Source organism: Glaciimonas sp. GNP009 (genome assembly GCF_054343755.1).
The window spans coordinates 2,364,058-2,421,728 of sequence record NZ_JBTGUV010000004.1 but is presented as its reverse complement, the minus strand read 5'-3'; the positions used below and the strand labels follow the sequence as shown (position 1 = coordinate 2,421,728).

The 57,671-nt window shown below is 50.4% G+C and carries 43 protein-coding genes (1 of these 43 running past the window's edge); 14 read left to right on the top strand and 29 right to left on the bottom strand.

From position 1 onward, the window contains the following. Window positions 1-25: 25 nt before the first annotated feature. The 6 genes from ACXX82_RS11545 to ACXX82_RS11520 all read right to left on the bottom strand — a co-directional run bounded on the left by ACXX82_RS11545 (window position 26) and on the right by ACXX82_RS11520 (window position 5,262). Window positions 26-394 (bottom strand): (2Fe-2S) ferredoxin domain-containing protein, encoded by a 369-nt coding sequence (locus ACXX82_RS11545; RefSeq protein WP_322234799.1) that lies wholly within the window; start codon window positions 392-394, stop codon window positions 26-28. A 45-nt stretch (window positions 395-439) separates the two neighbouring features. Continuing rightward, window positions 440-1,591: a VanZ family protein gene (locus ACXX82_RS11540; protein WP_458562951.1), complete on the bottom strand. Its 1,152-nt coding sequence runs from the start codon at window positions 1,589-1,591 to the stop codon at window positions 440-442. A gap of 189 nt (window positions 1,592-1,780) precedes the next feature. Then, complete coding sequence (locus ACXX82_RS11535; RefSeq protein ID WP_458562950.1) at window positions 1,781-2,401, bottom strand: ABC-type transport auxiliary lipoprotein family protein; 621 nt, start codon at window positions 2,399-2,401, stop codon at window positions 1,781-1,783. 19 nt (window positions 2,402-2,420) lie between these two features. Beyond that, on the bottom strand, window positions 2,421-3,368 hold the full coding sequence (locus ACXX82_RS11530; protein ID WP_322234794.1) for an MlaD family protein: 948 nt from the start codon (window positions 3,366-3,368) through the stop codon (window positions 2,421-2,423). An 8-nt stretch (window positions 3,369-3,376) separates the two neighbouring features. Beyond that, on the bottom strand, window positions 3,377-4,189 hold the full coding sequence (locus ACXX82_RS11525; RefSeq protein WP_323506254.1) for an ABC transporter ATP-binding protein: 813 nt from the start codon (window positions 4,187-4,189) through the stop codon (window positions 3,377-3,379). Next, window positions 4,189-5,262, bottom strand: a complete 1,074-nt coding sequence (locus ACXX82_RS11520) for an MlaE family ABC transporter permease (protein WP_416348531.1) — start codon at window positions 5,260-5,262, stop codon at window positions 4,189-4,191. Before ACXX82_RS11520 ends, ACXX82_RS11525 begins: the two co-directional genes overlap by 1 nt. Window positions 5,263-5,521: 259 nt before the next feature. On the opposite strand from ACXX82_RS11520, the gene ACXX82_RS11515 reads away from it, so the two are divergent. Genes ACXX82_RS11515 through ACXX82_RS11505 form a run of 3 tightly spaced genes read left to right on the top strand, consistent with a single transcriptional unit; the run spans window position 5,522 to window position 8,072 of the window. After that, window positions 5,522-6,472 (top strand): biotin--[acetyl-CoA-carboxylase] ligase, encoded by a 951-nt coding sequence (locus tag ACXX82_RS11515; RefSeq protein ID WP_458562949.1) that lies wholly within the window; start codon window positions 5,522-5,524, stop codon window positions 6,470-6,472. Between the two features lie 2 nt (window positions 6,473-6,474). After that, a complete protein-coding gene (locus ACXX82_RS11510) occupies window positions 6,475-7,260 on the top strand; it encodes a type III pantothenate kinase (RefSeq protein ID WP_322234787.1) in 786 nt (261 codons plus the stop codon). Window positions 7,261-7,274: 14 nt separating this feature from the next. Beyond that, entirely contained in the window at window positions 7,275-8,072 is a 798-nt protein-coding gene (locus ACXX82_RS11505; protein WP_458562948.1) for an SPOR domain-containing protein, read from the top strand. Between the two features lie 52 nt (window positions 8,073-8,124). Here ACXX82_RS11505 and ACXX82_RS11500 read toward each other — a convergent pair whose 3' ends face one another. Both ACXX82_RS11500 and ACXX82_RS11495 read right to left on the bottom strand, forming a co-directional pair. Then, window positions 8,125-8,322, bottom strand: a complete 198-nt coding sequence (locus tag ACXX82_RS11500; RefSeq protein WP_416186795.1) for a cysteine-rich CWC family protein — start codon at window positions 8,320-8,322, stop codon at window positions 8,125-8,127. Between the two features lie 580 nt (window positions 8,323-8,902). Beyond that, on the bottom strand, window positions 8,903-9,559 hold the full coding sequence (locus ACXX82_RS11495; protein ID WP_322234781.1) for a glutathione S-transferase family protein: 657 nt from the start codon (window positions 9,557-9,559) through the stop codon (window positions 8,903-8,905). Between the two features lie 154 nt (window positions 9,560-9,713). Between ACXX82_RS11495 and ACXX82_RS11490 the strand changes: the two genes are divergently transcribed. After that, a complete protein-coding gene (locus tag ACXX82_RS11490; RefSeq protein ID WP_322234779.1) occupies window positions 9,714-10,937 on the top strand; it encodes a polyhydroxyalkanoate depolymerase in 1,224 nt (407 codons plus the stop codon). A 521-nt stretch (window positions 10,938-11,458) separates the two neighbouring features. Further along, the gene (gene argB, locus ACXX82_RS11485) at window positions 11,459-12,361 is read left to right on the top strand and encodes an acetylglutamate kinase (protein ID WP_322234777.1); all 903 of its coding nucleotides are present in this window, start codon (window positions 11,459-11,461) and stop codon (window positions 12,359-12,361) included. A 128-nt stretch (window positions 12,362-12,489) separates the two neighbouring features. On the opposite strand, the gene ACXX82_RS11480 is transcribed toward argB, so the two are convergent. Then, window positions 12,490-13,206 carry a pseudouridine synthase gene (locus ACXX82_RS11480; protein ID WP_458562947.1) on the bottom strand — a complete coding sequence of 239 codons (717 nt, stop codon included), beginning with the start codon at window positions 13,204-13,206 and terminating at the stop codon, window positions 12,490-12,492. A gap of 179 nt (window positions 13,207-13,385) precedes the next feature. Then, on the bottom strand, window positions 13,386-15,107 hold the full coding sequence (gene ycaO, locus ACXX82_RS11475) for a 30S ribosomal protein S12 methylthiotransferase accessory factor YcaO (protein ID WP_322234773.1): 1,722 nt from the start codon (window positions 15,105-15,107) through the stop codon (window positions 13,386-13,388). A 489-nt stretch (window positions 15,108-15,596) separates the two neighbouring features. Between ycaO and ACXX82_RS11470 the strand changes: the two genes are divergently transcribed. Then, the gene (locus tag ACXX82_RS11470) at window positions 15,597-16,784 is read left to right on the top strand and encodes an acyl-CoA dehydrogenase (protein WP_322234771.1); all 1,188 of its coding nucleotides are present in this window, start codon (window positions 15,597-15,599) and stop codon (window positions 16,782-16,784) included. Between the two features lie 302 nt (window positions 16,785-17,086). Here the strand turns inward: ACXX82_RS11470 and ACXX82_RS11465 are convergent, their stop codons facing one another. Further along, window positions 17,087-17,707: a DNA-3-methyladenine glycosylase I gene (locus ACXX82_RS11465; protein ID WP_323506259.1), complete on the bottom strand. Its 621-nt coding sequence runs from the start codon at window positions 17,705-17,707 to the stop codon at window positions 17,087-17,089. Between the two features lie 448 nt (window positions 17,708-18,155). On the opposite strand from ACXX82_RS11465, the gene ACXX82_RS11460 reads away from it, so the two are divergent. From ACXX82_RS11460 to ACXX82_RS11430, 7 genes are all read left to right on the top strand, one after another. Continuing rightward, window positions 18,156-20,861 (top strand): PepSY domain-containing protein, encoded by a 2,706-nt coding sequence (locus tag ACXX82_RS11460; RefSeq protein ID WP_458562946.1) that lies wholly within the window; start codon window positions 18,156-18,158, stop codon window positions 20,859-20,861. 390 nt (window positions 20,862-21,251) lie between these two features. Further along, complete coding sequence (locus tag ACXX82_RS11455; RefSeq protein WP_322234766.1) at window positions 21,252-21,809, top strand: GspH/FimT family pseudopilin; 558 nt, start codon at window positions 21,252-21,254, stop codon at window positions 21,807-21,809. 82 nt (window positions 21,810-21,891) lie between these two features. After that, window positions 21,892-22,434 carry a type IV pilus modification protein PilV gene (pilV, locus tag ACXX82_RS11450; RefSeq protein ID WP_322234764.1) on the top strand — a complete coding sequence of 181 codons (543 nt, stop codon included), beginning with the start codon at window positions 21,892-21,894 and terminating at the stop codon, window positions 22,432-22,434. 8 nt (window positions 22,435-22,442) lie between these two features. Further along, window positions 22,443-23,516, top strand: coding sequence for a PilW family protein (locus tag ACXX82_RS11445; protein ID WP_323506261.1), 1,074 nt, complete (start codon window positions 22,443-22,445; stop codon window positions 23,514-23,516). Further along, window positions 23,513-24,061, top strand: coding sequence for a pilus assembly PilX family protein (locus ACXX82_RS11440; protein WP_322234760.1), 549 nt, complete (start codon window positions 23,513-23,515; stop codon window positions 24,059-24,061). The genes ACXX82_RS11445 and ACXX82_RS11440 overlap by 4 nt, the downstream gene beginning before the upstream one ends. A gap of 90 nt (window positions 24,062-24,151) precedes the next feature. Next, window positions 24,152-27,655 carry a pilus assembly protein gene (locus ACXX82_RS11435; protein WP_458562945.1) on the top strand — a complete coding sequence of 1,168 codons (3,504 nt, stop codon included), beginning with the start codon at window positions 24,152-24,154 and terminating at the stop codon, window positions 27,653-27,655. 12 nt (window positions 27,656-27,667) lie between these two features. Beyond that, window positions 27,668-28,114: a type IV pilin protein gene (locus ACXX82_RS11430; protein ID WP_322234757.1), complete on the top strand. Its 447-nt coding sequence runs from the start codon at window positions 27,668-27,670 to the stop codon at window positions 28,112-28,114. A 197-nt stretch (window positions 28,115-28,311) separates the two neighbouring features. Here the strand turns inward: ACXX82_RS11430 and ACXX82_RS11425 are convergent, their stop codons facing one another. From ACXX82_RS11425 to ACXX82_RS11415, 3 genes are all read right to left on the bottom strand, one after another. Next, on the bottom strand, window positions 28,312-28,599 hold the full coding sequence (locus ACXX82_RS11425; RefSeq protein WP_322234755.1) for a TFIIB-type zinc ribbon-containing protein: 288 nt from the start codon (window positions 28,597-28,599) through the stop codon (window positions 28,312-28,314). A 174-nt stretch (window positions 28,600-28,773) separates the two neighbouring features. Then, window positions 28,774-29,460 carry a Bax inhibitor-1/YccA family protein gene (locus ACXX82_RS11420; RefSeq protein ID WP_323506263.1) on the bottom strand — a complete coding sequence of 229 codons (687 nt, stop codon included), beginning with the start codon at window positions 29,458-29,460 and terminating at the stop codon, window positions 28,774-28,776. 34 nt (window positions 29,461-29,494) lie between these two features. Beyond that, window positions 29,495-29,893 carry an HPF/RaiA family ribosome-associated protein gene (locus ACXX82_RS11415; RefSeq protein WP_322234751.1) on the bottom strand — a complete coding sequence of 133 codons (399 nt, stop codon included), beginning with the start codon at window positions 29,891-29,893 and terminating at the stop codon, window positions 29,495-29,497. Between the two features lie 97 nt (window positions 29,894-29,990). On the opposite strand from ACXX82_RS11415, the gene nhaR reads away from it, so the two are divergent. Continuing rightward, complete coding sequence (nhaR, locus tag ACXX82_RS11410; protein ID WP_322234750.1) at window positions 29,991-30,911, top strand: transcriptional activator NhaR; 921 nt, start codon at window positions 29,991-29,993, stop codon at window positions 30,909-30,911. Between the two features lie 48 nt (window positions 30,912-30,959). On the opposite strand, the gene ACXX82_RS11405 is transcribed toward nhaR, so the two are convergent. The 15 genes from ACXX82_RS11405 to bluB all read right to left on the bottom strand — a co-directional run. Then, window positions 30,960-31,772 (bottom strand): quaternary amine ABC transporter ATP-binding protein, encoded by an 813-nt coding sequence (locus tag ACXX82_RS11405; protein WP_458562944.1) that lies wholly within the window; start codon window positions 31,770-31,772, stop codon window positions 30,960-30,962. Further along, window positions 31,769-32,650 (bottom strand): ABC transporter permease, encoded by an 882-nt coding sequence (locus tag ACXX82_RS11400; RefSeq protein WP_458562943.1) that lies wholly within the window; start codon window positions 32,648-32,650, stop codon window positions 31,769-31,771. Before ACXX82_RS11400 ends, ACXX82_RS11405 begins: the two co-directional genes overlap by 4 nt. A 1-nt stretch (window position 32,651) precedes the next feature. Further along, the gene (locus ACXX82_RS11395; protein ID WP_322234746.1) at window positions 32,652-33,743 is read right to left on the bottom strand and encodes an ABC transporter substrate-binding protein; all 1,092 of its coding nucleotides are present in this window, start codon (window positions 33,741-33,743) and stop codon (window positions 32,652-32,654) included. Window positions 33,744-33,767: 24 nt separating this feature from the next. Next, a complete protein-coding gene (locus tag ACXX82_RS11390) occupies window positions 33,768-34,595 on the bottom strand; it encodes a phosphate/phosphite/phosphonate ABC transporter substrate-binding protein (RefSeq protein ID WP_458562942.1) in 828 nt (275 codons plus the stop codon). A gap of 378 nt (window positions 34,596-34,973) precedes the next feature. Beyond that, the gene (locus tag ACXX82_RS11385) at window positions 34,974-35,933 is read right to left on the bottom strand and encodes a fatty acid desaturase (RefSeq protein WP_322234743.1); all 960 of its coding nucleotides are present in this window, start codon (window positions 35,931-35,933) and stop codon (window positions 34,974-34,976) included. A gap of 410 nt (window positions 35,934-36,343) precedes the next feature. Next, window positions 36,344-40,273: a hypothetical protein gene (locus tag ACXX82_RS11380; protein ID WP_458562941.1), complete on the bottom strand. Its 3,930-nt coding sequence runs from the start codon at window positions 40,271-40,273 to the stop codon at window positions 36,344-36,346. A gap of 1 nt (window position 40,274) precedes the next feature. Further along, window positions 40,275-47,000 (bottom strand): carboxypeptidase regulatory-like domain-containing protein, encoded by a 6,726-nt coding sequence (locus ACXX82_RS11375; protein ID WP_458562940.1) that lies wholly within the window; start codon window positions 46,998-47,000, stop codon window positions 40,275-40,277. 242 nt (window positions 47,001-47,242) lie between these two features. Further along, window positions 47,243-49,879 (bottom strand): COG1470 family protein, encoded by a 2,637-nt coding sequence (locus tag ACXX82_RS11370; RefSeq protein WP_323506269.1) that lies wholly within the window; start codon window positions 49,877-49,879, stop codon window positions 47,243-47,245. Window positions 49,880-50,473: 594 nt separating this feature from the next. Next, the gene (locus tag ACXX82_RS11365; protein WP_322234735.1) at window positions 50,474-51,049 is read right to left on the bottom strand and encodes a hypothetical protein; all 576 of its coding nucleotides are present in this window, start codon (window positions 51,047-51,049) and stop codon (window positions 50,474-50,476) included. A 742-nt stretch (window positions 51,050-51,791) separates the two neighbouring features. Next, on the bottom strand, window positions 51,792-52,856 hold the full coding sequence (locus ACXX82_RS11360) for a HoxN/HupN/NixA family nickel/cobalt transporter (protein ID WP_322234733.1): 1,065 nt from the start codon (window positions 52,854-52,856) through the stop codon (window positions 51,792-51,794). Window positions 52,857-52,975: 119 nt separating this feature from the next. Beyond that, complete coding sequence (locus tag ACXX82_RS11355; RefSeq protein WP_458562939.1) at window positions 52,976-54,442, bottom strand: cobyric acid synthase; 1,467 nt, start codon at window positions 54,440-54,442, stop codon at window positions 52,976-52,978. 20 nt (window positions 54,443-54,462) lie between these two features. Continuing rightward, a complete protein-coding gene (gene cobD, locus ACXX82_RS11350) occupies window positions 54,463-55,467 on the bottom strand; it encodes a threonine-phosphate decarboxylase CobD (protein ID WP_322234729.1) in 1,005 nt (334 codons plus the stop codon). A 2-nt stretch (window positions 55,468-55,469) separates the two neighbouring features. Then, window positions 55,470-56,456: an adenosylcobinamide-phosphate synthase CbiB gene (gene cbiB, locus ACXX82_RS11345; RefSeq protein WP_458562938.1), complete on the bottom strand. Its 987-nt coding sequence runs from the start codon at window positions 56,454-56,456 to the stop codon at window positions 55,470-55,472. Next, complete coding sequence (gene cobU / locus ACXX82_RS11340; protein WP_322234725.1) at window positions 56,450-57,046, bottom strand: bifunctional adenosylcobinamide kinase/adenosylcobinamide-phosphate guanylyltransferase; 597 nt, start codon at window positions 57,044-57,046, stop codon at window positions 56,450-56,452. Before cobU ends, cbiB begins: the two co-directional genes overlap by 7 nt. Further along, a protein-coding gene (gene bluB / locus ACXX82_RS11335) for a 5,6-dimethylbenzimidazole synthase (RefSeq protein ID WP_323506275.1) crosses the window boundary here: on the bottom strand, window positions 57,039-57,671 show its 3' portion. The gene runs 54 nt beyond the window's last position; only the last 633 of its 687 coding nucleotides appear in the window; its start codon lies off the right edge, out of view; the stop codon is at window positions 57,039-57,041. The genes cobU and bluB overlap by 8 nt, the downstream gene beginning before the upstream one ends.

The window sequence follows — 57,671 nt, the reverse complement described above, 5'->3', positions numbered from 1 at the left end:
AATAATGACGTATAAACTCTCGGAATTAAATTTTCAAACGCTCAACGATTTTTCCACCGACGATATGCACGTCGATAATTTCGTCGATGTCCTCCGTATCGACGTAGGTATACCAGACGCCTTCTGGATAAATAACTAACGCAGGGCCTTCTTCACAACGTTCAAGACAACCGGCTTTATTGATTCTGACCTTGCCGTCGCCAGCCAGACCGAGTGCTTTGATACGGCGCTTGGCATGCTCTTGGGCGGCTTGCGCGCCGTTATTGGCACAACATACTCGATCACCCGGTGCGCGCTGGTTTAGGCAAAAAAACACATGATGGGCATAAAAAGGCGGTACGGAGCCAATTTCTGTTGGTTCGGTGGAGGGAATTTCGCTCAGGTTATCGCTCATAGCTGGACAGCTCTAAAAAGAAAGTAGTTAGGATAGTTAATATAATCATACACCGGAGTCATTTCGTTTCGCTCGGTGCATAGGGTGGAATAAAAACCAAAGCGTAAAAAATGGCCACAAAAGTGCTAAAAACTGCGCCGCACCATTGAAATTTAGAAATTTACCTAATGACCATGTTTGTAACGTTTCGACGTAGTAAGGATTGTCCGGGATAACATTAACAAAGACCAAACTGACGAACACCGCCAATGCCGCAACCCAGCGTTGCACGCGCTGCGGTGTAAATCCAAATGTAACCAACACCACGGCACCGACCAGCAATCCGGTCAACGCTCCCGGGGTTAACCAGACCAGCACATTCTCCGGGGTAAATAATAACGCGGACGCAAATGCTTTTACCGAAAGCGTTACCCATATCAATAGGAACGTCAGTGCGACTTTCGGCGCGTCTTTGCGTAACACGATCAACAGCATTAAGCCCGCACTGACCAGACCACAAGCGGTAATAATCGATTCCGTCATCCAGTATTGTTCGGCCGATAGCTGTACGTCGTTGGTCATCCATGCGGCCAGATCAATCGGCTGCTCAAACCAGTCCGACAACCAGGTCGACAGCATGGATGTGACTTGCCCAAACCCGAACAGATGATTCAATGGCGCCAGTTGCGCCAGCGGCCACAATGCAATCATGACCATGCCATGGCTGGCTTCACGATTGAACCACCGTTCCCGCAGCAACAGCAATTTGTTCTCCGGACTAAACCGATAGCGGAAAATAGCGCCAATAATGCTGCCTGACAGCGCACCGATACTGTTGGTTAACAGATCAAGATTGGATGACACGCGCGTGGGCAGATACGTCTGCACCGCTTCCATCACTCCCGAAAACAAGATGCCGGCCAAGGTGACCAGGATGACTGTCAATGTCAGTGGAATTCTGCGCGGCAGCACCAATACGGTCAACAGCCCGAGCGGCATATAGCCGACAATATTGGTCCAGACGTCAAATAAGGTCCAGTAATGCGGCAGCGGTGCCGATAAGAAAGCCCACGGCGTCAATCCAACGTCGCGCCACCCGCTGAACGGATACCAACTGGCGTAAATAATCAGCAGCAGGTATATCAATAAACTGACACGTGCAAACGATGACGACGGGGATGACGAGCTACGCTCAATAATTAATGACGAACCAGTCATTGCAATCTGTCCTTATTGCTTAAAAGTAAATTTTACCGGCATAAGTTTAACCATCCGGTGATGATTTTATGAGGGTGGGATTAGACAGCGCGTACTGCTAGTCTGAATCAAGATTGTTTCTGCCATATTTCGGCGGCTATTTTTGCAGGTGCTTCTGTTGGTACTGCTGTCATAGTCCTGGTTTTTCAGCTACTTCTTCAACGGCAACGCCGCTAACCATTCCATCAGATCATCAATTAATGCATCATTGGCAACTGAAAAAGCGCGTGCACCGCCAGCGGCGTCTGGAGTGGGCGTAGCAACTGAATGGCTGAACATCTTCTGGCCTAGCAAAAGTCGGCCATTAAAGATGGACGCCCGAATGGTGACCTTTACGACGCTATGCGAAGCGCTGTCGAAGGTCTGGCTGAAATCATCCATGTCGATCCGCAATACTGGAACATTAAGTGCTCCGTCCGAAACAGAAACCACCGCACCGCCAACCTGACCGAAACGCGCCTTCAGACGCTGGCTGAATAACTGCGCCGGTGACATGGTCCAGCGTGAAGTCGCATACGGGCGCAATTGCAGATCATTCGCATAAGCTAACCTGTACATCATCATCGTATTATCCAATCCTGCTGGCGCAGTAACGTCTGCCAGACTGATAGCTGGCAAGGTCATCATCGCCGCAGTCGGCGAACTTACAAGCGCTGGTAAAGGGCCAAAATCATACCGGGCATAGACACCCGCTGGCGCAGCGCAACCGCCGACCAAAACCACAATGGACAACACCAGTACAGCTTTAAAGAGCGCATTCAATTTGTTCATCGATTTCCTTATGCCTATTTTATTTGACAGGGGCAATAAAACCCGCTTCGCCCGGCCCCGGCGGCACGCCTTTGCTGCCAAACAAAATACTTTGCGGTTGCTGATTAAAGTGTTCTAGCGTCTCGTTCAATGCACGTACCGACGAACGCGCCTCTGACGCCAGCACATTAAACCGTGGCAGCGCGTCGTATTGCACACTATCGGCGACTGATCCCACGTTCGCCATTGTTGCCGACAATCTGGACACCGCGCCATTCGGACCCTGTAAACTGGTGCTCAAGGTATTCAAAGTATGACTCAGTACAGTCATATTTTGGGATAGGGTCGTAATCGACATCAATGCCTGATTCAGTTGCTCGGTCATCGCCGGTAGCTTGGCGAGAGTCGGCTCTAACTGTCGCGGTATCGATTCAAACGCATTCGCCGTTTTACTGACATCACTAAACGCCGCCACCATCACTTGTTGATTCGCAGGGGCGAGCAAACCATTTAATTTGGCAACGGTTTCTTCTGCCTGCAACAAAATTGCCGCGCCTTTGGTTTGAATGTTATCGAACAAACTCGGCCGCAGCGTAATGCGCGCCGGTTTACTGGCGCTGCTGGCCAGTTTGGCAGGATTGCTACCATCATCATCCAACTGTATATAGGCAATCCCTGTCACGCCTTGATAACCCAGCGTACCATACGTGGCCGGCGTCATCGGGGTATCAAGATTAATTTTCAGGCGAATTAGAATCTGCCCCGGACTTTGCGGATCGAAAACAATCGTATCGACTCTGCCAACGTTGAGACCGCGATACCGGACGTCCGCCTGCGGATTAAGGCCCGGAACCGACAGCTTGGTGGCGATTTCATACGGTACCCGCTGCACGCGGTCACCGTTGAACCACATGACGCCAAAGATCGCCGCCAACAATAAGACGACGGTAAATAGTCCGGCAATTAACGCATGTGCTTTATTTTCCATAATGCTGCCTATCCTACTGTGTCCTGCTCACAATGCGCCGAGAGGAAGAAATTTTCTATAAAGGGATGTTTGATCTTCATCACCTGCTCGGGCGTGTCGTAGGCAAGAACGTGTTTATCGGCCAGCACAGCGATTTTGGTCGACATCGCCAATAACGATTCCAGATCATGGGTAATCATGACAACCGTCAAGCGCATATCCTTATGCAGCGACAGAATTAGTTTAACGAACGCTGCGGACGACGCAGGATCCAGGCCAGCGGTGGGTTCATCCAAAAACAATAATTCTGGCTCTAGCGCCAACGCCCGCGCCAGGGCAACGCGTTTAATCATGCCACCCGATAAATCAGAGGGCATTTTAAGCGCGTGCTCGGGACCAATGCCGGCTAATTGCAACTTCAGCAACGCGGCATCCAGAATCAGACTTTCCGGTAATGCACGCAGCTCACGCAGCGGCATCGCCACATTATCCAGCACCGTCAGCGCAGAAAATAACGCGCCCATCTGAAACAACATTCCCCAACGGTTTTGTAACGCAGCCATTTGATCAACGCTAGCTTTACTGATATCCAACCCTAAGACCGATACGGTGCCGCGCGTAGGTCGATTCAGGCCCAAAATTTGGCGTAAGAGCGTAGTTTTTCCAGAACCGGAACCACCGATCACGCCAACAATCTCACCCTGTTCAATCGTCAGATCAAGGTCTTGCAGAACAACTGTCTTGCCGAACTGGGTCCAGAGTTTGTCGACCTGAATGACCGGCTGCGGGGCTGGCGTTAATGGTCGAGTCGATAAAAGTGGATTGCTCAGCAAATTAGTCATCAAAATCCAACCCCGCTAAACAGAATTGCAAACACCGCATCAGCAAGTATCACAATAGTAATCGCGCTGACCACGGAGGTTGTTGTACCTTGACCAAGGCTTTCAGTGTTAGGTTCAATGCGCAAACCGAAATGACAAGCGACCAGGGCGATCAGTCCACCAAATACGGCACCTTTGCCAAGCCCAATCAGATAGTTGGGCAAAGGGACTGCGCCCGGCAATTGCTGTAGAAAATACGTCGGTGACAATCCGAGTTGTAACTGCGCCGCGGTCATCCCACCGAGTAATGCAATCGCATCCGTCCAGATCACCAACAACGGCATCGCGATCAATAAAGCGATCACACGCGGCAAGATTAAACGGAAGCCATGCGGCAAACCCATTACCTCCATCGCGTCGAGTTCCTGCGTCACCCGCATCACACCCAGTTGCGCGGTGATGGCAGAACCGGAGCGCCCCGCCACTAAAATGGCTGCCAGCAATGGTCCCAGTTCGCGGATGATACTCATCCCGAGAATATTGACGAGATAAATGTCGCCGCCAAAAGTGTGCAATTGCTGCGCGGAGAGAAACGATAACACTACGCCAATCAGAAACCCGACAATCGCAGTAATTCCCAACGCCTGAAAACCGATGTGGTAAATGTTTGCGGATATCTCTTTCCACGGTGCCCGACGCGGCGTGCGCACCATGCGGTTGAAGTCCAGGATAAATTGTCCGAGTAATGCGACGAAGCCGCTCAAATGATCCAATCCGACGCGCGCCCAATCATAAATGACAATCAACAATCGCCGTCGCGGTGGTGGCGGTGGCAAAGATAATGGCCCAGCATCTTCGAGGCGCTTGAAGAAATCCTTTTGCTGACGCGTAAGCACCAGCGAATCCGGGCGTTTTTTTCCCCATGCGTTCCACAATAATTGCGCGCCGATATGATCGAGCGCTGTAACCTGCGACAAATCCCATTGGAGAGATTGCCGTGCAGCGCGCCTTGCCAGCATTTTCAATCTTGACTGCAACGCTCGCATGACACCCGGTTGCGCCATCGCATTGACTTGCCAGTTTCCGCGGACCATTGCCACGCGTGTATCGACATTGACATCGCCACTACCACCGTCCTCGGTCTTGTTATCACCTCCATCATGAAGATGAGCGAGAGCGATCGCGGGGAGTTGGACATCGGATTTTGGCATGCATCAAGTTTAAGTGAGAATGGATACAAAATCTCGCCGCACCAAGACTTTTATACGCAAAATACTTATCCTCGTCTCCATCAATGGCAAATACACACCAAGAAATAATTGACGACAGCGCGCATCCGCTACAATGCGCGGCATGACATCTACTCTTTCTGCAGAGCGCATCTTTGCACTTTCGGCATCACTTCCCGATCACATCACAATTGAGGTCGTGGCTGAGACCGGCTCCACCAACGCCGACCTTCTGACGCTAATACAAAACCCGCAAGGGTCACAAAATGGGTCATCCAGTCTAAACGCGCACCACAACGGCGACGCGATTATTGGACCGATGCTGCGCATTGCCGAACAGCAAACCGCTGGTCGAGGACGCGCTGGACGCACTTGGCTTTCGGCGCCATCCGCTGCGTTGATGTTTTCGCTGGCATGGCGTTTTGATCGCCCCCTACAAAAATTGATTGGCTTGCCGCTAGCCGTCGGCGTGGCGATTGCTGACGGCTTAAACCAGTATTTGCACCAGACTTTTGGCGCCGCTCAGGAGCAGGAAAATGCAGAGACCGATTTCGGCATTCGATTAAAATGGCCTAACGATCTGCTGTTAGTGGACGGCGAGAGCGACGGCAAACTGGGCGGCATTCTGATTGAAACCGCGAGTGGCAGCGCTCAGCCCAACGGGTACGCCGAGCGTTCCACTTGGGCGGTGATTGGTGTCGGTATCAATCTTGCCATCCCGGTTGATATACAACAGCAACTTGAGCGCAAGATAGCCAATTTGCCAAGATCAGGACCCGATAGTTGCCCTGTCGAGGCTGATCGCAACGCGCTAATGGCGACGTTACTATCCAACCTGACCCACGCATTACAACAATTTCAAAACGATGGCCTCAACCCATTTGTGTCACGATGGAATCAACTCCACGCGCATGCAGGACAACAAGTGGTTATTCTGGATCAGGGTAAGGTTTTATATGAGGGCACAGCGCTGGGGATTGATAAGATCGGTCGATTTTTGTTACAAACCGCGCAAGATGCGTTACCTGTCGCTATCATGGCGGGCGACATTTCGCTGCGGGTAAAGGAAACGTAAGAATGGGATTACTGTTAATTGATGCTGGCAATACGCGCATAAAGTGGGCCTTGGCAACTATTCCGACCCTCGGCCATGCCACCGCTCCTCCTATATGGCGAGACATTGGCTCTGTGGCGCATAACGAAATTGCGGAGTTGCTCGGCCTTTGGCGCGGCCTTCAGATAACGCGCGTGTTGATTTCAAATGTCGCGGGCAGTAAGGTTGGTGCACGTCTGCATGAAATATTGCAACTGGCCTTCGATAGCAGTATTTTGCCGGAATGGTTTGCCTCCGTGCCGCAGCTGGCGGGCGTTCGCAACGCCTATCGCAATCCCATGCAACTCGGTTGTGATCGCTTTGCTTCGGCAATCGGCGCACATCGGCTATATCCACAACAAGCCCTGTTATTGGCAACCTGCGGCACCGCCACGACGATTGACGTCATCAATGCCGACGGCACGTTTATAGGCGGTATGATCTTGCCTGGATTGGGCTTGATGGCGAACGCATTGGCGCACGGCACGGCACAGTTGCCACGCATCCTTGACCATGTCGTGATCACGACACCATTTGCGGACAACACCGAGGATGCCATCATGAGCGGTTGTATCGCCGCGCAGGTTGGCGCAATTTCGACCGCATTGACGCTGCAAACCCAACATCATCCGGGAATGGAAATAAAATGTATTCTTACGGGTGGAAGTGCTGGCGTTATTGCACCCTATCTGACATCGCCCCATGAAAGAGTTGACCATTTGGTCCTGACTGGCCTGTGGACCAGCATTGCCGCAGAAACCGAACGTTGAGCGAATAACACTTTATGTTGAAAATATTTTTCTGGTTGCTGCTATTAATCAACGCAGGTTTGTTTGCGTTACAGCACGGCTATCTGGAGGGCATCGGCCTCATCTCGAACGGAAGAGAGCCCGCCCGTTTAACTAACCAATTGCAAGCGGACAAAATTAAATTGGTTCCAGTAACCGAGGCTGAGGGTGAAAAAGGCAATAGCGCAAGGACCAACCAGAACGGTGTGACTAATTCAAATAGTGCAAATAATGCAAATAATGCCGCGATTACCTCAACCGCTAATCTAGGTGGTGGCGAGAAAGATGGCACAGACAGTGGTGCCAACAGCGCCTTTGCCTGCACTGAAGTAGGCAATTTCAGCGCTGCTGAAGCAAGGCGATTTGCCAGTCAGTTAGCTGAAGTCGCGCCAACCGTGCAGCCAATCCGCCGCCCAGTGCAAGAAATTGCCAGTTATCGCGTGTACTTGCCTTCGTTTGGGAGCCAAGACGCGGCGAATAAAAAAGGGGAGGAATTGCTCGGCCTTGGCATCACCGATTTCTTTGTCATCCAAGATGCGCCACCGCTCCTTTATGGCATCTCTCTCGGCACATTCAAATCTGAAGAGGCCTCGCAAATTCAGGTTGCCCGCCTGGAAGAAAAGGGTCTGATCGGCATACGAGTAGAAGCGCGTAAGGCAACAGCTGGCAAGGTGGCCTTCCAATTACGGCTGTTAAACGCTCAGACCTCGGCACAGTTAACCAAGGTCGTCGCCACCTTTACCCACAAGGAAGTGCGTAGCTGCGATGAAGCGACACTTCCCGAACGAAGTTAAGCGAAATCGGCACTTTTCGAAGGCTAAAGACTATTTGTCGGATTTAAACTTGCTACAAAAGCAATAAAATTTGTAAACATTCCGGACAGCAGCAACCTGGTTGCGCTACATTTGACGATATTGTGGGCGTTGTTGCCAACATTAATGGCACAGGCATTAGCGCCGGTAGCGCCTGACACCAACAAGTCGACGCGCTGCGCGAAAGGACGCCGCAGATAAATTGCCTCTTGCAAACGAAACATTCCGCCATGTTGATTCCCCACTTCATTGCGCCCCGTTATTCTTACCCTCAATGGGTCCCTTAACGCTGCTCTGCACGATAAAGTATCCCACAGGAATCAGCGAATACCCAACACACTAGCGGCGATTACCTCTTGTTTTGCCGCAAATTAGCAAATTCATTGGCGCTTGTCCGCAGCAAAATCTCATAAGAACTACGAAAAAAGAAATTCACGTTGCCGACCTGGACCGTGTGTAAGCGGATGTCATTTTCACGCACCATATTGGCACCCATCATGCATCCAAAAGGAGCGTCTGATTGCACCATGATAAGGCAACTCTACTCTTCAGTATCAAAGAGGCGTAGCGCTTTTTTACCTATGAAGGGAAATAATGAAACCAAGGAAACGCAAAGGAAATTCGACAGAATCAATGCAGTCAAAAAAATCCCACCTTGACTAAAGAATGAGATTTTTTAGCGTCATTTTTACGCTGGCAATGGACTATTCAGAGACATTAAAGCGCGATGTCAGGTATCGGCCCTAAAGAATAAAAGAACAATCACAAAAGAAAATACAGAACTAGATGCCTATACGGCAATTAATCAATGATTAAAACTCAGCATCAAGTTCCTCAATCTCGACCGGTTCCAACTTCGCCGCTTCCACCCATTCTTGCACTTGCGGCAAAGCCATAATACATTCGCAATAGGCTGCACAAACGGCGTCCAACTTGACGTTGTATGTCAAAAAGCGCGTTACCACTGGCGCATACATAGCGTCTGCTATACACGGTGTCGCGCCAAACAGATATGGTCCGCCATACGTATTAAAGCATTCGTGCCAGATGGTGACAATGCGATCAATATCGGCTTGCGCTCTCGCCCAAACCTTGAATTCCTTAAATTGGCCCCGCAAATTCATTGGCAACGCGGAACGCAGAGCAGAAAATCCTGAATGCATTTCACCGCAAACGGCGCGACAATGGGCACGCGCACCGCGGTCAGCTGGCAGTAAACCCGCCTTAGGCTTGATTTCATGTAAATATTCGCCTATCGCGAGGGTATCCCACACTTTAACCCCGTCATGCAACAAACAAGGTACCAACATCGACGGTGCCAGTAATAGGATTTCGGCACGCATAGCCGGATCGTCAAGCGATATGATCTGCTCATCAAATGGCAGTTTGGAGAATTTAACCAGTAGCCAGCCGCGCATCGACCACGACGAATAATTCTTGCTGCTGATGGAGAGAGTAGCTTGTGCCATGATGCAGATTCCCTAGTCATTAACGCATGTGGGCGGAGTCGCTCGATAATCGACAATTTCAGAAACAGCTCAGCAAACTTCATGCCAGAAATTCGATGGCCTGCAACTTGCTAATGCCTTTCAGCATCGCCCACTCTCGGGCAAGGGAGCACTCATGAAGTATCAAGTCTATCAAGCGCATTCCGACATGATGGCGGGGATGCGTTTATTTACACAGGCCGCCGTCACGGCCATGTCCCACCCTTTTTTAAGTGCGGCTCCAGGCGTTCGTAAACTTTCTGCAGCTTATGAGATGTTTGCAAGCACTGAAGTTACCCACACCCGACCCGACTTTCGCCTCAACACCATACACGTAGGCGAAGGAGATAGCACACACGACGTACTGGTGCATGAAGAAGTCGCGCACGTCATGCCGTTCTGCACCTTGCTGCATTTTAAGAAAGAGGGGGTGACCGATCAGCCGCGCGTACTCATCGTCGCACCCATGTCCGGCCATTTCGCGACGTTGCTGCGTGAAACTGCGCGCACTATGCTGGCGGATCACGACGTCTACATCACCGACTGGCACAATGCCCGGGACGTACCGTTAGATGCTGGCCCTTTTGGCATGAGCGAATACGCACTTTATCTCATCGCATTTCTAGAGGTGATGGGCCCGGGATCGCATATGGTGGCAATCTGCCAGCCTTGTGTATCCGCTCTGGTTGCCACTGCCATCATGGCCGAAGATGGTAATCCCGCCCAACCGCGTAGCCTGACACTCATGGCCGGGCCAATTGACACCCGGGTCAATCCGACCGGAGTGAACGAACTGGCCACCAGCAAGCCATTTGAATGGTTTGAAAAGAACCTGATTAGTACCGTCCCGCAGCGCCATCCCGGCGGCGGGCGCCGTGTGTATCCCGGATTCCTGCAGCTTTCCGCGTTCATGAGCATGAACCTTAAACGCCACGTGAATGCATTTAAAGGGCTGTACTCCGATTTGGTGGAAGGCGCGCTGGAAAAAGCCAACACCACTCGCACCTTTTACCAAGAGTATTTCGCGGTGCTAGATATGACAGAAGAGTTTTATCTGGACACAATACGCGATGTGTTTCAGGAGTACGCGTTGCCGTTGGGCAAGCTGGAATGTGCTGGACGCCTGATCAAACCCGCGGCGATCAAACGCACCGCTCTGTTGACCGTAGAAGGAGAACATGACGACATCTGCGCAATCGGGCAAACGATGGCTGCGCACGACCTTTGCAGCGGCATTCCGGGCTACATGAAGTCACACCACATGCAAACCGGTGTCGGACATTACGGCGTGTTTAGCGGACGACGCTGGAACAAAGAAGTCTATCCGATCGTCCGTGAAATGATCCACGTCAGCCAATGACGGATGTAAATCTGCAATGCTGATTGCACCGGGTGTGCTGCGATCCCTCACACCCGGAGTTAATACAATACCAAGAAAGTACACATCGTTGCCATAACCAGTACATTTTAGGCAAGGCATGAAATGTGTAAATGCTGGCGCGCCACCGCATTTTTTACTTCAACCCGCCCCGACCCGCACCACATTATCCTCTACGATGAATGCGCTCAGCTTTGGTCGTGACGCCTTGCATCAAACTTTGACATCAATTCGGTTAATAATTATTTAGCAATAAAATTGATCGATGTAATCCTCCTTTGCGCCGTCATTTATCAGCGATTATCCCGATCAAAAAGGGTGATTGTGTGTTTTATCCGAACATCCCTGCTTTGCACCCAACAAGCTCCGACTTTTCCATGTAAAATCGCGCCCATTGCCGCACACCTAATTGCGGATTGCTGTTGGCCAATTTTGACCTCGCAGACATCCACGCTTATCCACGGCTCTTTGCTCACCTTTTTCAGACTATCGCAGGATATCCCATGCTCGACTTGACCGATGAACTTGCCAACATTCCTCCAAAAGTAAAAGCCGGAATTCTGGCAGAGGCATTACCGTATATCCGAAAATTTCACGGCAAAACCATTGTCGTCAAATACGGCGGCAATGCGATGACAGACGAACGCCTTAAACATGGCTTCGCCCGCGACGTGATTTTGTTAAAACTGGTCGGCATGAATCCGGTAGTCGTGCACGGCGGCGGTCCGCAAATCGAAAACGCACTCAAAAAAATCGGCAAGCAAGGTATCTTTGTTCAGGGCCATCGGGTCACCGACGAAGAAACCATGGAAGTCGTCGAGTGGGTATTAGGTGGCGAAGTGCAGCAAGATATCGTGATGTTAATTAATCACTACGGCGGTCAGGCAGTTGGCTTAACCGGCAAAGACGGCGGTCTGATTAGGGCACGCAGGATGAAAATGCCGGACAAGCAAAATCCAGGACAGTTTCTGGATATTGGCTTCGTCGGTGAAATCGAGGCAATCAATCCTGCCGTGGTAAAAGCGTTGCAGGACGATGCCTTCATTCCTATTATTTCGCCAATCGGTTTCGGCGCAGACGGTCAGGCTTACAATATTAATGCCGATGTCGTAGCGGGCAAAATAGCGGAAATCCTGCACGCAGAAAAATTGATCATGATGACCAATATCGCTGGTGTTCAGGATAAAGAAGGCAATCTGGTAACGGATTTGTCAGCACGCGAAATTGACGAAATGTTTGAAGACGGCACCATCTCTGGCGGTATGCTTCCAAAAATTTCGTCGGCGCTGGATGCCGCCAAAGCTGGCGTCAACGCAGTCCATATTATCGACGGTCGCATTGAACACTCATTGCTGCTAGAAGTCTTGAGTGAGCAGGCTTTCGGCACCATGATCCGTTCGCATTGATCTAAATATGCATTCCGTTGGCGAATCTCTTCCAAGATTGCTAATGACAGAATGAGCAAAACAAAATAGGGAGAAAAAGCCAAACGCTTTTCTCCCTATTTTTTTTAGCCGCGGTTTTAGGATCAATCTCAGGCCGGTATCAGCAATGCCCGTTGTTCCGGCGTCAAATAACACCAATCCCCTTCTTCCAACGCCAGAGAGGCCAGCGTCATTGCACCAATTGCCGTGCGTTCCAGCGCGACGCAATGATTTCCGGCTGCGGCCAACATGCGCTTAACCTGATGATATTTACCTTGCTCAAGCACGATCTCAATATGTTTATCGTCAATCATGGCGCAACTGACCGCCTTCAACGGAGCCGGCTCATCGTTTAATTGCACGCCATCTAACAATTGCGCGACCAGTTCTGGTGTCACCGGATCGTGCGTGGTCGCGACATACACTTTAGGAACATGGCGCTTCGGCGAAGATTGCGCATGAATAAAAGTGCCGTCGTCCGACATCAACAGCAAACCCGTCGTGTCATGATCCAGGCGACCAACCGGTTGCAGTTCGCGCCAGGTAAATTCCTCCGGCAAGATCGACAAAACGCCCGGATGATGACTCGGCTTACGGGAGCACTCAATATTCGGCGGTTTATGTAAAGCAATATAGACGCGCTCGCGATATACCCATTCCTCATCAAACAACACAAAGACCAAACCATCGGTTGCGATCTTGGCCCGGTAGTCGTTCACTACTTGACCATTGATGCTGATTTCGCCATCATCAATCAACGTGCGGCAATATTTGCGCGTACCGACACCCTGTGATTGCAGGATGCGGTCTAAGGTTAATTTGCTCATAGATTTAATTATTAAAACAGTCAATTTCAACCGCAAAAAGCGTGCGAATTACGTCGACAGAAAGCGCGGGTCAAGACGTTAGGTAGTCATTCGAGTCGATGGTAGCCTAAAAAAATCGCCTGTAGTCAAGGCTACAGACGATCTTGAGTTACTCCGAGCTTCCTATCATGCTTATTGCCTCACTTAGCCACTTGTACCTTGGCATAAGCCGCCAACCAGCGCTGATGCATATCGCAACCTTCGAGATTCAGGCCCGGCGATTTGATACCAAAGAACCGTTGTTCACGATTCAGCAATGCATGCGCTTGCAGCACTGTTTCAGCGCCGTATAGGTGTTGCAAGGCGGCGGCGTAAGGTTTGGCATCATCTAAACCGATCAGGCTTTCGATGCAACGATAAACCAATTGACGGTCTGCGCTAATTTGATTGAAGTGACGTATCCAGTCACAGCCTTCACGAATCGCTTCACGGTCGCCGATGGCCAATGCCAGGAGCGTTTTCAATTCACCGACACGTAGTTCTTTCCACAACGTACCAACGTCGGCAACCAAACCGATTAATGCAGCAACTGGTCGCTGATCTGCTAATCCCAATTCATTCAATTCACCCAGCAAATCGGTGCATTCTTCATCGTCCAGATCTGCCAGGAACAGAATCGGTTCGCGGATTTCATTGCCAACGCTGACGTTATCCCACTCCAAATCTTCGACAGGGTAAATGTCTGACATGCCGGGTACCAGAATCCGGCACGCATAGACGCCCAAATGGGTGAAGTCGGCGATATAAATATCGTGACCCTTGGCATGAATGGCGGCGATCGACCATGCATAATCTTCGGCAGTGGTGTTGCTGAAGTTCCAGTCGCTGAACGCGAAATCCGGTGTATCACGCAAGAAGTTCCAGCTGATGATACCGCTGGAATCGACGAAGTGAATTTCCAGATTCTGTGAATGTGCAATTTCTTCCAGATCAAACCCCGGCTCCGGAAAGCCGCCTAATGCATCCAGCGCGCGGCCTTGCAGCAATTCAGTCAATGCCCGTTCCAAGGCGATTTCAAAGCGCGGATGAGCGCCAAAGCTGGAGAAACAGCCTTGGTCCGTTGGATTTAATAAGGTGACATTCATCACCGGATATTGCCCGCCGAGCGACGCGTCTTTGACCAGAATACCAAAGCCTGCGGCACGCAAAGCGCGAATCCCGGAGGCGATACGAGGATAACGTGCGATGACTTCTTCCGGCACATCCGGCAAGCACAGACCATCTTTGATGATGCGGAACTTGACGTCGCGCTCAAAGATTTCCGACAGTGCCTGGGTGCGTGCTTCGGCTTCCGTGTTACCGGCTGACATACCGTTACTGGCGTACAAATTGCCGATAATGTTAACCGGGAACCAGACGGTCTCGCCATCACGTTCGCGTACGTAAGGAATCGCGCAAATGCCGCGATCTTCGTTGCCAGAGTTGTAATCGACCAGCATCGTGGCATCGACTGTGCCTTCCGGATTATAGAATTTTTGCAATTCCGGGGTCAGCAAACCCGCTGGCCATGTTTCGCTTTCGTCATTCAGTTCAAACCATTTTTCACGTGGATAATGCACAAATGGGCCATTCGCCACTTTTTCACCTAGGTAAAAATGGGTCCAGAAATAATTACACGAAAGCCGCTCAAAAAATTCGCCCAACGCACTTGCACGTGATGCTTGTTCAGTCGCGCCTTTGCCATTGGTAAACAGCAACGGGCAATCACGATCACGAATATGCACCGACCAGCAACCATCGACTGGATTAAGCCATGATCGTTCTTCGATATGAAAACCAAGCGCCTCCAGCTTGCCTTGCATAGAGCTGATCGACGATTCTAGCGAGGCGTCTTTGCCGGGGATAAAGTGTTCTGTTGACATGTGAAATCCTGAAAAGGTAAAAATAGGGAGTGACGCGGTCGAGTAGCATTGCAAGGTGTCTCATGGCGCTATGACGGTGCGATGACGATGCGACGATATTGCGATGCAGTCGACGAAATACTGAACCGAACAGAAAAGTAGCAAAAATACAACTAATTTCCCTTATTTTTTGCGAATGACGTGATGATACTCGCGTCTATCCCGCTACGGAAACCGATCATCAAGATGCGCACAAACAAAATCACATACAAAATGATAATGGCCACGTGAGAGCCCAAGTCAAATCGGTAGATAAACAGATACAAAATACGTACAAATCGATTACCATAAAATGATCAAAGCGCCATCACGGCGAAGCTGCAATCAGCAATCTAACGAAATCTATCTATTCCAATTAGCCCGAAGTGAACCTGAAAATGCGGTCTCAAAACAACGACCAACAGCAGCGGTCAATATAGCAATCACGCAGAACATCAACCGGAAAATTACATGGCACAACCTAAAGCAGCTTTCAATTGGTCTGACCCGTTATTGCTAGATCAGCAACTAAGTGACGACGAACGCATGGTACGGGACGCGGTCCGTGCTTATGCGCAAGACAAGCTTGCGCCGCGCGTTCTGCTTTCGTTTCGCAATGGCGAAACCGATCCGAGTATCTTTCGCGAGATGGGCGAGCTAGGATTGCTAGGCGCGACGATCCCGACGGAATACGGTGGCGGTGGCTTAGGTTATGTTGCTTATGGGTTGATAGCACGCGAAGTCGAACGCGTTGATTCTGGTTATCGTTCGATGATGAGTGTGCAATCGTCGCTTGTAATGGTGCCGATCAATGCTTTTGGCTCCGAAGCACAAAAGCAACAATACTTACCCTCGCTGGCAAGTGGAAAAACAATTGGCTGCTTCGGTTTAACTGAACCAAATCATGGCTCTGACCCGGGCAGTATGGTCACACGTGCCAAAAAAGTTGACGGCGGCTATCAGTTATCAGGCGCAAAAATGTGGATCACTAACTCGCCGATTGCCGATGTTTTTGTGGTGTGGGCCAAAACTGAGGATGACGTGATTCGCGGCTTCATACTGGAAAAAGGCTGGAAGGGATTATCAACGCCAGTGATTCACGGCAAAGTCGGCCTACGCACATCAATCACTGGCGAAATCGTGATGGATCAGGTGTTTGTACCCGAAGAAAATTTGCTCCCGGGCGTGAGGGGCCTAAAGGGGCCTTTCACATGTTTGGATTCTGCACGGTTCGGCATCGCCTGGGGCGCACTCGGGGCCGCCGAAGACTGTTGGCATCGGGCGCGACAATACGTGCTAGATCGTCAACAGTTTGGACGACCTTTGGCGGCAAATCAGTTGGTGCAACTCAAACTAGCAAATATGCAAACCGACATCACACTGGGATTACAAGGCTGCTTGCGACTCGGCCGAATGAAGGATGAAGGAACCGCTGCGGTTGAAATTACGTCCATGATGAAACGCAATTCGTGCGGCAAGGCGCTGGACGTGGCACGGCTTGCACGCGACATGTTAGGTGGCAACGGTATATCCGATGAGTATGGCGTGATTCGTCATATGGTGAATCTGGAAGTGGTCAATACCTACGAGGGAACACATGACGTGCACGCATTGATTCTTGGTCGGGCGCAAACAGGGATTCAGGCGTTTTCCGGTTAAGGATCGATAGCGTGCACTAACTAACTTGCGTAATTTTTAAGAATGCGGACTTCAACTGATATTGACCCGAGGTGACGTTGGTGATTTTCAGGTGAAGTCTGCACTGTTACACACCATTCCCGATTTTACTTTTCGGCGAAACTTAACTGCTCTGTTCCAGCCACTCCTTTACCTTTTAGGACTGCCGTAAAACCATCTCAGCAACGGGCTTACCAACCCTGCCAACGAAGACAGTACGCTAATACGGGGCCGCCGAGGTGGCTAGGAAAGCACAACGCAGTTGGGGCGATTGACGTAAGCCCTCACTTCTTCTTGGACTTCTTCCCACTATGATGGCGGAAGCATTCACCTGTGTGATCGTCAACCAGACCAACGCCTTGCAGGTAAGCGTAAATGATGGTCGAACCAATAAATTTAAATCCGCGTTTGAGCATGTCTTTTGAAATGCGATCGGAAAGTGGTGTTTTCGCAGGGCTGGGATTCCCACTAAACCAGTTACCCCGCACTGGCTTGCCATCGACGTAAGCCCATAAAAAGGCATCCAATCCACCTAACTCATCGCGCAAACGCAAATAGGCTTGTGCGTTATTAATTGTCGCAGCGATTTTCAGACGATTGCGGATAATGCCAGCATTCGCCATCAATTCCGCCACCTTATCGGCATCATAGCGCGCGATTTTTTCGGCATCCCAATGTTCGAACGCAATCCGATAATTTTCACGTTTATTGAGAACAGTTTCCCAACTGAGACCCGCTTGCGCGCCTTCCAGATTGAGCATTTCGAATAACCGCGTTTCGTCGTGACAAGGCACACCCCACTCTTCATCGTGATACTGCAGGTAAAGAGGATTCTTGAGATTAGCCCATCCGCAACGTGTGAGATTGTCGATAATGTCCGCCGCTATTACGGGTTTGATCGTCATGGTGGTGTGAATCACTAAAATATAAACAAATGAGAACTGACGCTTAATCAATCCTACCGCCAACCAACTAGAAGATACGCTGCCTGATTATACTGAGAAACATAGAATAACTGTGTTTTTGTACAGTTACTTTAAAATCTGCTTTTACTCTTTCTTTATCTTTTTAAACGAAACGACCGTAACAACTGCCTTAAAACTTGGGGAGCTTACATAATGGTCGAACAGGTCTCGCGCTAAATATTCATTTAATGCGAATGATAATGATTACTATCCCAAGCTATAATGCCGCATAATAATCCCGAATAAATAACAAGGTGAGCATAGACCTTCCGATATGAAACACGTAGCGTTGCAAAATTGTCTGCATAAAAAACGCAATCTGCAATGCAACGACAACGGTCGAAAAATCTGCCAGCCACTCACCACTCTTCCCTTTTGATTCCCCGATATGGTTAAGAAAATCTTATTTCAAGTGCATTGGTTCATCGGCATTACTGCCGGAACTTTGCTCATGCTGGTTGGCCTTTCGGGTGCGATATTATCGTTCAGGGAAGAGTTGCTGGATCTTCTGAACCCCGGAGTGATGACGTTATCCTCTAACAAGATCACACCACTGACGCCGGATCAGTTGATCTTGCGGATACAGAGCGCACAACCATCCCATCCTGTCGCACAGGTGACGGTCTTCGCCGACCCACATATGGCGGCGCGGGTCAATTTTGCGCCAGAGCCGGGCGCAAAACGTGGCGAACTACGGTATGTCAATCCGGTCACTGGCGCGTTGCTTCCAGCATTGCAAGGTGATGAATTTTTTTCCTTTGTGGAACGGTTGCATCGCTGGTTCCTTCTTCCTAGAGACATCGGTAAAGTAGTCGCAGGAAGTGTCGCGCTGTGCCTGCTATTTCTGGCGCTGTCCGGACTATATCTCCGCTGGCCGCGGCGTCCGCTGGCGTGGCGCAACTGGACCAATATCAATTTTTCAATGACAGGACGTGCGTTTTTGTGGAACTTGCACTCGGTGGTCGGCACCTGGGCGCTAGTGATGTATCTAGTCTTTAGCCTGACCGGTTTGTATTGGGCCTTCGACTGGTTTAAAGATGGGGCAAATTGGCTGGCCAATGACACGCCAAGTGCCAAACAAATGCCATCTAAACAAGCCGATGGGATGCAAAAAACAGGTGCCGGACGCGGTGATAAATCTTCTGGACGACGCCAAAAACCGGACGATGCAACGGCTTCATCGAATGATTCCGCGAGTCATCTGGATTTGACACTGACATGGCAGGCGTTTTTGGAAGAGACGGCAAAAACCGGCGGCTACAGTAACGCCCGTTTGCGCTTGCCAGAACAACCCGGTAAGCCAATCCAAATTTTCTACCTCGACGCAAACCCGCCGCATGAAAGGGCCCGCAATCAAATGCTGATTCAGCCACAGACGGGTAAAGTTTCTAAAATTGAGCGCTATGTCGACAAATCTGCTGGCGGGCGCTTGATTGGCAGCGTGTACCCGCTTCATATGGGCAGTTATTTCGGACTAACCGGCCGCATCATCATGACGCTCGCAGGGCTCGGACTGCCGCTCTTCGGCATCACAGGCTGGATGTTATATCTGGATCGTCGGCGTAAAAAGCGCATGGTGCGCACCGAACGTGCCGCACTTGAAAACGTCACTGGCCCCAAGATCGATCCTGCTGGTTCCACGCGCGATAACGTAGTATCAACACCGCCACTGCCACCACTCCTGATCGCCTTCGCAAGCCAGTCCGGATTTGCCGAGAGTATCGCCTTACGCAGTGCAGCCGCGTTGCAGGCGGCTGGCGTATCGGTGTCTATACAGTCTTTTGCGACGTTGGACCCCGAGCGTTTACGCCATTTCCATCGCGTGCTATTGGTTGCCAGTAGTTTTGGCGAGGGCGATCCACCGGATAGCGCACGACGCTTTGCCCGACAATTATCCCCATTATCGCCATCCTCACGGCATTCTTTACCAGATCTGCGCTACGGCATTTTGGCATTGGGCGACAGCGCTTATCCACAGTTTTGTGGTTTCGGCCATACTTTGGATCACTGGCTACAAAATCAGGGCGCGCAAGCATTTTTTCCGATGATAGAAGTCGATAACGGCGATAGCGCTGCATTATCCCGTTGGCAGCATTCTTTAAGCGAAGTTGCAGGCACGACAATAGCCATTTCGGTAACTACGGAATCTGACGACCAACGTTCACCAGGTGCTTACCAATCATGGCGACTGAATGCGCGCCAACAATCCAATCCAGGCAGTCAGGGCGACCCTATTTTCCATCTGGAATTTTCCCTGCCGAACGCAATCCAAACGCATTGGATTTCTGGCGCATTGGTTGAAGTCAGACCACGCCATTCGATTGCGCGCGTCGATTTTTTTCTCCAACAACTGGCGCTGAAAGCGGCGACAATCATCACCCATAACGGCGAAGAAATCACACTCGGTGAAATATTGTCTCGGAGTATATTGCCGCATCACAACAACGAAATGCTGGCGGTCACCGCGCAACAATTAGCCGATCAATTACAACCGCTCGGCACGCGTCGCTATTCCATCGCCTCAATTCCAAACGATGGCAGCGTCCACTTATTAGTGCGTCAGGTTATGCATGAAGATGGTGTTGGTCTGGCATCCGGTTGGCTTACCGCACACCTTCCGCTGGGTTCTGAAGTAGAGATGCGTTTGTTGCCGAATCCTGCCTTCGAGTTGATTGCTGCTGACGCACCGTCCATATTCATCGGTAACGGTTCCGGTATCGCTGGTTTGCGCGGTCATTTGCGTGCGCGGGCGCACGCCGGCCAGCACACAAATTGGTTGTTATTCGGTGAACGCAATCTGGCGCACGATTTCTTGTATCGCGATGAAATTCAGCAATGGTTGACTGACGGCGTCCTCTCTGGCGCAGATTTCGCCTTTTCGAGAGATCAACCAGAAAAAATTTATGTTCAGGATCGTTTGCGTATGGCGGCGGATAAATTGCGCAAATGGCTCCAGGACGGAGCGGTTATTTACGTTTGCGGAAGTCTGGATGGAATGGCCGCAGGGATTGACAGCGTACTCACCGACATTCTCGGCGAAGCGGCGCTGGATGACTTGATCGCCAAAGGGCGCTATCGGCGCGATGTGTATTAAATAAAAGCCTTAGTGCCGCTCGAACTAACGTCGATGTTTGTTCAAAAAACAGCGCTGAAAACAGCGCTGATTGAGCACAGAAAAATAGTTGAAACAGCGCAACATCCCATTTTATTTGCCTTATTTTATATTCCGTTGCAGAGACCAATACCGCTGATCCGGAAAAAATTGCCGTCCGTCTAAAAAGTTTTGTTTAAACAAGGTTTGCACGTATTCTTTTCCTGAAGTTGCGACATCAGACTTGCATCAAGATAACTTATTCACGCTTCCCTCTATATTGTGCGTTTGCCTGTTTAGCGACGATGCACGTTTTATCTGCATCTTTTTTATATCGTCCGTAATGTCCTATCAACATGGCGGCTATTTAACGTCTCAGTTAAACGACCTTTGATGAAAAATTCAGTGATCAAGCGTTCAAGCTTTGCTGCGTTCACGTTGATTGAACTATTGATCACGATTGCCATTGCCGCAATTTTAGTTTCGCTTGCTCTGCCATCATTCAATACGTTGCTACTCAATAATCGCCAGACTGGGCAAGCAAATGCATTTATGAGCGCGCTGAATTACGCCCGCGCTAGCGCGCTGACGCAAAATGGCACTACGCAGGTTTGCCCCGTCGGCGCAACCGGTTCTGTCACTTGCGGCGCTAACTGGAATACCGGTTGGATTGTTAAAACAGTTCCCACTGCGGGCATCGGTACGCTTTTGCAAAGCTATCGTGCAGGACCAAATGATCCGTTGCTATCGGCGGTGGCTTTTGGTGGCGTAACGGCCACTGCGATCACCTTCGACCCTCGCGGCCTTGCTACCACGCAATCCAATTTCAAAATTTGCGATACCCGCGGTGCGGCCTATGCACGATCGCTTCAGGTTATTGTCACGGGGTCAATTCAGCAAGGGCCTACGCCGGGTACCGCTGTATGGGGTGGCGCGTTGGTTTGTCCTTAGCGAATGATTGTATTCAAAAAAAATGATCGTAAAAAATGAGCACAAACGGTGAGCATAAAGTAAGCGCAAAAGGTGGAATGCCATGAGTCAAAAAAGAACCATCGACCGCCGCACCGGATTTGCCTTGCTGGAAGTCCTGATTGCACTTGTTGTACTTGCTTTTGGCATGATCGGTATTGCCGGAATGTTGTTGGTAGCGCACAAAGCGAATAGCGCGAGTTATCTCAAACAACAGGCCGTCCAATCAGCCTATGACATCATCGACCGCGTCCGCGCTAACAGTCCTGCTGCCGTTAGCGGTAGTTATAACGTCAATAATTTACTGACCGGCGCAGTCCTTCCCGCCGCTCCGGCGACGATCCCTCCCGATTGCAGCGTTGTGGCCTGTAGCGTGGCTCAGTTAGCCGCCTACGACGTATGGTACTGGCTTGCTAAGGATATCGCGCAATTACCAAACGGACGTGGCTCTGTCGTTACCGCTGCCGTAGCAACCAGTAACAACACGCTGGTTACCGTGACGGTGCAATGGGATGACTCCCCAGCGCAAAGCAAACTAGGGGCGTCCACGCAGACTCAAGGGACCAGCGCCAATCTGGCGCAATTTACCGTGCAGACACTCTTATGAGGCCCTCTTTGAAGCCGATAAATAAAAACGTCCGCGGGTTTTCATTAATTGAGCTCATGATCGCCATCACGCTTGGGCTATTTTTAGTAGGCGCGATCATCAGCGTTTATCTCGCGGAAACGCAGATTTACAAATCCACGAATTCGCAAGCGAGCATCCAAAATGCAGAGAATGCTATTGCGGGACTAGTCACGCCGGTCATACGCGCTGCAGGCTTTAATGGTTGTTCATCATTGACGCAATCTTTGTCCAACCTTAACGCCGGTGGCCCGCCGCCTTTGGGTACGCTGGGAACATCGATCAATGCGCTGTTTGGCTATGCTGGCAGCGGCGCTACCTTGACTATCGTGCAAGATAATAGTGCGAATGATGTGATCGCCACCGATTGGAGTCCGACGCTAGACGCGACGCTGACGGGCAAAGTCCAGGCGGGCAGTGACGTGCTGATTTTGCTGGGTGCAATGCCGAATACCCCGCCGGTAGGGGTGACCGTTATTCCGTTAGGTGCGGCAACGATGACCTTGCAGAATACAACAGGTCTGGCAGTTGGTCAGCTCGGAATCGTCTCTGATTGCCTGAAATCAAGTATTTTTCAAATCACCGCTATTGCCGGAAATACCATTACCCATGCGGCTACTGGAGGTGCGATTGGTACAAATAGTACTAGCGTATTCGCGGTCAACTATCAAACCGGTGCGCTATTTGTGCCCCTGCAACAAACTGCCTTTTATGTAGCGCAAGGTGTCGGCGGCGATCAAAGTGCGCTAATGCGATCGACTTATAACAATGGCGTCTGGACCGATCTGCCATTGGTGCCGGGGGTTGAAGCGATGCAGGTTTTATATGGGATCGGCACAAATAACATCCTGACCCAGTATGTTTCTGCCAATGCAGTAACAGACTGGACACAAGTCTATTCGGTGCGCCTGGGGTTTCTGATACAGGGCCAAGTTGGTTCGGGGACCACATCAAATGCGAGCTCCCGCCAATTTACCGTCTTGAATACCACTGTTACGGTGCCCGCCGATGGCCGTTTACGGCACGTCTATGAAATGACGATCAACCTGAGGAATGCGGCATGAAAACTCCCTCACGCTCTTTTAGTGTTCCACCTTTTAGCGCACGTGCTTTTCGCGGACAAAAAGCACGCGCGCAACGCGGGGCAGTATTGCTGATCACGGTTATGCTAGTGTTAATGTTGACCATTCTCGCCCTCGGATTGGTGGCGTTAAATAGTACCCAAACCCGCATCGCCACCAACAGTGCCGATGTGCAAATCGCCTTTCAAACCGCTGAAGCGGCACTGAATCAAGCCCAAAGTAATCTCCTCGCGGGTGCTTATCCGGTAGGAAATTTTCAATCTAATGGCAACGGCTTGTATTTGTTTAACCCAGCCAATCCGCCATTGTGGACCACCATTCTTTGGAGTGGTGCGGCGGTGATTTCAAGCTTTCAGGGAAACTCCAACACCGCCGCTGCCTACTTTATTGAGCTTCTGCCCTCAGTCGTATTGCCGGGTCAAAACATGAAAAAAGTCACGCGCGTCTTTCGCGTCACGGCGCGGGCAGTTGGGGCCAGTGGCGGCGCACCGGTATTGCTGCAGGCAACGGTACAAATTCAACAGTAGCGCTATATGCGCGCAAGATTAATTAAGTAACAAGTCAGCCGCCACTTCGCATCACTTACAGTAGCGCGGAAGAAATGAGAGGATCGACGTATGCAGCAACAACAAAAATCGAGGATGCGCTTGAAATACCTGCCTGCCATTGCTGCCGTAATGGCGGCGGCAGTCTTGCTAGCTTCGTCAACAACGATTCCTCCTGCAAACGCCCAGCCTAGCGTGACGCTCGCGATTTCTCAGGTACCGTTGACCGTATCCACACCAGCGCATCCGCAGGTCTTAATTGCGCTGGGTAACTCAGAATCGATGGATGGGACGCTAAGCGGCGCGATCATGATCGGGTCTGGTAGTGTGCCGAGCGGATTAGCCAGCCTAAAAAATTCCAGCTCCCCGGTAACCTATTTTGTACCTGCCGGTTTCACGCCACCAATACAGGCAGCCGACCTGGCAGGCAATGCGCCTTACACGGTCAGTCAGAACGGCAATCTGGCCGATAACGGGGCCAGTCGGCTGAACGTAGCCAAAGGCGGCATCCAGGCGATTATCCAGGCCTACATGCAAAATACCGACTTTGCGCTCCTTAACTACAGTACAAACAACACAAGGATTTATACAACGTGGGTGTATTACATGTCTCCCGCAACGAGCGGTTTCACCTTTACCAATACTCAGGTAAGCGGCAACCGTTATGTTACCAATCCATGTTTTGGTTACCCATCCGCAAGCGCGACGGTACAAAATAATTGCGCTTCGATTATAGGTTCCAGTTTGTACTCTGCCTCGGCGGTAGCAAACTCGCAGTATATGCAAATTGGCGCATCCAGCGACGACGCAACCATCAATGATGTTCTCTATGCCGGATCGCAGGCCAGCGTCTACATTAACTATGGAAATATTAGCCCCAGCACGCCATTTCCGCCAAATTACTCATTAGGTAATTACAACAGCGGGTCGATTAATGTTTCCTACCAATTTAGCGCCCCTTCTGCCAATCAGTCAACCGGCCCCACTAACGCCGGATACGTACCGTTTTCACGACAGGTCATGTATGTGCAGCGTGGATTTGGCTACGGTGGAGGCCAATCCGCCACCTCGGGAAATGTTGTTGTTCCAATGACTTCCGCGGGAGCAGCCCCGACCACCACCACAGTGACCGCTGCGGTAAGTGCTTTTTTACCTTATTTAGCGCCCGAAACCAACAACACTAACACCGCTGAGATCAAGGCAGTGGCTGGTCAGGCACCAACCGCCGGATTATTGGCAAAGGCGCAAAGTTATCTGGCGAGCGTAGCAGGATCAACCATTGCTTGTATCCCCAAACAATATGTCGTGCTCATTTCTGACGGGTTACCAACTCAGGATCTGGCTGGCAGATATTGGCCTCCATTAGGTAGTGCAGCAGCCGTCGGTTATGGCGTGACCGCCAATTTCAATTCGGATGGCTCCCTCAATACCGCCAATCCGGGCAATGACCAGGCGCTGATTGATACGATTACCAATCTTACCAACATGAATGCGGCTGGTATCAGCACTTACGTCATTGGTTTAGGGGCCGGAGTAGATCCCGCGGTAAATCCGCAAGCCGCGGCCACATTGCAAGCAATGGCAATCGCTGGTGGAACGGCTAACTATTATCCCGCCAGCAGCCCAGGTGATCTTGTCAACGATCTCAATACTATTTTAGTTTCGGTTCAAAAAGGAACCCAGTCAACGACCGCCGCCGCCGTCAATTCACCGTCTCTCCAGAATGGGACCGTGGTCGAGTATCAAGCCAGTTTTAATCCAAACGACACGCCCTATCAGGATTGGACCGGCAGTATCATCCCAACGGCGCTCGACAAAAATGGCATCCCAACCACCATTTCGCCATGGGGCGGGGCGACTACACAATCTTTATTGGATACGCAAGTTATTGGAACTGGATGGTCGACCGGGCGCGTCGTCGCCACCACCAACCCAGCTCTTAACTCAGGCGGCAATGGCGTGCCCTATCAATGGGTAAACCTAAGTCCGGCCCAACAGCTTTTGATGCAACCTAACGATAATCTTGGACAGAGTCGTCTCCAGTACATCCGCGGCAATACGGCTCTGGAAAAGCGCAACGGCGGCACTTTCCGCAATCGGTCACATATTCTTGGAGATATCGTCGATAGTCAGCCACTATATGTCGGCACACCCAACGCCGCGTATTTGACGGCTAGTTATCTCGCGTTTCAGAAGGCTCAGGCCGCACGGCAACCTATGCTTTACGCCGGCGCAAATGACGGTATGCTGCACGCCTTCGATGCAACCACTGGTGCGGAAAAATTTGCTTTTATACCGAACGCTGTCCTTCCCAATCTGCAAGCATTAACGATCCCTATTTACAATCAAAACCATCTCTTCTTTGTAGACGGATCGCCACAATCTGGCGATGTCCAATTTCCCGATACAACCTGGCATACCATTTTGGTCGGTGGCGAAGGCGGCGGTGGAAAAAGCATCTATGCTCTCGATATAACCAATCCGCAAAGTTTGACGACCGAAGCAGCACTAGCAGCCAAGGTATTGTGGGAATTTACCGATGCCGACATGGGCCTCAGCTACAGTGAGCCTCAAATTGCGCCGATTACGGCTACACCGAATTTTGCGGTTTTCTTCGGTAACGGCTATAACAGCCCCAACAACAAGGCCGTTCTCTACGCGATCAACCCAAGTACCGGACAGACTATTGCCAAAATAGATTTATGCGCTGCCGTGTCGGGGGCGTGCAATAGCATGCTTGCGCAAGGCTTGTCGACTGTCTCGGTAGGAAATGCAGATGGTCTGCAATCTCAGCCTGTCACGCAAGTCTATGCCGGCGATTTACAAGGCAATCTTTGGGCAATTGATGTATCCAATGCTACCCCATCGAAATGGCAAGTACGGTTGTTGTTTCAGGCACGCGATGCGAGCGGCAATATTCAACCGATCACTGTCGCACCCGTCGTCACACTCCATCCGAATTATCCGCGCCTGCAAGGTCAATTCATCTTGTTTGGCACTGGCCAATTGCTGACCGTCGCAGATTTGAGCGATCAGTTAAAACAGACCATTTATGCCATTTGGGACAAACCGGGAAATACCACCGTCCCCCCCCGCAGTAATCTGCAAGTGCAAACACTGACAGTGGGCGCGGGAGGTTTGTTGTTTGATACCAGCACGCCGGTTGACTGGACTAAAAAGTTAGGCTGGTATGACGACTTGCTGGTGGCCGGGCAACGCGTGGTCACGGCTCCGGGGTTGCTTGATGGGGCATTTATAACGACCTTGAATACGCCACCGGCGGCGAATACCTGCAATGCGGGGTTTACCGCCACGTTCCTGGAATTAAATTTTAAGACCGGCGGTGCCTTTTCACAACCACAACTAGATACAAACGGCGATGGCGTTATTAATGCGCTTGATTCAAATGCCGTCGGTCTTCCGCTTGGTACGGGCTATTCCAGCACCCCAATCCCAATCGGTCCGAATTCAAAAAATCAAATCATCAAATTGATTACCCAATCCGGAGGACAGCAGAAGTCTATTCGTGATCCGAACAACACACCACGACGCTTGACGTGGTGGCAACTTCAATAAAAGGCGCGCACTATGCGTATGCACACAACTCCATTTCATTTGTCGAGGCAACTGCAACGGGCTTTTACCCTTGTCGAACTCATGGTCGTGGTCGCGATTATCGGGATTCTTGCCGCTTTTGCGTACCCAAGTTATACGTCTTACGTGCTGAAATCACATCGCGCCGATGCGTTAAACGCGCTATCCCAGAATCAGGTCATACTGGAACGGTGTTACGCCCAGAATTTTACATACAATCAGGCGTGCGCTTCGCTCCCGGCCTTTCCTCTGGCGTCGCCACAGGCCTACTACACGATTACGCTTCCGATCCAGACCGCAACGGCCTTTACGCTCACGGCCACCGCGATTGGGACTCAGGTTCAAGATACCAGCTGTGCAACATTATCCGTTGACCAGGCAAATCAGCAAACCGCCTTCGACAATGGTGGGACCGCACAAACTGTGTGCTGGCATCCTTAACGCAACGTTCAACGCCTGTTCAATACCAATTGGATAGAAAAATTTTGAGGACAAAATAGACTCAAAGAAAAACGATCCTGACTTGCATCTAAACACCTGTAACATTAATTTAGGCAAGAAAAAGGCGCAAAACCAGGATGTTTTTATCCTCTGTTTTGCGCCCTCTTAAACCCTTTTCTGCCGAAAACAACGGCATCTCAATCGAACAATTCTTGCCAGAAGCTCTCTTTCTTTTTGGGGCGATGGCGATTATCGTACGATGAAGAATCTTTCTCATGATGTTCCGAGCGATAGTTCGGTTGCTGCCGCGTAGATCTGATCGGCGGCTCGATAACCGGTGTTATTTCAAGCATCGATTGCTCAATGATTTTATCGAGCTCACCACGATCAAGCCAGACACCGCGGCAACTTGGGCAATAATCGATCTCGATATTTTGACGCTCACTCATAACGAGCTCTTTCTCTTTACATACAGGGCAATACATGGAAACCTCCAATGGTTGACTATAAAAACCCTCACTGAAATAACCTCAGCGAGGATTGTGAAGTGATGATGTTTAACAAAAATATGCGAAGTAGAAATCAAATACACAAGTCACATACAAAGGTGCGATGCGTCGTCATTTTGCGTAGGTAGCGCACCTGGGCAGCGTACTTATTTATTCCTTGTTAGCGAATCCCAATAGCTGCAACAAACTGGTGAAAAGATTAAAAATTGACACGAACAGACTGACCGTCGCCATCACGTAATTGGTTTCTCCACCTCTTACAATATTATTAGTTTCATAAAGAATCATTCCTGACATCAGCAACACGAAGACCGCGGATACCGTCAGCGATAACGCCGGTATCTGGAGAAAAATTCCTGCCAGTGCGGCAACAAAAGCCACCAGAATACCCACCGTCAACATCCCGCGCATAAACGACAGATCACGCTTGGTGAACAACGCGTAAGCCGACATACCCAGAAAAATCGCCGCAGTACCACCCAGCGCCATCATCACCGTCATAGTGCCGTTTGGCATCTTTAAGTAATGACTAATAATCGGACCGAGCGTATAGCCCATAAAGCCGGTCAGAGCGAACACCATCGCCACACCCAAACCACGGTCCCGATTTTTGGTCACCAAATACAGCAGACCAAAGTATCCCGCGATCGTGATCAGAATGCCCGGCCCCGGCAAACGCAGTGCAGCTGTGACGCCAGCCGTGATTGCGCTAAAGCCAAGACAAAGCGATAGTAGTAGATAGGTGTTGCGCAAAACCTGCCGCGCCGCGCCATCCATGACCGTGGTCGTCGAATACCTGGAGGCGCTATTTCTGAGTGTGTTGTAACGGTTATTCATGCATGATCCTTTCGTGAAAATAAAATAAAATAAATTAAATGAGCGTCGGCTCTGTTACTGGCAAAGCAATGTCGGCGGTCACCATGGCCGCAACAGTCGCGACGGTTGCAGCAAATTTCTTGTGATGGATCGATTTTGCCCGGGACAACAAACGGTCAATTGCCTGTGCGGCGCGCTGCGCAGCCTGATCCACCATAGCGGCAATATCGTTACCTTTTTCGATCACCACAATCGTAGGCAACCCTGGCATGGTTAAATGAATCTGGCAGTGCTTGTCCATTCCGCCCTTCGGACCGTTTTGATCCGTAATACGGACTTTCAAAGTCTGAATACTGTAGTGCGCGCGGTCGAGCGTCATGCGAAGACGATGAATGACATACTCGCGTAATCTGGCGCTGAGTTTTACCCCTTTTGCAACGATCGTCGGTTTCATAATGACTCCAATTCGTTTTAGGAAAAATCATCATAACGTTGCCCTAATCATTTAAAAAGCGAAGATAATTGAAGTATTACTTCGGAAAAACAGAACAATGAAATCAACAGGATTAAACTTTCGACATCTCCACTATTTCTGGGTCGTTGCCAAGGAAGGCAGCGTCACCGGTGCAGCCGATCGGCTCGGCGTAGCAGTGCAGACAATCAGCATGCAACTCTCTCTGCTCGAGCAATCAATCGGTAAGGCGTTACTGGCCCCACAGGGACGCCGACTGGTGCTGACCGAGGCCGGACGGATGGCATTGGGTTATGCCGATCAGATTTTTCTCTTGGGCGAACAAATGCAAGAGGCACTTGCCGCCACGAGCGAGGACCGCATGTTGCGGCTATCCGTTGGCATCTCTGACTCATTACCGAAGCTGATCGCATCGCGCTTGCTGGAAGCCGCATTGAGACTACCAGAGCGGGTCAAACTAATCTGTTACGAAGATAAATTCGAGTCACTTCTAGGCGACTTAACGGTACATAAACTCGACGTTGTACTGACCGACCGTCCTGTACCATCCGGCACCACGTTGCGTGTATTTAGCCATTTGCTGGGTGAAAGCGACATTGCGTTATTTGGCACGCCGGAACTGGCAAAGCGCTATCGCGACCAATTTCCGACCAGCCTCAACGGCGCACCGCTTCTGCTACCTACGCGCAACAATCTGATTCGCGGCCGCATCGACCACTGGTTTGAAACCCGCAATCTGCGCCCGGACGTGGTCGGAGAATTCGATGATAATGCGTTGTTGAATACGTTTGGACGGAGCGGATTGGGATTATTTCCTGCACCATCCGCGCTTGCAGCAGACGTTCAGGAACAATTTGGCGCAGAACAAATTGGTAAACTGGATCAGGTCCATGAGCAGTTTTACGCCGTATCGAATGAACGTAAAATCAAGCATCCGGCCATCGAAGCCATTCTTTCAGCGATCCATGGCAGAGTGTTTACGCCGACCAAACGAAAATAAGGCAATTGTTGAGCAATATTGTGCATGACATCGCACAATACTTCTCATCTACACCACCTCCCGCTTTTCCACAAAGCGTCGTACATAATCGTCTACCGGATTTTGCAAAATATCGGTTGGCGTACCTTCTTGCACCAATTTTCCATCACGTAAAATGGCGATGCGGGTTCCAATCCGCAACGCTTCGTCAAGATCATGCGTGATGAACACAATTGTCTTTTGCAACGTCGCCTGCAAGTCCAGCAATTGCGTTTGCATTTCGCTACGAATCAGCGGATCGAGTGCACTAAAAGCTTCGTCCATCAACACAATATCGGTATCCATTGCCAAGGCACGCGCTAAACCGACGCGCTGGCGCATGCCGCCGGAAAGGGCATCGGAGTAATTGCCCTCATACCCAGTCAGCCCAACCCGCTCAATCCAGTCACGTGCGATAACCAGACTTTCAGCACGGTTGTCGCCGCGTACCAGCAATCCATATGCCGTATTCTCCAACACGGTTTGATGTGGCAACAAACCAAAATTCTGGAACACCATACTAATTCGGCGGCGGCGCAAGTCACGCAGCCCTGCGGCATCCAGCGTCAAGATATTTTGACCATCGATGAAGATTTCACCAGCCGTCGGATCGATAAGGCGATTGAAGTGGCGCACCAGCGTCGATTTTCCTGAACCTGACAATCCCATGATGACAAAAATTTGTCCTGCTGCGATTTGTAAGCTGACGTGATCAAGACCGACATTACAATTGTGCTGCTGCAAAATGTCGGCTTTGGTTTTGCCATTGCGCAATTGCTTCAGCGCTTCTTGTTCGTGAGGACCGAAGATTTTAACGATTTGGCGTGCTTCGATTTTGATCATTTCAGCGTTTGCTCTCTGGTCTGCGGTTGTTTAAGCGCAATACGCTGGCGGCGCGTCAAGCCATAACCTTGGCTGATGCGATCAATCACAATAGCCAGAATCACAATTGCTATACCCGCTTGCAAACCGGTGCCGGTATCGAGCGTCTGAATGCCCTGTAAAACGTCTTCGCCAAGCCCGCGCGCGCCGATCATGGACGCAATCACCACCATACCAAGCGCCATCATGGTGGACTGATTAATTCCGGCCATGATGCTGGGTCGGGCCAACGGCAATTGCACACCGATCAGCAATTGCCATTTGCTGGTCCCGAAAGACCAGGCCGCTTCAGTCAGATCGGTGTCGACCTGACGGATACCAAGATCGGTCAATCGAATCAAGGGCGGCAACGCATACACCACCGTTGCAAAAATCGCAGGGACTTTGCCCAAGCCGAAAAGCATCAATACCGGAATCAGATAAACAAAGGTCGGCAAAGTTTGCATCACATCCAGCGCTGGCAATAATACCTTACGCAACCACGTGCTGCGCGACATCAATATCCCAAGCGGAATGCCCATCAATAACGTTATCAACGTTGATACCAACATCAGCGCCAGTGTCTGCATCAATTTATCCCACAAACCAAACGCGCCAATCAGGTACAACAAAGCCACCAGCAACAGACTGATCACAATACGTTGGGTTGCGTGCCACGCCATCAATCCAATTGCCAGAAGGATCAACCACGGCGGCGCTGCGCGTAAGGCGGTTTCCAGCGGAACCAGCACCCACGTCAATACCGCATCGCTGATTGCATGAAAATGATCGCCGTAATGGGTGACCAACCAATCAACGCCGCTATTAATGGCTGACTTTAAGGAGAGCGAAAAAAACATATTACTTCACACTCGCACTGATCTTGGCACCGACATCCACGGGTACCCATTTTTTCCATATTTCAGGATGCTGCTGTAGAAAAATCTGAGCGACTTGTGGCGGTGCCAGTTTCTTTTCAGCCATGTCGGCAAGCGACTTATTCAGCAAGTCGAGTGGGATATTGAACTTCGATAAAAACGCACTCAATACTGGGTCCTGCTTATTAAAAACAGTAGAAACGCCGGCCTGAATCACTGCCTCGGGCGCGGCTGAACCGCAAGGATTTGGCGTATCTTTGTTCGCAAGAGTCTTGAAGCATGCCTCATTAAATGCAGGCTCTTGTAATTTTACAAATTTAAATTTCCCCATCAGCGCAGTAGGAGCCCAATAATAAAACAGCAATGGTTTGCCGCGTTGATAATCCGACGTAATCGCCGCATCCAATGCGGGTCCGGTGCCGGGACGAAAATTTACGTAGCTGTCGGTCAGTTTATAAGCCTTGAGCTTTTGTGTGTTGACACCTTCGCACGTCCAACCGGTTGGACAATTCAGAAAACGTCCTTTTGATGGCTCTTCCATATCCTTGAATAACGTTTTGTAGGTCGGCAGATCAGCGACTGATTTCAGCGTCGGTGCCATCGGTTTAATACCGCGACTTGCGTCGCCCTTTATCACGTACTCGGGCACGTACCAACCTTCACTGGCGCCCACGATGACTTTGCCGAGTGGCATCACGCTGCCAGCTTTCGCCGCCGTATTCCACGCATCGCTGCGTCCTACCCACTCTTCGGCCAGCACCTGAATGTCATTCTTCGACAGCGCTACTTCCATCGCTACCGTATTGCCGGGAACGCTTTCAGTCTTGCAGCCATATCCTTTTTCCATGACGGAGCGCATCACCTCGGTCAAAACGGAGCCGCTCTCCCAATTGAGTCCGGCAAATTTGACGATCTTGCCACTCGCACACCAAGGTGAAACGGTGGCGCCTGAAGCCGTAGAAGCCAGTGCGATGGGCGATGCTGCGGTCGCTCCATGAGCGGCTATTACGCATCCGCCGATCAATGTCAACCGCGCTAAAAAGCCGCGCATTCGCCGCATAGAGTGAATAGTCATTTTTGTCATTATCCTTATCAATTCCTATGCTAACCGCGGATAGCCTAGCGCAATCGCAAATTCTTCCATCGCCATGATAGCTTGATAGTCTTTTTCTACAGTAAGCGCCAAGCCAGTGATGCGCAGTGGCTCAGCGATCTGCCGATTTACACACACCTTCTCTAAGGCCTCTACTAATATGACAGACTGTGTTTGATTAAGCTGTAAAGACGCAATAAATGGTAGACCCGGAGCCGCCAGACTTTCTTGCAAAATGCGCAATCCAAAGACTTTATCTGGACAAGCGCGGGCGACATAAGCAAACGTCACACAATCAATTGCCGCCACATCTGCCGACCCATTTTGCACCATCACCAGACTGTCGAGGTGTGAGCCCGATACATGTACCTTATCAAAAAAATAGCCTTTGTGGGCAAAAGGTGCCACGGTATGGCGCAAGGCGTTCATCCCGCTATGGGAATTCAACTGATTGACAACGCCAGTACTTCCACGGAAATCAGCTAAGGCGGGCATCGACCGAAGCATTCCTGCATCCGAATCATCAGCCCGGACAACGAGTAAACTACGATAAGAAACGCCACTGCAACCGGGAACATCATAAGTCGGCGTACCTAGAAGTTGTACCTGACCGTGCAAAGAGGTTGTCAACGGATAGCCACAGGTTTGGCTCAGCAAGAGATCAGAACGCAGCCAGAAATGCTCCAGATCGTCGATATCGCGCACCACCTCAATCGCGTCTGTCCATCCGCGCGCGCGCAGCACCGCAATAACGGCCTCCAGAAAACGCTCGTAATCTGCGGTCAATGTTGGGCCGACGTTATACATCGGCAGCGCTACTTTCCAAGTCTGCATTTTTAAAATATTTTAGCGAGTTGCCCTATTTTAGAGCGTATGCGATTGGAAAGTCTTTGAATACTACAAGCTGAAAATCAATACTTGACCTCGTATAGGCATCTTTGCCGGTTAGTTAGCCAATTAGCCACCGCTGTAACGTGATTGATTTTGGAGTCAAAAAGATCTATTGAGGCCTGCGTTCGTCACTGTTCCGCCTCAATTCCTGGCAAGAAAATTCCGTTGCGAATTTAATCGGAGATACCTACTCGGCTGGCGCATTGAAAAAGTGAGTTGAAATACCCGCTTAAAGCGGACCAAGGCACGCCCAAATCCAGAAATACGCCGAGCACATTGCTGAAACGACCATTATCATTAGAAACGAATTTGGCCGTTCTACTATAACGCGCAGGGATTCGGGGGCAGCGGATGCAATGGATCGTCGATTGGGTTGAACCCATAATCCCGCATCAATTCACGGTATCCGTGGAGATGAAAACCACCACAGCGCGACAGATAATCAGCACGATCCTCCTGATACACGCGTGCGATCAAATACCAAGGCAGTCGCGGCAAATCGTGATGCACCAAATGGTAGTTATTATTGAGAAATAAGATGCGCATCAACAACCCCGCCTCATTGATCACGATCCGATGTTTACAATCAGCCGCTGCCCTATGTTCAAAATAGGATCGCACCATCGCCACCGACATGGCGGGATAGGCAATAAATAACAGGTAATACCACCAGGGAATATCGAAAAAATGCTGTATCCCGACCAACATACCAACAAGCAATCCTCCGTGCGTCAGCCACATCCGACCATGGCGCATATCACCATGCAAAATTTCCTCTATTGCGGTCCCCCACGTCGAGATGATTGCCATCAATGGCCCAACCAGCATCCGCCCCCAAAAAGTCTTGCGCCAGCGATATAAGGTGCGCATGAGGTGACCGCTTGCTTGCCATACTGCGGCATCAACATAATGGGTTTCCGGGTCAAGTCCCGGCACGGTCAGATTCGCGTCATTGTGATGTTGCAAGTGACTTTGGCGATAGAGCGAATACGGATACCAGACTGCCAGCGGTGCATATGCCAATATTTTATTTAGCCAGAGATAGCGCGTCGGATGCCCATGCATAATTTCGTGCTGCAAGGACATAAACCAGACACAAAAGCCAATCAATAACAGGGTCGTGGGCAGTAAAGTAAGGCGGGAGCGAAACCACAAAGTTGCACCCCAACCGCCATAAATGAGCAATACCAACAACCAGGTTGGCCACTCGGACCGTGCTATGCGATTGCTCAACAACTCGGCGATTTTTTGCTGTTGCCCATCACTCAAATATTCCGCCATGCTATGTCATCGCCTTGTTTGGTCTCGCTGGCCTTATAGTTGAAAAGGGCTGAACAGCAGAACAGACTCTCACGGTAGCATGTCGCGCAAGGTTAAAAAACGAATCAAAATTTGTATCGTTATACGTTTTTTGAATTTGACGAAGGCCCTTCAATCAAACAGCCGATCATTTGGCTAACCATTTTTTAAGATGAAAATGGGCCAAACAATCACATTTATCCCATAGGGATAACATCACTCAAACACCACACTTGTTCCCTGCGAAACCTGTCAACCGGGATGACGGGATAACAGGTAGTGAGCAAATTCCACCATGAGCGATATTAGTCGCCATTATTAACAGTTTGAGTACACTAAATACATGTTAAGAATTTTCGTGATGCGTCCGCATCGACAACCCGTTTCAATACTCACTTTGGCTTGGTAATCGTCGCACGATATCCCACCGACCCCGATACTCCTGAAGGTAAGTATCCTGTAAATTCCCAGATCGCTGCCGTATCCGAGGCGGTTACTGCGCAAGTAATATCAGCCGGTATATCATCGCCGCAAGACAAATCTTCCAACGTCATACGTGGGTCAATCGGATCTCGTATTTCTTCCATCACAATAAAAGTATTGGATGTATTACTGAACTTGATGGTGTACGCAAGCGTATCGCCTTCATTAGCGCTTTCTTTATCGACGCGCTTTACCAGTTTTAACTCACCCTGATAGGGAACCAGCACTACCACGTCGGTATATCCCGGATCCTCGATGCCGTCCGCAGTGACGCCAATGTGGCTTTCGGGTGCTTTCACAGCATCCCATTTGATGCGTACAGGCACGCTGATATTGAGCGTCTCTTTCGTGTTGAGATGCGCACCCTCTGCCAGCATATCTGATTGATTTTTAGTGCCATCCCAGTTCGGATTTAGCGCCACAGATCCAGGCTTGCTAAGCGTCAGAACTGGCACACCGTTGCGTTCCAATTCATCCGGCAGCGTGTAGTTAATGTTAAGGCTCGTGGCTTTGCCTTTTTCACCAGTCACGGTCACGCTATACGAAAAAGTATCACCCGCAAACATTTCGCTTCCTGCAGACGCAATAGGGCGACTTCCTTTGGAGGCCGACGTCGCGAGTGGGTTCGATTGCTCGCGTTCATCCCGTGTACGGTGCCCATCGATGGTCGCTGACTCCCAGTTCGTCCGCGTGACATCTAGTCTGATTACAGCTGGCTCGGCAAAAAATACCTGCTGCTTATTGATATTACCAGCGCGGTCGGTTGCCGAAATTTCTACTTCTACGGTCCAATTTTTGTCTAATTGCGTCGCAGTCAAACCGAACACAAAAGTATTAGATGACAACACATCGGCAGAGATCGGATTTGACCATTTCTGTTTTGAATCGGAGCGCCAGCGAATCGTAAGCGCTTTTTTGCCATCACCATTAACACCAAGGCCTGAAGCTTTATCCGTGACGGTTCCGCCAAGTACATAGTTGCCCTCATCCGACATCGATTGCTGCAAAAGTGTGATTTCCGGCGCTACAGTATCAACCTGAAATCGTCGTTCCACGGATGCCAGAGATTCAACACCCCCATGTTTAATCCGAAAATTGACGTCATACTTCCTGCCATTTTGCCAATTCTTGCTATCGATTAACGGGAACCGAAAAATTCCATCTTCGCCAACCGTGGCAATATCCTGATCCTCCGTCCAGCCGCAAATTTTATGATCCTCGGTGCACCACCTGGCATTCATTTGATTAACGCCAGGCAAGGTCTTGCCGGAAATAATCAGGAGATTGTCACTCGACGGACTGAGCCAGCTATCGATACCCGGACTGACCCAGACTGGTTGTGGCGGTATCACGTGTATGAAGCGAGAAGGCGACCAATTTGCTGACGTCAGAAAATCCGCTCTCACTCTATATTGCAACTCGTATGACTGACCAATCTTCCAATTTGGACTATCGAGAATCTCAACATTTTCAAAAATACTCTCGCCATTGAGAACGACTTTCGTTATCGATTCGGGGCCGTAAGTTCCACCCTTTAGTTTTGAGCGTACGATGACGTGCGTTACATCAGGATCGGTTTGTCCACTGATGCGCAACGACTTTCCCTCTCCGGGTGCATACAAGCTTTCCACCGTCATGGGATTGATCCAATCCAGGCGCTTCGCTTCGTAAGGAACGTTAAAATTACGGATGATCGGCTCAGATGAAAGACCATCACGAATGACCGCGATTCTTACCTGGTAACTATTTTTTTGTTTCCAGTTAACACTATCCTCGATCGGAATATTTTCAAAAAAATAATTGTAATCGAGCTTAACGTCGAATGTCTTAGACACGCCTGTAGAGTCATTGCTCCCCTGCCGTTTTGAAAAAACGTTGACTTGTGTAACGCCGGTTTCGGTCACCGCGCTGATGCGCAATGGGTTGCCGACTGAAGGACGGTAGACATAATTTGCCGGAGGGGTAATCCATTCTACTATTTTCGGTACAGGGCGCGCCGTCAGAACGCGTCGCTCCACAGAGACCAACGATGATACGCCATCTCGTTTGGCATAAAACTTCAACATATAGGGTAATCCAGGATCCCAGTTCAGACTGTCTGGAAGAGGCACGTTGCTAAAGATGCCATCTGAGCCGACCACAGGGATATCTTGAAAAAGCGTCTGACCACAAACAAGATGACTCTCTTTACACCAGGCTATATTGATTTGATTGACGCCGGGATCGGTCTTGCCGCTGATAGTGAGCGGTTTGCCAACTAATGTGTTGAACAAACTATCAGCGGCTGGACTCACCCACTCCACACGTGTAGGTGCTGGAGGAGGAACATTGATATGTCGTACCTCCGACCATCCTGATTCAAGTTTTCCGGCGTGGACTTTGAATAACACCTCATAAGTTGTATTTGCTTTCCAATTAACACTCCCCGCAATCGGAACATCGAAATTGTTATTACGATCTAACACCGTGCCAACCACAGGTTCATAAAAACTTTCAGTACCTGTCTCTCTCCACCCTACGCTCACCGCGTCCACTCGCTTGTCAGTCTTACCGCTAATATGTAATGGATTGCCCTGCACAGGAACATAGTCGCTACCGCTAGCGGGGCTGATCCAATCAAGGCGCGTCGGTGCTGGATACTGAACATATATCTGTCGTACTGCTGACCATCCTGAAGAAAATTTTCCGCTGTGGACTTTGAATTGCACCTCGTAAGTTGAATCTGCTTTCCAGTTAACACTTCCGGCAATCTGGACGTCAAAATTATTACTACTATCCAACGCCGTACCAACCGCAGGTTCGTATGAACCAGTACCATCCGTACCCAATTCTTTCCACCATACGCTCACCTGATCCACTCCCGTATCAGTCTTACCACTGATGTGTAATGGATTATCCTGCACCAGAATGTACTGGCTGCCATTAGCCGGACTGACCCAGTCCACCTTGCTTGGCGCGGGATAAGTCATGTGAAATGTTCGGGTTATGGATGCATCGGAAAAAATTCCATCTCGTCGAACATACATTGTCACGTCAACGGTATCGCCTGGTTTCCAGTTATTACTATCAATAATATCAACTGTAAAAGCACCTCCGACAGAAAGCGGAGCTATATGTTGATTTTGTTGTACCGCAGGTTGGCCGTTTCTATTCGTCAACACCATTACGCCATCGACACCAGCATTCGCGCCAGTGGCAATCGCCTCGCCAGCAGCAGAACTAGAATTAGCGCCAATTTGAAATAGATTATCCGGTCTTATATGATCGGTATTATTCGCCGGATAACGCCAGACTGCTGGCTTTGGCTTAGCGCTCATTCGGAATTGCTTTGGTTCAGTCCAGTTTTTGGCGACTGAATTTCCCTCCCTCGGTTTATATTGGAGTTCAACAATCGTACCGGGAGACCAGCCCTTGCTTTCCTGAACGCCGACCTCAAAAATATTTAATCCAATATTCTCCACACTCAGTATTTCCTCCCGAAAACCGCTCCAATTTTCACCAGGAATCTTCGTCCGCATTCTTACGCCAAATGCTGTGGTATTACTGCGACCAAAACCGCTAAATTTAAATATGGCACCTAGCGGGTTATCAACCTGATGCGTAGGGCCATCTGGTTTCAACCACAATCCATCATCCGGCCACTCGTTGCCCCAGTCGTCTTTTACACTGTTAAGGGTGACGTTCTGGTCGCCCACGTTTGCCGTTTCTGTCGACGTGCTTATACCTTTAGCCTGCGCCCACCCAGCGACAGACAACAACAACAACACGCTGCATAACACGACCCGTATAAGGGCTAATGGGACAATTGTTTTGACCAACTTAATAATGGTGGAATTCATATTACAAACTGCTTTCATCAAACTTGTAGCGCAGTCGGAAATACATCCCACGCGAGGTATTAGCTAACTGGCTGAACTCCCTGTCTTCAAAACCGAATACGTTATAGCCCACCGAAACCCAAAGGTCCTGGCTGGCCTGATAACCAGCTTCTACACCGATCGCGTGCAGTCGTTCACCAAGGCTGCTGGTAAAAAATGATCCGGCGATTCCGGCGTCCCATTTGGCAGTGATATCGCGTGCAAGCCGACCGGATAGCAAATGCCCATGCATAGCGCTGCGCTGTCCGTGACCGGTTTCAGTGACGTGCTTGAACGCGTACCGAGCGGAGACCGTCAATGCGTCGTACGGGCGATAGCTGGCGTGAGAAGAAATCAGATGCACATGCCGAGTGGTTGCTTGTATAGCAGCCAGACGACCATTTTCTACACGATGTTCGTAATAAGCCAACGCATTAAGCTTATTGCGCTTGGTCTGGCGATACGCCATACCCAGACGTTGTCGCGCGCGCACGCCGTTAGTACTATTGCCGTTACGGCCGGTGACCATGTAGACGGCACTCTTCCCCAAAAAAGTCCAGTCATGATCAAGCTTGAACGCGAGACCAAGCGTATTCAACATCGCATCTTCCAGCGCGCTGCGACGCAACTCCAAGCCTGCGCCGCCCTTCCAACGCGTGTTAGCAAGATATTCGACCTGTCCGGTCACTGCGGTGGCTTCATCCGTGTTGCTGCCGCTAAGCGCTTTGGTACGTTCGAAGGTAGTGTTGAGGCGCAAGCCGGATGCGACATTCCAGCCATTGCGCAGACCGAATGCGTTCTGCGCATCGCGCCCATCAATGGCACTGCCCAGACGATATTCATTAAACAAACTGGCTTGCGGCATGTATTCGGTTTCTACCCCGATCACAGTGCGGTAATTACTGGTCTTTTGGTTATCGCCAAGTTCATAGATATTACCCAAACTCGATAGTGCTTCGTGCCGTCCGTAAACCTTGGTGCCGGGCTTTATCTGATACTCTCCACCGAAAGCCAGAAGGCGTTTATCGGCATCACGCATATCGCGCTCATACTCAGTATAAACACTGGCATTCGGCACACCGGGAACACGCGTTCCCAATCGCATGCGTAATGTATTCAGGTTCAAATCATCAGTGTCCATGTCGCCATCTGCGTTGACGCCTTGCGCCGTGCCACGCACCATCCTGGTCCCAATTTCTGCCCGTATTCCGCTATCGAATGCGTGTTCGATTCCGATCAGCGCTCCCTCCAGTTTGGTGTCGGGAGAAACGTTGGTAGATCCGCTACCCGAAGCGTTGCCGGTTTTTGCTAACGTTCTGGCATGCACCAGTTCAGCCTTTAGCGTATTACGTTCGTCCAGCTTATATTCAGCACCCGCGCGCGCTTCGATCTGTCCGCCCGAAGTGGGCGAATTCAGGTTATCGAAATCTCCATCAACCTGCACCGCTGTTATGCCTGCTTTTAGTGCCGCGCTTTGATGCTTAAGCTCTACCCGACTACCGCGCCCAAGACCTTTGGCAGTATCGGTTTGCGCCAGCTCGCCGACCAGCGATGTTCCGCGCCCAAGATCGGCCTCTAACGTCAGTCCGCGCAGTGCACGTGGGTCGACTGGATTGCGGTCTTCTATCGCGACAGCACCAAGTTTTATAGCATCCGTGACGCGCACTTGCATGTCGCCGCCGTATAGCCAGAATTTGGCACCATTGCCGTCTGATTCGTAGGTCACGCGGATAGTATTGGGATTGAAGTTCGCATCGGTCGAGGGTTCTGGACTTTTAAACAATAGCGTCCCGCTCATGGTTTCAATTTCATAATCGGCAAACCGTGACAACACCCGCGTAGCAAGGATACGTGTCGGCATATTACGGTCTCGCGTGATGATCTCAATGCGTTCACTATTTTCGAGATAGTCAGCACCGAACACCGAAAATGGACCGGACGTGCCATTTGGACTAATTTCAACAACACGCTGAGTTAGGCTATCGCGGCTGGCAAAGAATGTGCCACTGACGCGCCCACCATCAGTTTGAAAATGCTGTTTGATACCGGTGACACCACGGTTGTATTGCGTCAGTTGACGCACGCCAGTTGCGTCTTGGGTAGAGAAATCGCCGTACAACAAATAGCTGTGACCTTTGTCAATCCGCAAATAAAGGCGGCTGGTAGATTGGGCATCAAAGCCACGCACCGAGGAATCACCATAAACGGGATAGTAGCGCTCGGGCTGAATATCGCGGAATAAGCGCTGCTTAACGTCCTTCTCACTGTCATACGCGGCGGTCAGGAGATACTCGCCTTTTACCTTGCCTTTAAGGAAGAAGGCTGCGCGACCGCCGGCGGTGATTTTGCCGTTATCCCATGTGCTGCTGAGGCGACTCAGTTCGTTTTCGAAACTATCACGCTCTCCTACAGGACGGATCAAACCGTTGCGAAGGCTCACTACGCCCTCAACGATACCGGTCGCTAACATCGGCCGCAGTGATGCAGCCAGTTGAATTTCTCGTGAGGCCTGAATCGGGCCACTGATCGCCCGCAATACGAGTGTGCCAGGTTGCTCTGGCGGAATGAGATCAAACGCGGCGACACCATCATTAATGATTCCTTTATAGACACTATCGCCAGCTAAACCAGCGGCATCCAGCCACTGCCCTGCACTAGCACTCAGCGTGATCCGAGTGGGCGCTGTTACAGGGATATCATTAGCGTCGGTGACGTGCACGCGCACGCGCAGTGGTTTTTTGCTGTCAGCTTCGGCATGGCCCTCAACTTCGATCATGAGATTTTGAAAGTCGCCCGGTGCCGTGATGGTGATGCTTTTCTGCTGCTCTCCTTGGCTTATCGTCAGATCATTTTTACCGGCTTTTAACGACACGCCGATATATTCCCATACAGCAATGTTGCGCGATGCAAGTTCACTGCGTGAGCCGACACGATCAAGTCCAATAAATTCACCATTCACTTGTAACCTTATGGCTTTTGCTGCTGCCCCGCCGACGGTCACACTCCCTTTGACACGAACACGCATCTGTCGTGTTGGCGTAATCTGCGCATCCTTCAGCTCTACAAAGTCGAGCGCTGCATCCATATTCCGTAGCTCTGCCTCAATCGACACAGGGACATCGCCAGATTCTATTTTCTGTAATGGTCGCTCTTGCTGTTCTGGTAAAGAACGGACAACATTATCGGATAAGGTCGTGGTCACCGAATGGCTGGAATCTCGAGATATTGGTGCGGACGGTGATGCTGGAGCTGTTGCTAATGCCGAGCTTGATGCTGATACGCCTTCGGTCATGTTGTGCGCCGACTTATCTAACGTCGCCAACGTCGATAACGTCGTCTTGGCCGCGCCGCCACCGATTCGTCCGGTAGCCGGAAGTGATTTAAGATTACCGCCCGTATTGTTGCCGTCTAGTGTGGATGGGTCGACATCAAAACGCCGCTTTATGACGGTTTCGATTTCTGAGATATTACCCGCCGCTTTTTCACGCCGAACCTGCACATCCGCCAGAGTTCCTGCGCCGCAACCGAGTGTAAAGTCACCACGACCGAGTTCCCCATTTCGCAAGTCAATAAACTGATTTTCACCACGCCCAGCATGACGATTGGTTGTCGCCAGCGGAATGGCTGAAACAGGTAATGTCGTGTTATCCAGCTTCAGCACATGCGTGAGCGGTTTGACGCCATAGATGCTGTATTTTCCATCCTGATCGGTCTCTGCGAAGGTACCATCTTCCAGATAAATACGTACACCTGGAACGCCCATGGTATTGGCAGTATCAGCGCTGCCATCGCCACCGGCATAATCCTGGTCACTACACATCAGTGTAACCTTGCCCAGAACGTAAGCGTCGCTGGTAAATACGCCACCGATGACATTAACAGAAACACTGGCTTGATTGGAACTCAGATTGCCCGAATGCGCGGTGGCGCGACTTTCTGCACGCACACCTTCGCGTGCATTCACGCCGACGCTGACACGGTACTGAATTCGCACTGGTGCGTCGCTCTGTAATACGGTATCGGCCGCCACAAAGCGTAACAGATTGCCACGCGTCTCTGGTTCAAGGGCAACGCCTGCGCCGTTCTCGGTGTCGCCGGTGCTAATACGCGCAGAACCAGGCACGTAAGAAAATCCTTGTGGCAATTGATCAGCGATATCGAAGCCTTTGCGCGCCACTTTTCCACTATATTTTAAGACTAGCGTGTAATTTAAAAAGTCGATCAATTCGACTTCCCTGCGATCCGACTCTTTGCGCAAGAAAAGCACGTCGCCAGCGCTAACATCAACCAGATCGATCGCCAATAGATTGTTCACCAGCCGTGATGCATTCGCTTCCCGCTGGATTTTGTTGTAATAGACGACCGGAGCGGTAGCAACCGGAATAACAGCGCTCTCCGCCGCACGGATTACCTGCGGAATTTGGCCCGTGGCGGATAGATGCATCGGCGTATCCAACGGTGGCAAAGCCCGTGAAAATTCCGGTTCATATCCAGCTGCTTCAACCGATAACGTATAGTTGCCAGCGGGTGCGCTTGGAGTAAAAGCGTAGTAAAAATAACCTTCGGCATCAGTGGTTATTGTGCCTTTTTCCGGCTTCCCGACGAGATAACTGGCAGGATCAAAGCCCCCGCCATCAATGGCAATACGCACGGTTGCTTGCGCCACCGGTTTGCGCGTCGTGGCGTCGAATACACGACCGCTATATGACACTGGTAGATTTTGTTCCGAAAAATTCTGGTTATCCTCGATACGTGCATATACAAGCTCGCCGGTTTCCTGATCGCGCTCCGCGTTCGCCTGTGGAGAGCCAATGACGCCATCCTGCGGCGTACCCACGCGTGCACCGCCTGGTGCGAGAAAACGCAAGCGATATGGACCACCGGCGGGGATACCCGTCAGACTGTAATGACCCTGAGCGTCGGTGACCGCCTCTTTAACGATAGGATCAGGTGCGCTAGTCACTACGCCGCGATAAGTCGCAACACTAGCAAGGCTGGTGGCTGTCTCAGTAATCTTCGCAGAAACCTCTGCGGTGCGATCTGTCTGAAGCTGGACACGCCATCCGGCTAACAACGTATCACCACTATCGTAGGTTCCGGTATGACCTCGGTCCATCCATACACTGCCCGCCAAGGACGCGCCACGTGTTGCTTTATTCTTAAAGTGAAGAAGGTTATTCGTCGTGTTGGCTTCTGGTTCGCCACCACCACTGACCGCCACCGTACCCGGCAGCCAGACGGAATTTTCTCCTGCAGGAAACGCAGTCTCATCAACAAGCACGTTGACAATAATATCGGTGCTGAATTGATTTTCAGCCAAAGATTGCAAGGTCGTGCAACTTAATAAACTGACACTGCTGATTTCACATTGCCATTGTTTACCTGCATCTACTTTGGCGGCACGAATGCCATCAGGTAGATGAGTGGTCAAGACCATGGGTTTATCGGTAACAGCGCCACCAATGTTGTTCACGCGAAGTATGTACTCACCCCCATTACCTAAACCCACATCGGTAAATTGTATAAAAGGCACGATATCAGGTCTTGCCGTGATCGCCCGACGCAGCAAAATCGGATTACTTTGCGCGTTGGTATTAGCGGCCCAACCTTCACTTTGGAGTGTCAACGTGTCCGGTGCAGACGGCCCAACCTTCAACGTAAACGTCGCCTGCATAGCTGAATGTGGGCCAAGCGCATGCATCGCCAGCGCGATCTCTGCCACGCGCGGACCGGACACTGCAGAACCAGAGACGGTTGATTCACCAGATGCACTGGTTATGGCAGATGCGCCTGCGCCATCCTTGATAGTCCGATATTGAAACTGCGGATCGCTATCGTATCGATACAACCGTTGTATCGACGCATTTTCCGCAACTAGCGAAGCGGCTACGTAAGCGACTTCCGCGGGAATGTTTTGGCGCAACAAAACGACGGATTGTGCCTGCCCATCAATGATCACGGGAAGGCTATTCACACTACTCACTCCGGTAGCTGCAAACGCACCGATGTTTTTCGCATTGAGCGTCATTTTGACGACGCCGTCTTCCGCGTACCATAAAGGTGCAGCTTGCATCGCCAGTCGCAATAATGCACTGTCGGCAATTGCGGCCTTGATAGCGATACGTGCTTGCGCTTGCTGACGCACAGTGGTTGCAATCAATTCAAGCGCAGCGTTACCCACAGCGTCGGCTGGTACTTCGGCGACCATCAGCAACGCGACTGTTTCGTCTGCTTCCATCGTCAAACCAATTCCAGCAGGAGAGGATGGATTAAAGTCAGTAATCAAAGGCGCGGTGGGGTCAAACTCACCACTCTGCCGCACGTCACGGTATAGTTTTGGCGCACTCAGCGAAAACGCAGGTGCTGCATCGTTAACGGATACCGCGGAAAATGACAACTGAGAAGTAACATTCCCTGCATTATGCAAGCGCAGCGGAACGACTAACCGAATCCCTGCCTGCGCGAGCACAGCGCCATTCCCAGAAAAAGTGACATATTCTACGGGTGCGATCTTAACGCGTATCAGATTGGATACAACGCTACGCGCTAAACCAGTGATCCCCTCTTTATAGCTGGCATGGGCCTGAACACTGAGGACGGCATCCGCGGCAGGAGCACGACCATAGGACGCGCCGCTCGCCATAAAAAGCAATAGAAAAAGGCTTCCTAACAGAAGCAAACTATAGAATTGAAAAAAACGAATATGCATGTTGATACATCCGGCCGATCCGCTAGAACACGACGCGGCGCGTTAAACAGAAAATGAATTAAAAAATAGCGAGACAAAAAATAGCGGTACCTTCCACGAGCGAAATACATACCGCCCGCTAAATGAACCTAGCGAATGAGAAATATCTTGACAACCAACAGTAGGGCTTTATCAACATGACGACATGGCAATAGCTACTCGTACCGATATAACACCGGTGCGAGTAGCTAATGACTTACGAATTAAAGTAGGCCATCTATTTTTACGCGGTACTTGAGTACTGCTTTTTGTTGATTTTCGAGTGCATCAAGGTGTCCGTCCACTCGTCCGTTAGCGACTGCTGGCGCGGTCGCTGGCGTCTCCGCTCCATCTTTAGCAATAAGCGTCAATGTAGGTTGATTTGGTGCGTCCGTAGAAACCACAGAATGCATTGGCGCCGTATCTGTAATTGCTAGATCCGCATAATCCACTCCGCTTGTATTTTCTAATGTCAGGCGATACCAAATACATGCAGCTGGCTTGGCGATGATCTCGCTTTGTCCAAACAGTTTGCCATCCGGCAAACTGTCACAAGAAGCATCCAGCGCTTGTTCCTTGACTAGTTTTCCGTCAAATATGCCGATTAATTTATAGGTATTTTCACCGAGCAAACGCGTTACTGCGGTGTATTGGAATTGACCATTGACGGTCAGAATACTGGCTGTTTCGGTCGTCGGCACGTTTGCTGGCGCAGTGATCGTCAGTTGGATACGCACTTTTTCTTTACTTTCCAGTTCGATAGATTGAGCTGGCAATGGCTCTCCATCGACATCTACCAAGGTAGCCGTAACTGTCCAGCCGCTTTCCATCTTGGTGACGAGATCACTTTTAGTGATGGTAAGTTTGATATCGCTGGTATTGAGAATTTCGTGATAAAAGCTGACAACCCCATTTGGTTCAATCACTTTAGTCGGCGTTTGGTCCTGGATCGTCTCACTTTGTGCCACGTATAAATTCAGCGGCAGTTCAGCTTTGGTTTTTCCGTTGTGTTCAATCTTGGACACTACTTCAAGCACTATGCCTGCTTTAGTGCGGTTACCAAGACCACCGTTAGTGGCTGATCCGCTCACTTGCGCGCAAAGGTCTTTATCCGTCCCACCTGAGATCAATCCGGTATCGAATGACGATAAACTGCCAGCATCCGGTCCACATATGCCACCGGCATCGGCTGGATAAAGGCGAACACCTAATCCGGCTGACTCTTTTACGCCGACAATATAGGCTTCATGTGAGGCGACTTCAGTCGTGTTTTTAACGCGTATCTTGAAAGTTGTGCTTGAATCATTGGCTACAACGACATGATTAACGATTCTTTCTTCATTAGTTCCAGCAATACCGACCAGACTTACTGTGCGATCGCCAAGCGCCAATGTATACGAGACTTTCTTGGTAAGCGCCTCATCCTTATTATTTTCTGGCGTTGCTTTGATGGTGATCTTATGTGCAATTGCAGCCATGACTGATACGGCATCCTCCGTATTGGAGGGCGCTAGTTGAACCTGAAGTTCGATCACTTGTTTTTTTCCAGCAGCAAGCGTTATTGCAGGCGCATCTTTATCGTCATTCGGCGTCCCGGTAATCCATACCAGTTTCGTCTCTTTTGGCAGATCTGCGCTTTCACTCGACAACACAAAAGTATCTTCACTTTCGCCAGTGTTTTCGATCAATGCCTTAAGACTAACAATTTGTCCCGGTACAGCAGCGTGGTCTCCACTCTCACCGACTGGCAAGCTAAGCCCCAATTCACGACGCAGGATACCGGTCACATTGACATTAATTGGCGGTGTTTTTGCAGAATCAGCGCCAAGACCAGTAGCGCTCATGTCCGCAATTTTTCCCGTTTCAGCCTGTAGAATTCTAGAGCCTAATGCAGCGGTATCGTCTGCTAAAACCACAAATCGAAGTTGTGCTTTATCCGTTTTGGCGTTTGCAGGGAATTCTAGAGCGAGAAAGAATTTTTGGTCATCAACCTGTGTCAATTTGGCTTTATAACCTTCCCCCCACGGCCTCACTGTACCTGGTTCCAATGCTTCCCATACATTATCGCCATTATGTATTGAGACTTGATAACCGTTCTTTTTATCAAAGGACAGCCCTTTCAATGCTTCGCCGGAAAGGTCAACGGTCATTCCCATATATGTTGTACTGGCGTCTTTGGTATCAATATCAAAAAGGTAAACAAAATCTTTTGTATCTAACCCGCCACGTGCGATATCAATCTTCTTTTCAATTGGACGGATTGCAAAGGTGCCTATAGCCGGATCATATTCTTGTATTAGTTTGGCTGATGCATTCTCAGGACCGCTCACAGTGAGTGACACGTGCGCAGCTTTATCGCTTGCCACCTGAAGTATCGTCGCCTCAAATGAAAACAACTCTTCAGGCTCCAGACCAGTATCAGATAACGCTAAAGCAAACGATGGAGATGCAGCGGTCAGAATGGTCTCTTTACCCTCGCTCCAGACGGTATATTGAGAAACGTTCAAGAAGTCTGACGCTGTCAATGTGACTTCTTTAATAGCCACGTTACCCGTATTGCGGATGCGGTTGTGGAATTTATTTACACCGCTAATCGTAGTGTCACCTTCAAGCGCCAAACTAAACACATTTTGAATTTTGGTGATGACCACATTGGAAGTCGCACTCTGTACAAGTCCTGAAGGCAAGGTATATTTCGCTGTCGCTGCGGTACCAAGTTGCGCCCCGCCCTCTAATATCCGTGATTTCGCTAGTACTGGCGACACGACGCCGCTTAGAAGTACCGCCGTCATCATCCAGGCAACAGCACATTGCCAGCGCGTAGAGTGCCGATCTTTAAGAGGGCTTATTGGTGAAAACATTTTGGTTAATCCTCGTTTATTTAATAACTAAAAAGCAAACATACTGACTGAGCTATCAATAAAAAATTGCGCAGATCACACTATGGATCGACGATAGATAAGGCAGTACCACTTTTTTCGATTGATATTTCTACTATTTTTATTACCCAACATTCCTAACTGACGTTGGTTGAACCCGCTTCTGAGGGTCTGACGTGCGATGTCAGAATTGAGCGTCAGAATGAGCGTTTGTGCCCGCCAACCATATCCAACAGCGAACCGCAACTTTCGCGCTGCAGTGAAAGCCGTTATTTCCAGGAGTTGCTTTGACATCGAATAATGCGCAGCTAATATCGCAGCAATTTTCAGCGAATCGTAGCGTTAAGACTCTCAGTGATGTAGCGCATGTTCTCGACAGATTTATTTCAAAATACGTAGAAAAAACTCTTCACTTGCTATTTTTTTACGTCTTGATTGAAATATTTCTTAACGTGAAAATTAGGTATTGAGTGCGTTATTTTTGAACTGATCTAATAATAAGAAAGAAAACGACAGAAAAACATATGATTTTTTTTACTTAAACATCGATTCAGTCCGCTATCACCAGACTTATCGCTACTGAGTTGATACCTTATTTACGCCATACATAGCGCCGCCGGGAACAACAATACGTGCACTGACTGTTTTACTTTGGCCTGCCGCTAATTCGCCAAGATTCCAGCGCAGTTCACGGTATTCAGAGGTTGGAACAATGATTTCTTTTGTCCGACCCGCTTCCACAATATTGCGTTTAATCGGCGCATCAGAAAACTCCGGCACACCTTCAATACGCGCCATGAAACTGATCGGCCGCGCACTTTCAGACTGATATGTAGCGCCTTCTGGAAGTGGCAACGTTGCCTGCACATCGCCGACCGCCTGCACGCCTGCATTACGGTATAAAACGCGGTATTCGATTACGTCACCCGGACGGGCATGAAGAGCATCGTCGGAAAATATTTCTTTACCGTCCTTGGTCTGCACTTTATGCGCACTTAGTACCGCATGCACGAGAGATTTTTCCGTGGCAGCGGTCGGCATTGGAGCGATGGGAGCCGCCGGCACTGCCTGTTGCGCATGTGCCGTGGTCATCAAAATGGCCAGCCACAGAGGCAGGACCGCGACGCGTAAGCCTGTCTTGGTAGTTGTCATTGCTTGCTTCCTTTTAAAGAAGTCTATTTTCCAGAAAAAAAGTTCGTATACCTACAAGAGAACTCTCTTTCTCACTAAGACATTCCTAATTCTTGATGTAGATTATTCTTGTAATACTTAGAATTTTCTTAGTAAGCGCATTGCCACCCACGCTTACGCTAAGACATAAATTGTTGAACTATTTTTACGTATTCCGTTGATGCATCGCTTGAGGCACGTGCAGGTACCATTGCACAAAAAGGGCGAGATTTTTTAGTTAATCGTCTGTTGTGCGGCGGCTAAGTAGATAGAGGAGAAGTGGAAAATCGAAAGACATTTCTCCGGTCACTTATATTTCATAAACAAGAAAATTAAGCCGGATGATAGTGATAGTGATGCTGATGCGGATAAGGAAATATCCGCGGATGCGCAGACTTTCAATCCTTAGCTAAATATGCCGACTAAACTAAAGATATAAGCCAAAATGAGGAGATGGATTGCGCTAAGCACTTCCTGGTAACTACATCGCAGGAATGGTATTTTTATGCCGGTTCAATTCAGCCATAAAATTCAACAATAAAATCAAGTAATAAAATCAAGTAAAAAGCCTCGGCAACAACATTCAATAAAAATCAACTACAGCAATAACGGTCGTACTAAACCGGTCAATGACTGAGATCGACGATATTACGATCAAAGAATCATCGTCATCGCCGGCTATTCTATATGGCGTTCTGATGCATCGACCTGATACGGATGAGGTTTATTGTGAAGATTGTTCCGGGGCAAGGTTATCGTAACCACGCCACCGATAGAAGGCGATTGATGCCATCCAGCTAAATATGAAGAAGGCAATAATAGCGTATCCCAGACTGCCAAAATTTCCGGTCAAGGTATTAATGAAGTTCCAGAATTTTCCCTCCAAAACTAATTTTTCGCTGATCAATCCCAGCACTTCGATACCACCGATTGCCAGCGCAACAAATACCGACACCAACGTAATTGTCATGTTGTAGTACAGTTTTCGAATCGGTTTTACAAAAGCCCAGCCATAAATCCCTAGCATTAGCGTGCTGTCGAGTGTGTCGACCAACGACATTCCGGCGGCAAATAATAGCGGGAAAATCAAAATCGACCAGATTGGGATACCGTTCGAAGCCTGAGTCGCTGCGATTCCCAACAAACCTATTTCTGTCGCCGTATCAAATCCCAACCCAAACAAAAAACCGAGCGGATACATATGCCAGCTACGCGATATCATGGCAAACATCGGCCGAAAAATTTTGGCCAGAAAACCCCTGTTATTAAGTAGATGGTTAATGTCTTCTTCAACATATTCGCCACCGTTACGGAGATGCTTAAACACTTTATAAATTGACCGAAATACCATCAGATTGATGATACCGATAATGATCAGAAAAAAAGCCGATATCAACGTACCGATGATGCTACCGATTACTTTGAATTCTTCCATTTCTCCTGTGAGCGCCGACGCCGTCGCTGCGATGGCTATCGACGCCAGCAACACGACTGTCGAGTGTCCCAATGAAAAAAAGAATCCAACTGCAACAGGACGCTTCCCTTCCTGCATTAATTTTCGTGTGACGTTATCGATAGCAGCGATATGGTCGGCATCGACTGCGTGACGCAAGCCAAAACTGTAAGCAAGAAATGCGCTGCCAAGCAAAACCGGGCGACCCTGGAAGGCAATGATTGCCCAACCCCATGCCACAATATTGAAGACCAGCAAGAATCCATAGATACCAAAAAGTTTTATGCGGAGGCGTCGGTCAACCTTGCTGAGTACCGTTTTGAAAATCGTGAACATAGTTACTTTGTTTGATAGTGGATGGTGTGGCTTAATTTTCTTAGCAAAAGAGCTGGTACATGCGCGCTACAACTGGATTTGCACTATAGAACCGGCACGATAACCCAAGTTGGCGGAGATCAACGCAATTTTTCCAAAGCCCTTAATAGTGGGAGTGTTGCGTCAGCGATACGATCGATACTTGCCTCTCGCAGCGCCATTAGGTCGAGCGGCACTGCGTCCCCCAAACCAGCCCAAGCCAATACAGCGCGCAAAGCCTCGGGCGTGTCGAAAACCCCATGTAAATAAGTACCAAGAATCTGGTCATCGGCTGATCGAGCGCCTTCTGCCGCACTCCGTCCAGAGACTTCATTTGAATCATCAATAAAAAACGCAGGCCTGGAAAGTGCTGCGCCATGTGAAATACCCATGTGTATTTCATATCCACTTACCTTGGCATCTGCAAACGCACAGCGGCCCGCAACCTGCGTCAATTGCTTGTTGAGCGTCATTTGGGTCTCCATCTCCAGCAATCCGAGCCCGTCCGTCACGCCAGCAGTGCCTTCCACGCCATGCCGATCCATCACACTTTTGCCCATCATCTGAAAGCCACCGCAAATACCGATCACTTTGCCGCCGTAGCGCAAATGTCTCTGCAATGCCTCTGGCCATCCATTCTCCCTCAGCCATGCCAGATCACCACGCGTATTTTTGCTGCCCGGCAAAATAATCAGATCAGCGGGAGGAAGCGGCTGACCCGCTGCAATGAACCGTAAATCAACTTGAGGATGCGCACGTAGGGCGTCAAAATCAGTGTGATTACTGATGCGTGGCAACAAGGGCACAATCACGCGAAATGCGCCTTTCCCGTTTTGTTCCGATTGGATCGCATCTTCGGCGTCCAGGGTCAGGCCATGCAGATACGGCAACACCGCCAGCACTGGCTTTCCTGTGCGCGCCTCAAGCCAATCCAAACCGCCTTGCAACAGACTTATATCACCCCGAAAACGATTAATCACAAAGCCCACCACACGCGCACGCTCGCTATCGCACAGACAATCCAGCGTCCCTACAATATGGGCAAAAACGCCGCCACGATCAATATCCGCAATCAGCACGACCGGACAATCGACCGCCTCGGCAAAGCCCATATTGGCGATATCCCGCGCCCGCAAATTGATCTCAGCGGGACTTCCTGCGCCTTCCACGATGATCGCCTCATATTGCGCTGCCAGACGGTGATACGACTCCAGCACCGCTGTCATCGCCGTGGTTTTGTATTGATGGTAGTCGCGTGCGTTCATGTCGGCCCGCACATGCCCATGCACAATCACCTGCGCGCCGATGTCACTGGATGGCTTTAACAGAATCGGATTCATGTCGGTATGCGGTGGCAGTCCCGCCGCCAACGCCTGCAAGGCCTGACCGCGTCCGATTTCTCCACCACCCACGGTGACTGCGCTATTGAGCGCCATATTTTGCGGTTTAAAAGGCACTACCTTTATCCCGCGACGCGCCAGTAAGCGGCACAAAGCCGCTACTAAAGTGGTCTTGCCAGCGTCCGAGGTTGTTCCCTGAATCATCAGCGTTTTATAGGGAAAGATCATTTTATTATCACATTTTATATTCATACTTGATGCGACTTCTCGTCGGTTTTCCACTCTACCAATGCCTGTTGCAAACGTTCCCATCCAGCTTCATCCGATGGCAAACCAAGCCGGATTCCACCAGCGCCACGCGTAAATAGCCGCACCCATATTCCCCGCATCGCCATATGTTGATGGAAAGCTTGTGCCGCCGGTTCGGGCCACCATTGATACAAAGCGCTGCCGCTGCTTTCGATGTTATTTGCCGCCAATAACACATGCAGACGTTGCCCATAACTGCGCAATTGATCTCGCGTGTGCTGCTGCCATTGCGCGTCGGACAGCGCTGCAACACCAATCGTCTGCGCTGGCCCACTAACTGACCACGGTCCCAACTGATCCGCCAAAGTCGACAGCAGCGTTTTTTCTGCCGCTACAAAACCTAATCGCAATCCGGCCAGCCCAAAAAATTTCCCCACTGAACGCAGTACGATCAACCCCGGTTGATCAGACCATGCCGCCACACTGAGTGCTGACGTCGTATCAGCAAACGCCTCATCCACGATCAGCCAGCCACCGCGTGCCGCAAGCTGCGCGGCCCACTCCAGCAATATCTGCGGGGCAACCGTTGCGCCAGTCGGATTATTTGGATTACACACGACCATGACATCGCAATCGGCGACCACCGTTTCCAATTCTGCGTAAACAACCTCGCGCACCGTATGGCCTGCCCGCGCCCAGCAATGGGCGTGTTCCGCATAAGCCGGCGCTGCGACCACCACCCGCGATGTTGAGCGCAAACATGGCAACGCCTGGATCGCCGCTTGCGTACCGGCTACCGGCAGCATCGCCGGGGCGCCATAATAGTGCGCCGCCGCCATTGCCAGACCGGAATCCGCTTCAGGCAAGCGATGCCAGGCATCCAATGCCAACATCGGTACAGGATAGTGATGCGGATTGATACCTGTGGAAAGGTCCAGCCACTCACTCCGAGGGCGTCCGAAGTGGGCAATCGCCGCGTGAATATCTCCCCCGTGCTCAAGCATATTTACACCGCATGATCAGTTCTCAACATTAAAATAACAGCCACAATGGATAGCAGAACCAGCCACAAAATCGTCGTTCGCAATACTAATTTCCATGCTCTGCGAATATCTTCCGCGCAGGGTTCCACGCCAGCGCCCAGTGGCGGTCGGCTTTCCATCACCCCATCGTAAGACGCAGCGCCGCCAAGCGCCAGACCCAGCGCACCCGCACCAGCCGACATGACAGGGCCAGCGTTAGGACTCGGCCAGTCGGGCGCTTGCGTACGCCAGCATGTGAATGCCAGCCGCGTTTGTCCCACCGCCGCATACGACAAAGCGGTAAGTCTGGCCGGGACCCAGTTAAAGAGATCATCAACCCGTGCGGCAAAGCGGCCGAACCAGTTATATCGCGCGTTGCGATAGCCCCACATGGCGTCCAGTGTGTTCACCAACCGGAACAACACGGCACCGGGGCCGCCAGCAACCACAAACCAGAAAAGCGTACCAAAAACCGCATCATTACCGTTCTCCAGCAACGACTCTACCGCCGCTTTGGATAGATCGACAGGCTGCGCCTGACCGGTATCGCGACTGACAATCCGCGACGTCAGATGACGCGCAGTTACCAGATCATCGGCGCTCAGTGCTTGCGCAATCGGCACCGTATGATCCCGGAGACTGCGCAAGCCAATACAGAGATAAAGAAGGACAGCGTGAACGATGAGCGCTACCATAGCGGGCAGGATAGACAATGCCCATATCGTTAGCAGAATGATTGGCAACACCGCCAATGTCCAGCCGAACACACCACGCAAAATACACCAGACAGCGGGGGGATGTTGACCTGGATGGTGAGGCGAACAAGCATTCAGCTTGCGTTCCAACAGCGTGGCAATCCGTCCAAAGCCGACCAGCGGATGCCAGCGCCGCGTCTCGCCCAATAACATGTCCAGCGCAACGCCAGCGATCGCCAACACTGCCAGCGTAGTCAATGATAGACCGCTCAACATGCCGTGTCTTTTAACATGAGCGGCAAACCGGCGGCGATGAATACCGCCCGTTCACAATCAGCAGCAACGGCTTGATTGAGGCGACCGGCCTCGTCGACAAACCAGCGTGATATCGCACCCTGCGGCACGATGCCCATTCCGACTTCGTTAGAAACCAAAATCACGTCACCTTTAGCATCGGCAAGTGCCTGTAAAAATGCGGCGCGCTCTTGATGGAACAATTCGGGTGGAATGACTTTGCCAATATCAGGATAGTTTTTTTCCTCGGAAAACAATAAATTGGCACACCACACTGTCAGACAATCGATTAATACAACGCGCTCGGGCGTACTCCATTCGGTAATCGCTGCGCCTAGCATCAGCGGCTGTTCCACCGTGTGCCACTGCGCCGGACGCTGGGCTTTATGCAGTGCGATCCGCGCCTGCATTTCACTATCGGTATGACTATCCTCGACGGCAGCGGTCGCAATATAAATCACCTCACGCTGCGTTGCTTGGGCCAGCCGCTCGGCGTAGGTACTTTTGCCGGAGCGTGCACCACCTAACACCAACGTTCGGACGACCTTGGAACGGCCCGATTTGTCATGCATCGTGTTTTCCCTCCAATGGTTGATCTGTCACCACGGGATGCGCCTCAACCCACGCATTTTCCGACACTAGGTCATTTAGCCGCTGGCGCTTGGCCCAACCTTCCAGTTCAAGCATCGGACGTGGATAAAAAGCCTCGACATGACCAAGACACAATATCGCCAGCGGTTTGGCGTCAGCAGGAATATGCAATAGTTGGCGCAATGCCTCAGGATCAAATAACGATACCCAACCCATCCCAATTCCTTCCGCCCTTGCCGCCAGCCACATATTTTGGATCGCACACGAGACCGAACACAGATCCATTTCAGGCAATGTGCGGCGGCCAAAGATATGCGCGTCCCGACGATCCATTAACGCCACCACCAGCAATTCGCCGCAGTCGCGTATTCCCTCAACTTTGAGGCGCATAAAAGCATCTTCCCGTTCACCCAAAGCGTGAGCGGTATGGATGCGTTCCTGATCCACCAAGGCATGCATCTTTAGCCGCAAAGCCGCGTCAGTGATGCGGATAAAGCGCCACGGTTGCATAAAACCGACACTGGGCGCCATATGCGCAGCCTGTAACACACGCACCAATAAGGCCGCATCAATCGGATCGGGCAGAAAGTGGCGCATATCGCGGCG

Bases quoted from the DNA above. Each gene is read 5' to 3' on its own strand.
- ACXX82_RS11545 (WP_322234799.1), bottom strand. From the start codon at position 394: ATGAGCGATAACCTGAGCGAAATTCCCTCCACCGAACCAACAGAAATT.
- ACXX82_RS11540 (WP_458562951.1), bottom strand. From the start codon at position 1,591: ATGACTGGTTCGTCATTAATTATTGAGCGTAGCTCGTCATCCCCGTCG.
- ACXX82_RS11535 (WP_458562950.1), bottom strand. From the start codon at position 2,401: ATGAACAAATTGAATGCGCTCTTTAAAGCTGTACTGGTGTTGTCCATT.
- ACXX82_RS11530 (WP_322234794.1), bottom strand. From the start codon at position 3,368: ATGGAAAATAAAGCACATGCGTTAATTGCCGGACTATTTACCGTCGTC.
- ACXX82_RS11525 (WP_323506254.1), bottom strand. From the start codon at position 4,189: ATGACTAATTTGCTGAGCAATCCACTTTTATCGACTCGACCATTAACG.
- ACXX82_RS11520 (WP_416348531.1), bottom strand. From the start codon at position 5,262: ATGGTCCGCGGAAACTGGCAAGTCAATGCGATGGCGCAACCGGGTGTC.
- ACXX82_RS11515 (WP_458562949.1), top strand. From the start codon at position 5,522: ATGACATCTACTCTTTCTGCAGAGCGCATCTTTGCACTTTCGGCATCA.
- ACXX82_RS11510 (WP_322234787.1), top strand. From the start codon at position 6,475: ATGGGATTACTGTTAATTGATGCTGGCAATACGCGCATAAAGTGGGCC.
- ACXX82_RS11505 (WP_458562948.1), top strand. From the start codon at position 7,275: ATGTTGAAAATATTTTTCTGGTTGCTGCTATTAATCAACGCAGGTTTG.
- ACXX82_RS11500 (WP_416186795.1), bottom strand. From the start codon at position 8,322: ATGGCGGAATGTTTCGTTTGCAAGAGGCAATTTATCTGCGGCGTCCTT.
- ACXX82_RS11495 (WP_322234781.1), bottom strand. From the start codon at position 9,559: ATGGCACAAGCTACTCTCTCCATCAGCAGCAAGAATTATTCGTCGTGG.
- ACXX82_RS11490 (WP_322234779.1), top strand. From the start codon at position 9,714: ATGAAGTATCAAGTCTATCAAGCGCATTCCGACATGATGGCGGGGATG.
- argB (WP_322234777.1), top strand. From the start codon at position 11,459: ATGCTCGACTTGACCGATGAACTTGCCAACATTCCTCCAAAAGTAAAA.
- ACXX82_RS11480 (WP_458562947.1), bottom strand. From the start codon at position 13,206: ATGAGCAAATTAACCTTAGACCGCATCCTGCAATCACAGGGTGTCGGT.
- ycaO (WP_322234773.1), bottom strand. From the start codon at position 15,107: ATGTCAACAGAACACTTTATCCCCGGCAAAGACGCCTCGCTAGAATCG.
- ACXX82_RS11470 (WP_322234771.1), top strand. From the start codon at position 15,597: ATGGCACAACCTAAAGCAGCTTTCAATTGGTCTGACCCGTTATTGCTA.
- ACXX82_RS11465 (WP_323506259.1), bottom strand. From the start codon at position 17,707: ATGACGATCAAACCCGTAATAGCGGCGGACATTATCGACAATCTCACA.
- ACXX82_RS11460 (WP_458562946.1), top strand. From the start codon at position 18,156: ATGGTTAAGAAAATCTTATTTCAAGTGCATTGGTTCATCGGCATTACT.
- ACXX82_RS11455 (WP_322234766.1), top strand. From the start codon at position 21,252: ATGAAAAATTCAGTGATCAAGCGTTCAAGCTTTGCTGCGTTCACGTTG.
- pilV (WP_322234764.1), top strand. From the start codon at position 21,892: ATGAGTCAAAAAAGAACCATCGACCGCCGCACCGGATTTGCCTTGCTG.
- ACXX82_RS11440 (WP_322234760.1), top strand. From the start codon at position 23,513: ATGAAAACTCCCTCACGCTCTTTTAGTGTTCCACCTTTTAGCGCACGT.
- ACXX82_RS11435 (WP_458562945.1), top strand. From the start codon at position 24,152: ATGCAGCAACAACAAAAATCGAGGATGCGCTTGAAATACCTGCCTGCC.
- ACXX82_RS11430 (WP_322234757.1), top strand. From the start codon at position 27,668: ATGCGTATGCACACAACTCCATTTCATTTGTCGAGGCAACTGCAACGG.
- ACXX82_RS11425 (WP_322234755.1), bottom strand. From the start codon at position 28,599: ATGTATTGCCCTGTATGTAAAGAGAAAGAGCTCGTTATGAGTGAGCGT.
- ACXX82_RS11420 (WP_323506263.1), bottom strand. From the start codon at position 29,460: ATGAATAACCGTTACAACACACTCAGAAATAGCGCCTCCAGGTATTCG.
- ACXX82_RS11415 (WP_322234751.1), bottom strand. From the start codon at position 29,893: ATGAAACCGACGATCGTTGCAAAAGGGGTAAAACTCAGCGCCAGATTA.
- nhaR (WP_322234750.1), top strand. From the start codon at position 29,991: ATGAAATCAACAGGATTAAACTTTCGACATCTCCACTATTTCTGGGTC.
- ACXX82_RS11405 (WP_458562944.1), bottom strand. From the start codon at position 31,772: ATGATCAAAATCGAAGCACGCCAAATCGTTAAAATCTTCGGTCCTCAC.
- ACXX82_RS11400 (WP_458562943.1), bottom strand. From the start codon at position 32,650: ATGTTTTTTTCGCTCTCCTTAAAGTCAGCCATTAATAGCGGCGTTGAT.
- ACXX82_RS11395 (WP_322234746.1), bottom strand. From the start codon at position 33,743: ATGACTATTCACTCTATGCGGCGAATGCGCGGCTTTTTAGCGCGGTTG.
- ACXX82_RS11390 (WP_458562942.1), bottom strand. From the start codon at position 34,595: ATGCAGACTTGGAAAGTAGCGCTGCCGATGTATAACGTCGGCCCAACA.
- ACXX82_RS11385 (WP_322234743.1), bottom strand. From the start codon at position 35,933: ATGGCGGAATATTTGAGTGATGGGCAACAGCAAAAAATCGCCGAGTTG.
- ACXX82_RS11380 (WP_458562941.1), bottom strand. From the start codon at position 40,273: ATGAATTCCACCATTATTAAGTTGGTCAAAACAATTGTCCCATTAGCC.
- ACXX82_RS11375 (WP_458562940.1), bottom strand. From the start codon at position 47,000: ATGCATATTCGTTTTTTTCAATTCTATAGTTTGCTTCTGTTAGGAAGC.
- ACXX82_RS11370 (WP_323506269.1), bottom strand. From the start codon at position 49,879: ATGTTTTCACCAATAAGCCCTCTTAAAGATCGGCACTCTACGCGCTGG.
- ACXX82_RS11365 (WP_322234735.1), bottom strand. From the start codon at position 51,049: ATGACAACTACCAAGACAGGCTTACGCGTCGCGGTCCTGCCTCTGTGG.
- ACXX82_RS11360 (WP_322234733.1), bottom strand. From the start codon at position 52,856: ATGTTCACGATTTTCAAAACGGTACTCAGCAAGGTTGACCGACGCCTC.
- ACXX82_RS11355 (WP_458562939.1), bottom strand. From the start codon at position 54,442: ATGATCTTTCCCTATAAAACGCTGATGATTCAGGGAACAACCTCGGAC.
- cobD (WP_322234729.1), bottom strand. From the start codon at position 55,467: ATGCTTGAGCACGGGGGAGATATTCACGCGGCGATTGCCCACTTCGGA.
- cbiB (WP_458562938.1), bottom strand. From the start codon at position 56,456: ATGTTGAGCGGTCTATCATTGACTACGCTGGCAGTGTTGGCGATCGCT.
- cobU (WP_322234725.1), bottom strand. From the start codon at position 57,046: ATGCATGACAAATCGGGCCGTTCCAAGGTCGTCCGAACGTTGGTGTTA.